At 54.8% G+C, this 45,540-nt stretch carries 40 protein-coding genes and 1 pseudogene (1 of these 41 cut by a window edge); 10 read left to right on the forward strand and 31 right to left on the reverse strand.

What is annotated here, in order from left to right; all coding sequences use genetic code 11:
* Positions 1 to 255 carry the start of a protoporphyrinogen oxidase gene (gene hemG / locus BN3795_RS20350; RefSeq protein WP_068786521.1) on the reverse strand. 1,176 nt of this gene lie to the left of the window's left edge, so 255 of the gene's 1,431 nt are visible here — the first part of the coding sequence; its start codon is at positions 253 to 255; the stop codon falls past the left edge of the window.
* Between the two features lie 171 nt (positions 256 to 426).
* Between hemG and ilvB the strand changes: the two genes are divergently transcribed.
* Entirely contained in the window at positions 427 to 2,145 is a 1,719-nt protein-coding gene (gene ilvB, locus BN3795_RS20355) for a biosynthetic-type acetolactate synthase large subunit (RefSeq protein ID WP_068786522.1), read from the forward strand.
* Positions 2,146 to 2,252: 107 nt separating this feature from the next.
* Here the strand turns inward: ilvB and BN3795_RS20360 are convergent, their stop codons facing one another.
* The 3 genes from BN3795_RS20360 to BN3795_RS20370 all read right to left on the reverse strand — a co-directional run bounded on the left by BN3795_RS20360 (position 2,253) and on the right by BN3795_RS20370 (position 5,143).
* Positions 2,253 to 2,546, reverse strand: coding sequence for a hypothetical protein (locus BN3795_RS20360; RefSeq protein WP_068786523.1), 294 nt, complete (start codon positions 2,544 to 2,546; stop codon positions 2,253 to 2,255).
* Between the two features lie 142 nt (positions 2,547 to 2,688).
* The gene (locus BN3795_RS20365) at positions 2,689 to 3,033 is read right to left on the reverse strand and encodes a YlbF family regulator (RefSeq protein WP_068786524.1); all 345 of its coding nucleotides are present in this window, start codon (positions 3,031 to 3,033) and stop codon (positions 2,689 to 2,691) included.
* Between the two features lie 946 nt (positions 3,034 to 3,979).
* Positions 3,980 to 5,143, reverse strand: coding sequence for a DUF445 family protein (locus BN3795_RS20370; protein ID WP_068786525.1), 1,164 nt, complete (start codon positions 5,141 to 5,143; stop codon positions 3,980 to 3,982).
* Positions 5,144 to 5,383: 240 nt separating this feature from the next.
* Between BN3795_RS20370 and BN3795_RS20375 the strand changes: the two genes are divergently transcribed.
* From BN3795_RS20375 to BN3795_RS20400, 6 genes are read left to right on the forward strand one after another with little or no spacing between them, the layout of a single operon-like run.
* A complete protein-coding gene (locus BN3795_RS20375) occupies positions 5,384 to 6,751 on the forward strand; it encodes a YheC/YheD family endospore coat-associated protein (RefSeq protein ID WP_068786526.1) in 1,368 nt (455 codons plus the stop codon).
* A 40-nt stretch (positions 6,752 to 6,791) separates the two neighbouring features.
* Positions 6,792 to 7,904 carry a YheC/YheD family endospore coat-associated protein gene (locus BN3795_RS20380; protein WP_068786527.1) on the forward strand — a complete coding sequence of 371 codons (1,113 nt, stop codon included), beginning with the start codon at positions 6,792 to 6,794 and terminating at the stop codon, positions 7,902 to 7,904.
* 23 nt (positions 7,905 to 7,927) lie between these two features.
* A complete protein-coding gene (locus BN3795_RS20385; RefSeq protein ID WP_068786528.1) occupies positions 7,928 to 9,304 on the forward strand; it encodes a YheC/YheD family endospore coat-associated protein in 1,377 nt (458 codons plus the stop codon).
* Positions 9,301 to 10,425 (forward strand): YheC/YheD family endospore coat-associated protein, encoded by a 1,125-nt coding sequence (locus tag BN3795_RS20390; protein ID WP_068786529.1) that lies wholly within the window; start codon positions 9,301 to 9,303, stop codon positions 10,423 to 10,425. The genes BN3795_RS20385 and BN3795_RS20390 overlap by 4 nt, the downstream gene beginning before the upstream one ends.
* A 36-nt stretch (positions 10,426 to 10,461) precedes the next feature.
* Positions 10,462 to 11,016, forward strand: coding sequence for a GNAT family N-acetyltransferase (locus BN3795_RS20395; protein ID WP_068786530.1), 555 nt, complete (start codon positions 10,462 to 10,464; stop codon positions 11,014 to 11,016).
* Positions 10,973 to 12,082, forward strand: a complete 1,110-nt coding sequence (locus BN3795_RS20400; RefSeq protein WP_068786531.1) for a YheC/YheD family endospore coat-associated protein — start codon at positions 10,973 to 10,975, stop codon at positions 12,080 to 12,082. The genes BN3795_RS20395 and BN3795_RS20400 overlap by 44 nt, the downstream gene beginning before the upstream one ends.
* A 42-nt stretch (positions 12,083 to 12,124) precedes the next feature.
* Here BN3795_RS20400 and BN3795_RS20405 read toward each other — a convergent pair whose 3' ends face one another.
* The 8 genes from BN3795_RS20405 to BN3795_RS20440 all read right to left on the reverse strand — a co-directional run bounded on the left by BN3795_RS20405 (position 12,125) and on the right by BN3795_RS20440 (position 20,228).
* Complete coding sequence (locus BN3795_RS20405; RefSeq protein ID WP_232729993.1) at positions 12,125 to 13,381, reverse strand: MFS transporter; 1,257 nt, start codon at positions 13,379 to 13,381, stop codon at positions 12,125 to 12,127.
* Between the two features lie 210 nt (positions 13,382 to 13,591).
* On the reverse strand, positions 13,592 to 14,287 hold the full coding sequence (locus BN3795_RS20410) for an HAD family hydrolase (RefSeq protein ID WP_068786532.1): 696 nt from the start codon (positions 14,285 to 14,287) through the stop codon (positions 13,592 to 13,594).
* Between the two features lie 73 nt (positions 14,288 to 14,360).
* Complete coding sequence (locus tag BN3795_RS20415) at positions 14,361 to 15,461, reverse strand: GerAB/ArcD/ProY family transporter (protein WP_068786533.1); 1,101 nt, start codon at positions 15,459 to 15,461, stop codon at positions 14,361 to 14,363.
* A gap of 19 nt (positions 15,462 to 15,480) precedes the next feature.
* Entirely contained in the window at positions 15,481 to 15,690 is a 210-nt protein-coding gene (locus BN3795_RS20420; protein ID WP_068786534.1) for a hypothetical protein, read from the reverse strand.
* Entirely contained in the window at positions 15,690 to 16,856 is a 1,167-nt protein-coding gene (locus BN3795_RS20425; RefSeq protein WP_068786535.1) for a Ger(x)C family spore germination protein, read from the reverse strand. Before BN3795_RS20425 ends, BN3795_RS20420 begins: the two co-directional genes overlap by 1 nt.
* A gap of 7 nt (positions 16,857 to 16,863) precedes the next feature.
* Positions 16,864 to 18,342: a spore germination protein gene (locus tag BN3795_RS20430; protein ID WP_068786536.1), complete on the reverse strand. Its 1,479-nt coding sequence runs from the start codon at positions 18,340 to 18,342 to the stop codon at positions 16,864 to 16,866.
* Positions 18,343 to 18,523: 181 nt separating this feature from the next.
* The gene (gene yfcE, locus BN3795_RS20435; RefSeq protein WP_068786537.1) at positions 18,524 to 19,069 is read right to left on the reverse strand and encodes a phosphodiesterase; all 546 of its coding nucleotides are present in this window, start codon (positions 19,067 to 19,069) and stop codon (positions 18,524 to 18,526) included.
* A 79-nt stretch (positions 19,070 to 19,148) separates the two neighbouring features.
* Positions 19,149 to 20,228, reverse strand: coding sequence for an FAD:protein FMN transferase (locus tag BN3795_RS20440; RefSeq protein WP_068786538.1), 1,080 nt, complete (start codon positions 20,226 to 20,228; stop codon positions 19,149 to 19,151).
* A gap of 302 nt (positions 20,229 to 20,530) precedes the next feature.
* Between BN3795_RS20440 and hcp the strand changes: the two genes are divergently transcribed.
* The gene (hcp, locus tag BN3795_RS20445) at positions 20,531 to 22,219 is read left to right on the forward strand and encodes a hydroxylamine reductase (RefSeq protein WP_068786539.1); all 1,689 of its coding nucleotides are present in this window, start codon (positions 20,531 to 20,533) and stop codon (positions 22,217 to 22,219) included.
* Positions 22,220 to 22,235: 16 nt separating this feature from the next.
* Here hcp and BN3795_RS20450 read toward each other — a convergent pair whose 3' ends face one another.
* Positions 22,236 to 23,132, reverse strand: a complete 897-nt coding sequence (locus tag BN3795_RS20450) for a LysR family transcriptional regulator (RefSeq protein ID WP_068786540.1) — start codon at positions 23,130 to 23,132, stop codon at positions 22,236 to 22,238.
* A 129-nt stretch (positions 23,133 to 23,261) separates the two neighbouring features.
* On the opposite strand from BN3795_RS20450, the gene BN3795_RS20455 reads away from it, so the two are divergent.
* Together BN3795_RS20455 and BN3795_RS20460 are read left to right on the forward strand one after the other, a co-directional pair.
* On the forward strand, positions 23,262 to 24,749 hold the full coding sequence (locus BN3795_RS20455) for a carboxylesterase/lipase family protein (protein WP_232729994.1): 1,488 nt from the start codon (positions 23,262 to 23,264) through the stop codon (positions 24,747 to 24,749).
* A complete protein-coding gene (locus BN3795_RS20460) occupies positions 24,734 to 25,516 on the forward strand; it encodes a sulfite exporter TauE/SafE family protein (RefSeq protein ID WP_068786542.1) in 783 nt (260 codons plus the stop codon). Before BN3795_RS20455 ends, BN3795_RS20460 begins: the two co-directional genes overlap by 16 nt.
* 66 nt (positions 25,517 to 25,582) lie before the next feature.
* Here BN3795_RS20460 and BN3795_RS20465 read toward each other — a convergent pair whose 3' ends face one another.
* The 18 genes and pseudogenes from BN3795_RS20465 to BN3795_RS20550 all read right to left on the reverse strand — a co-directional run bounded on the left by BN3795_RS20465 (position 25,583) and on the right by BN3795_RS20550 (position 45,435).
* Positions 25,583 to 26,131 carry a CueP family metal-binding protein gene (locus tag BN3795_RS20465; protein ID WP_068786543.1) on the reverse strand — a complete coding sequence of 183 codons (549 nt, stop codon included), beginning with the start codon at positions 26,129 to 26,131 and terminating at the stop codon, positions 25,583 to 25,585.
* Positions 26,132 to 26,219: 88 nt separating this feature from the next.
* Positions 26,220 to 27,026 carry a Nif3-like dinuclear metal center hexameric protein gene (locus BN3795_RS20470; protein ID WP_068786544.1) on the reverse strand — a complete coding sequence of 269 codons (807 nt, stop codon included), beginning with the start codon at positions 27,024 to 27,026 and terminating at the stop codon, positions 26,220 to 26,222.
* A 20-nt stretch (positions 27,027 to 27,046) separates the two neighbouring features.
* Positions 27,047 to 27,940, reverse strand: coding sequence for a carbohydrate ABC transporter permease (locus tag BN3795_RS20475; protein ID WP_068786545.1), 894 nt, complete (start codon positions 27,938 to 27,940; stop codon positions 27,047 to 27,049).
* An 11-nt stretch (positions 27,941 to 27,951) separates the two neighbouring features.
* The gene (locus tag BN3795_RS20480; protein ID WP_068786546.1) at positions 27,952 to 28,878 is read right to left on the reverse strand and encodes an ABC transporter permease; all 927 of its coding nucleotides are present in this window, start codon (positions 28,876 to 28,878) and stop codon (positions 27,952 to 27,954) included.
* A gap of 27 nt (positions 28,879 to 28,905) precedes the next feature.
* On the reverse strand, positions 28,906 to 30,453 hold the full coding sequence (locus BN3795_RS20485; protein WP_068786547.1) for an ABC transporter substrate-binding protein: 1,548 nt from the start codon (positions 30,451 to 30,453) through the stop codon (positions 28,906 to 28,908).
* 124 nt (positions 30,454 to 30,577) lie between these two features.
* Positions 30,578 to 32,173, reverse strand: a complete 1,596-nt coding sequence (locus BN3795_RS20490) for a helix-turn-helix domain-containing protein (protein ID WP_068786548.1) — start codon at positions 32,171 to 32,173, stop codon at positions 30,578 to 30,580.
* Between the two features lie 13 nt (positions 32,174 to 32,186).
* Entirely contained in the window at positions 32,187 to 33,911 is a 1,725-nt protein-coding gene (locus BN3795_RS20495) for a sensor histidine kinase (protein ID WP_068786549.1), read from the reverse strand.
* Between the two features lie 119 nt (positions 33,912 to 34,030).
* On the reverse strand, positions 34,031 to 34,840 hold the full coding sequence (locus tag BN3795_RS20500; RefSeq protein ID WP_068786550.1) for an alpha/beta hydrolase: 810 nt from the start codon (positions 34,838 to 34,840) through the stop codon (positions 34,031 to 34,033).
* A 32-nt stretch (positions 34,841 to 34,872) separates the two neighbouring features.
* Positions 34,873 to 36,336: a sucrose phosphorylase gene (gtfA, locus tag BN3795_RS20505; RefSeq protein ID WP_068786551.1), complete on the reverse strand. Its 1,464-nt coding sequence runs from the start codon at positions 36,334 to 36,336 to the stop codon at positions 34,873 to 34,875.
* 12 nt (positions 36,337 to 36,348) lie between these two features.
* On the reverse strand, positions 36,349 to 37,305 hold the full coding sequence (locus tag BN3795_RS20510) for a carbohydrate kinase family protein (RefSeq protein ID WP_068786552.1): 957 nt from the start codon (positions 37,303 to 37,305) through the stop codon (positions 36,349 to 36,351).
* Positions 37,306 to 37,329: 24 nt separating this feature from the next.
* Entirely contained in the window at positions 37,330 to 38,262 is a 933-nt protein-coding gene (locus BN3795_RS20515; protein ID WP_068786572.1) for an alpha/beta hydrolase, read from the reverse strand.
* Positions 38,263 to 38,271: 9 nt separating this feature from the next.
* Positions 38,272 to 39,747: a serine hydrolase domain-containing protein gene (locus tag BN3795_RS20520; RefSeq protein WP_068786553.1), complete on the reverse strand. Its 1,476-nt coding sequence runs from the start codon at positions 39,745 to 39,747 to the stop codon at positions 38,272 to 38,274.
* A 104-nt stretch (positions 39,748 to 39,851) separates the two neighbouring features.
* Positions 39,852 to 40,841 (reverse strand): LacI family DNA-binding transcriptional regulator, encoded by a 990-nt coding sequence (locus tag BN3795_RS20525; RefSeq protein ID WP_068786554.1) that lies wholly within the window; start codon positions 40,839 to 40,841, stop codon positions 39,852 to 39,854.
* 75 nt (positions 40,842 to 40,916) lie between these two features.
* Positions 40,917 to 41,741, reverse strand: coding sequence for a carbohydrate ABC transporter permease (locus tag BN3795_RS20530; protein WP_068786555.1), 825 nt, complete (start codon positions 41,739 to 41,741; stop codon positions 40,917 to 40,919).
* Positions 41,741 to 42,622: a carbohydrate ABC transporter permease gene (locus tag BN3795_RS20535; RefSeq protein ID WP_068786556.1), complete on the reverse strand. Its 882-nt coding sequence runs from the start codon at positions 42,620 to 42,622 to the stop codon at positions 41,741 to 41,743. The genes BN3795_RS20530 and BN3795_RS20535 overlap by 1 nt, the downstream gene beginning before the upstream one ends.
* Positions 42,623 to 42,717: 95 nt before the next feature.
* On the reverse strand, positions 42,718 to 44,085 hold the full coding sequence (locus BN3795_RS20540; protein ID WP_068786557.1) for an ABC transporter substrate-binding protein: 1,368 nt from the start codon (positions 44,083 to 44,085) through the stop codon (positions 42,718 to 42,720).
* Between the two features lie 196 nt (positions 44,086 to 44,281).
* Positions 44,282 to 44,620 (reverse strand): annotated as a pseudogene (locus BN3795_RS20545) (sensor histidine kinase); the annotation flags it as partial.
* Entirely contained in the window at positions 44,611 to 45,435 is an 825-nt protein-coding gene (locus tag BN3795_RS20550) for a carbohydrate ABC transporter permease (protein ID WP_068786559.1), read from the reverse strand. The gene BN3795_RS20550 and the pseudogene BN3795_RS20545, both read right to left, overlap by 10 nt.
* Positions 45,436 to 45,540 lie beyond the last annotated feature (105 nt).

Below are 45,540 nucleotides of genomic sequence, written 5' to 3' on the forward strand. Positions count from 1 at the left end.
AACCAGCAACTGCTCCAGCCCCAACTCCAGGATCAGCTCCAGCGCCGCCATTTTCCGCGCCATAAATGAATCGGGTCCTTGCTCTATCGTAAAACCGTCCCGGCGCAAAGTGCGGATTTTCCCGCCCAACCGGTTCGTTTCCTCCATGATCGTAATCCCGGCGTCGATCCGCCGTTCACGAAGCCATTTCCGAGCATAATAAGCCGCGCTCAACCCGGTTATCCCCCCGCCAACCACGGCGATGTTTTTTTTCACTAAGGTTTGCCCTCCTTTAAGCGGTGTGACTCGTCCTGCGAATCCAGCCCGCTCATCATGGATCCTTAGCTATCGTAACGCTTGCTTTCGGGACGTTTTATGACTGGAATCACTCCGAGGCTCTGACCATCGCGATAAAATGATCAAAATTCCACCGGGAGGTACATAAGGATGAGGAACATACAGGGAACTCCGTTGACCGCCGCAAAAAATGGAGCGGAGCTGCTGATCGAATGCCTGCGCGCCGAGCAGGTTGACACGATCTTCGGTTACCCCGGCGGCGCGGTCATTCCGATTTACGATGCATTGTACGATTGCCCGGAGATCCGTCACATCCTGACCCGGCATGAGCAAGCCGCCGTGCATGCGGCAGACGGTTATGCCCGGGTCGCCGGACGGGCGGGGGTCGCCCTCGTCACCTCCGGACCGGGAGCGACCAATGCGGTCACAGGGATCGCCAATGCCTACATGGACTCGGTCCCGATGGTTGTACTAACGGGGCAAGTCTCCACCGATTTGATCGGGCGCGACAGCTTCCAGGAGGTCAACATTTACGGGATGACGATGGATGTGACCAAACATAATTATTCCGTGATGGACCTTCGCGAGCTGCCTAGAATTATCAAAGAAGCTTTTCACCTCGCCGTCACGGGACGGCCGGGGCCGGTCCTGATCGATTTGCCCAAAAACCTCATGACCGCCCGCACCAACCTGGGGCCGGCTGGCGAAACGAACATCCGCGGCTACGTTCCCGCGGCTGAGATCGATGAGGCGGCGGTGCGGCTCATCGCAAGCAAGCTTGGGACCGCCCGCCGTCCTGTCCTGGTGGCGGGCGGCGGCGCAGCGGCACCCGGCGCCGCCGAACAACTGCTCCAGCTCGCGGAAACCGCGCAGATTCCGGTTGCGACTACGTTGATGGGCATCGGGTCTTTTCCGGCGCGCCATCCGCTATATCTAGGGATGCTGGGGATGCACGGCACCTACGCCGCCAACCGAGCGGTCCATCACGCGGACCTGCTCATCTGCCTCGGCACCCGATTGAACGACCGGTTGTCCGGCAATGCGAAATCGTTCGCGCCCAATGCCTGGAAAATCCAGGTGGATATCGATGAGGCCGAGCTGGACAAGAATATTCCCGTCGACCTCAAGCTCTGCGGGGATGTCGGGGAGCTGCTGTACAGGCTGAACGCTTGCGTGCGCGCATCCGGGAAGACCGAGTGGCCGGCGGAAACGGCCGGTTGGCAGAGGAAGGTGCCGCATTACTCCGAGACGGAGGGAGGAGCGCTCAATCCGCAGGAGGTCATTCGACTAATCGACGGGCATACGCAAGGGAATGCGGTGGTGGCCACCGATGTGGGGCAGCATCAAATCTGGACAGCCCATCACTATCGGTTCTCCCGGCCCCGCTCCTTCTTGACCTCCGGAGGGCTGGGCACGATGGGCTTCGGCTTCCCGGCCGCGATTGGCGCTGCGATTGCCCTGGGCGGTTCCGCCGCCCCGCCGGTCGTCTGCATCACCGGGGACGGCAGCTTCCAGATGAATCTGCAGGAGATGATGACGGCCGTCGACTACGGGCTGCCGGTCAAAATTGCGATCCTGAACAACGGTTATCTGGGGATGGTTCGGCAATGGCAGCAGTTGTTTTATGAACGGCGGTACTCCTCCGTGCACATTACTTCGCCCGACTTTGTTGCATTTGCCGGGGCTTACGGGGTTCCCGGCCTCCGGGCGCAAACGCCGGAAGAAGCGGATGCGATCATCCAACAGGCGCTGGCCCTCCCCGGCCCGGTATTGATGGAATTTAACGTGAGGGAGGAGCAGAACGTGTATCCCATGGTTCCGCCGGGCGCAGGCAACGATCAAATGCTGACCGGCGAAGGCGAGGGGTAGAGCTGCCCATCGGACGAAAAAAGGAACTGAACCGGGAAGCTTACCACTGCTTCCCGGACAGTCCCTGTCCATGTTCAGGCCGGCTGCCAGCCGCTTGGCCTGAACGTTTATGCATTTTCGCCGCGTTTGCCATCGTCCTGCCATTGAAGTTCCCATTCGCGGTATTTGGCCCGCCGGATTCTGTCCAGCTCGCGCTGCTTCTCCTCGCCGACGCCCAGGAGAAAATGCAGATGCGCTCCGATCACGAGAAAGGCAAACCCTGCCCACACGGCCCCAAACAGCGATATCCAGCCGGCCCCGGGCTCGAAAGAGATCATCGGCAGTGCGTATACGAGCATCGCCAATGCCAGAATGAGATAAACGGCATGCTTCCATTTGTTTGGTTTCTTTACGGTTTTCATCTTCCGCAGCTCCTTTATTTCATAGATTACGAGATACGAGATTTGGTCTGCTGTGCCTTGTCTCTTCTATCTCTATGAGCGGAACTGCAGGAATATGATAGAAACTTGAGAGAGGTTCGTTCGCTGCGGACGAAGCGCAGATTTAGATCCCCGCGCCGTACAAGTGAGCCAAGCTGTCTGTAATAATCTTATTGACGTCCTGAATGATCACGCTTAAGCGTTGCTCCGCATCAAATAGTCGGCGGATGTTCAGATTCAGGCTCAGCACCTCGAACTGCTTCTCCATCCGTTCCATTTCCTCTTGCGAAGGCATCTCGCCGGTCATCATCCGCTGCTGCACTTCGTTTTGACGCACGCGAAAATCGTCCAGCATCCGCTTGCTCTCGGGATCGGCATCCACCAGCTTCATCGCGGCCGTAATCTCCGCCACCTCCGGACTATCCTTCAAGGCTGCCGCCAGTTCATGCGCTTTGTCGTAAATGTTCATTTGTAGACCTCCATTATTTTTATTGGTGAAGCATGCAGGTAAGGTTGGCCTGTCCTGTACTTTCTTGTGTTAACGCCGTAATTTCTTTGGCTAACGTCGTAACGGCTTGCGCCAAAGCCTATATGCTTTCGCTGGGCTTATGACTTTTGCTGGGCTGATGGCTTTGCTGGGCTGATGACTTTTGCTGGGCTGATGGCTTTGCTGGGCATATGGCTCTCTTTCGCAAAGGGCATATAACTTTCGCTAACGCTGATGAGACACCTTATTTGCCCCAAAAACAACGAATTTCAAATGTAACGCTGATCAGACACCTTATTGTGTAAGAAAGCCCCCATTTTCACGTGAAAATCGGGAAATAAGCGCTATGGCAAGCGTTAGAATTTCTTTTTTCCCTTTTTGGGCCAAATAGCGATCCTCATAAGCGTTAGACGAAAATCTCGGGATTCCCTTCCGTAACGCCACCGCCGCCATCGCTGCAACTGTCATAGGTACAACTTCTGTGACTGCAACTGCCACTGTTACTCAATACAACTGAACTGCCACTGCCCTCGTTACTCCCACTACCACTGCCACAGCTGCTACTGCCATCACTAAGGTTACTCAATACAACTGAACTGCCACTGCCCTCGTTACTCCCACTACCACTGCTACAGCTGCTACTGCCAACACTAAGGTTACTCTAACACAACTGAACTGCTACTGCCCTCGTTACTCCCACTACCACTGCTACAGCTGCTACTGCCAACACTAAGGTTACTCTAATACAACTGAACTGCCACTGCCCTCGTTACTGTCACTACCACTGCCACAGCTGCTACTCCAACCACTGCCACTGAGATACAGCGACCTACCGCCACTATTACTACCGCCACGCTTTCGTCACGGCAAACCTCAATCTCAAGTTGGGATTCAGACGGTTCAGCAGACGAGGCTCCGTCCTGGCAACCTATCCCATCCAAAGCATGAGCAGCGATTGGAACAGGCCGATGATCCCGCCCAGCAGCACGCCCAGCCAGGTAATGGCGCGAAACTCCTTGCCCGAGACGCTGAGGATGACTTCTTCCAGGCGTTCCACCGGGAACTTCTGCACCTGCTCCTCCACAAGGCCGGGCAGGTCCACTGCTTTCATCGCCGTCGGGATGCCCTTGGCGACAAGGCGCAGCAGCCGCTCGGTCACGATCGGAATCAAGGCGATGACCTGCGCCTTCCACGGTTCGATCAACGAGCGGAGCGGCACATGATCCGCTTGCTCCAGCCACCGCTCCAGCGGCAGCTGCTCCAGCTTGGCGCCCAGCCAGCTCGCCGGTTCTTCACCGGTCAACGCGGCCAGCAGCTCCGCCACCGACTTCTCGCCGTACAGCTCCAGGCGCGTTTCGATCGCCTGGGCCGTTTTGCTCTGCGCCTCTTCCCCCCGCAGGGCCTGAACGAGCGCCGGGGTCATCTTTTGCACCAATTTGTCTTCGTCCATAAAGATCGCGGCCATGGTGCCGAGGAATCCGCCCGCCTTGTCCATCATCCCTGCCGCCATTTTCGACAGCATGCGTTGGCCGCTCGCGGACAGCAGCTCCTCCTCCACTACGCCCAGCAGCGCCCCGGCCAAAGCCGCGCTCCAGGCTTTGCGGCTCTCCTCGGACCAGCCGGGAACAAGCCGCTTCAACGGCAGGCTGCTGAGATCCGTGCGTTCCCACAGCCGGACGAACCCCCGCAGGGCGGTGTCTCGGACACCGGCAGCCAAACGGAGCTTCAGCGCTTCGTATTCAGGCTCACTCCACACCCGAAGCGCCGCCTCGCGCAGCGTGGATTCGCTGGAGCTCAGACGCTCTGCGAAACCGCGCAGGGTAGCCTCCGCTTTGTTCCGGAACGCCGGACGCTCCACGGTCTCCTGCAGCCCTTCGGCCGTAACGAGATACTCCGCCACGACCTGGCCCAGGGACACGGCGATATCATTGCGGCGTTTCGGAATAAGCCCCGGCGTAAAGGGAACGTGAAACTTGCCGATATGTATGGGGGTTCGCGGATGGAACAGCATTTTAATCGCAAAATGGTTGGTGACGCCGCCGACAAAAGCAGCCACAGCAACGCTCACCAGCACGTAAAGCCAATCGGGCATCCTTCCTCCACCTTCTTTCTCTTAGGCTGCCGCCCTAACTATCTCCCGCAAAATCCGCCTTCGGACCGCGCCCGGCAAGGGATTGAACGTTCCATCCCTTCGCCCTGAGGCCGCCGAAAACGGGCATAGGTTAATCACCAAGGATTCTATGTCCTCATATGATGCATTACATGCATTTTACGCAGATGATCTTTACTTGCATCCAAGACTCTAGCTTAGCTTGGAAGGAGATCCGCATTCATGCCCTCCAAAAAAATTACGGTACAAATCATGAGTCCGGGCATTCTGGAAGACGACATCCTCGTGCTCGGAGACATGCTGATCAAACAGTGGAAAATCCCGACGCATCTTCCGCTTCTGCTCGCCTTCGGATCATTCCGGCACCGTGTCAAAGTGATTCCCTTATCCAGATCCGACGGAGTTCGCATGAGTTCTGGCCTTGCAAGGAAAATGGGAATTCAGCCGCGGTCGCCGCTGCGACTCATCTACCGGCCGCATTCCTCAACCCTTCAATTGGGTCCTCTGCTCGGCATCCTGCTGAGCCAGGATTTCCCGGGGAATCCGGAAAGGCCGTTTGGCCAAATGACCTTGTTCTGCAAGGAGCTCGTGAACGCCTGCGCACGCCAAGGGGTATTCGTCTACTTCTTCACCCCGAAACACATCGGCACCAACGCAGGCCAGGTCTCCGGCTGGGTCTATGGCAACGGGTGGAAGCAAACCCAGCTGCCCGCCGCAGACGTCTTCTACAATCGGCTGAATTCGCGGAAGTTAGAGAACAAACCTAGCGTACAGCATTTTATGAAAGAAGTAAAATCCCGCTACGGGAGCCATTTTTTCAATGAAAAATATCTCGACAAAACCGAAGTGTTCGACGCGCTGGGCCGAGACGTCTCCGTGCAGCGTTACCTGCCGGAATCGCATCTGTTCCGCAACTACGCCATGCTGAAAGCGATGTGCGCCAAATATCCGGTCGTCTTCCTGAAACCGATCAAGGGAAGTCTGGGCAAGGGCATTATCCGCATCTCGCGGCTGGAAGGCGGCGCTTACCAGACGTTAACCGCCCAGGTCGGCGGCACGCGGCGGCAGGTTTATCCGAACCTCACCAAGCTGTTTACGTCGTTATCCGGCAAGATGAAGGCGACCCGCTATCAGATCCAGCAAGGTCTCCATTTAATCGAGGTGGATCATCGACCGGTGGATTTTCGCGCGTTGGTTCAGAAGAATCTGTCCGGCAAATGGAACACGACCTCCATCGTCGCACGGATTGCCGGCAGCCAGCATTTCGTCTCCAACCTGGCCCGAGGCGGCACGCTCAGCACGGTGAAGGAGGCGATCGCCCGCAGCTCGCTGCCGCCTGGCATCAAGAGTAAAGTGGCTCCAAGGCTGAAGAAGGCAGCCCTGGATCTCGCCCAAAGCGTGGATGCGCAGATCCCGGCCCATTTCGGGGAATTCGGCATTGATCTGGCGGTGGAGACGAGCGGCCGAGTATGGCTGCTGGAGGTGAATTCCAAGCCGTCCAAGAATGACAATACCCCGATGGGCGAAGGCAAGATCCGCCCCTCGGTCAAGCAAGTGATCGAATATACCCGCTATTTGTCCGGCTTTTAGAGACGGCAGGTCAAGAGCCTCGGGAAGGAGGGAATCCGCCATGAACAGAACACCTCAGGGGACCGTTGCCATCCTCGTCGCGGAAAGCGCCGGACCGCTTCCCTTTGCGGAAGCGGCGTTCTGCCGCAGATTATGCCGCATCGGGGAAAGGCAGGGACTCACGGTATACGTCTTCTGCCTCGGCTGGATCGCATCGGGGAACGCTGCCGGAATTCCGGGCTACACCTATGAACACGAGACCTGGGTTCGCAAATGGTTCCCCCGGCCGGACATCATCTATGACCGTGCCCTGACCCATGACCGCAAGCAGCAGCTCCGCAAGCATCGCCTGCTCGCAAGATTGACTGCCGAGCATCCCTTCGTTTATCTCGCTCGGGGACTGGCGGGCAAATGGGCGGTCTATCAAGCTCTGCTTCAATGCCCGGAGGCTGCCGCACATTTGCCGGAGACGGCGCTTTATCAAGGGCAGGCCCAGTTGGACGAATGGCTGCAAGCCCATGACGGCGAAGCTTTCCTGAAACCGCGGAACGGTACCCATGGGAAGCGGACACTGCATGTCAAGTGGGATCCGCCTCGCGGTGAAGTCAAGATCATGGGCCGGAGCGGGCGGAATACGATCTTCCGGCGCCGTTTTCCCACCAAGCAAGCAGGGCTGGAGTGGGTTGACCGGTTTACCGGAAGAAGGCCGTTCCTGATTCAGCCGTATTTGCAGTTGAACAACTCGGACGGTGAACCGTTCGACGTCCGCGTGCTCATGCAGAAGAATGCCAAGGGCGAATGGAGCCTGACCGGGATGGCGGTCCGCGTGGGCCGCAAGGATTCGCTGACGTCCAATCTGCACGGAGGGGGTACCGCTCACCCGGCACGGCCTTTTCTCATTCGGGCACTCGGGGAACTTGGCGGCAAAGCCGCTGAAGCAGCGATCCGCAAACTGTCACTCTTGATTCCGGCCTACCTGGAGACCCGTTTCGGCAGGCTGGCGGAACTGGGCCTGGATTTCGGGGTGGACCGCCAAGGAAGCGTATGGGTGCTGGAGGTCAACTCCAAACCGGGACGCTCCTCATTTCTTCGGATCGGCGATCCGGAAACCGCCAGGAGGTCGCTGGAAAATCCGATTGGCTATGCCCGCTATTTACTGCTGAGCAAACCCTGATCACTTTTAGGAGGATAAAATCCATGAGTTTGACTTTTTGCAACGTCCATTTCACGCAAGCCCCCGAGCGGGTGGTTTACGTGTCAGGGGCTCTAATGAAGAATCTGAAGTTGTCCGGAAAAAAGTCGGTTCATCTAAGACTCGGCGCGGAACGGGTTCCCGCCACCATCAAACGGATTCACAAGGCGGGAAAACACCTCTATCTGGCCAGCGGCGTTCGCAGGGGCATTAAAATCCCCAAGCCCGGCGGCGTCTACCTCCGAAGCCTCCAGGAGGGGGAAGTGCAGATCGGCCCGCTCATCGGCGTCTTATCCGATGGGCCCACCTCCTCCCAGACGAATCCGTTTGGCTCGCGCACCGGGTTCATCAAGCAACTGCTCAGGCAAGGGAGCCGGATCTCTTATATTTTCGCGTTCACCCCCAGGGACATCCACTGGGAGGACGAAACAGTCAACGGCTATTTCCTGAACGAAGCCGGACGGTTTATTCGTAAACGGGTGCCGCTGCCCGACGTCGTTTACAACCGCCTTCCCAGCCGGCGGGCCGAAACCACAAGCTCGATCAATCAGCTGCGGGAGCGGTTCGTGCGCCGCAGGATCCCTTTTTTCAACTGGAGCTTCTTTAACAAATCCGATATTTACCGATTGCTGGAGAAGGATGCGGCAGTCGGCCGCTACGTTCCCGAGTCGATCATGAGCCCGACGTCCGAGCAAATCAAGGAGATGCTGGAGAGGCATTCCCTGGTTTACTACAAGCCGAACAGCGGCAGCTTAGGCAACGGAATTTACCGCCTGTCCTATATTCCGAGAAGCGGATACTATGCCCGGTATCGGAAAAACGGACGCAACGCCCTGCTGCGCTTCACTTCCTTCGCCAGCCTGATGCGCACGCTGCAAGCCAGGCACGGACGCGCACTTCGCGGATATGTAGCCCAGCAAGGGATACGCCTGATCGAAATCGACAGCTGCCCAATCGATTTCCGGTTCCATATGCATAAGAACGGCAGGAACCAATGGGTTGTCGTTGGCATCGGGGCGAAGAAAGCCGGCAAAGGCAGCGTGACGACCCACTTAAAGAACGGAGGCTCCTTGCTCACGCCGGAGCAGGCTCTCAGCCGCGCGTTTGGTTCACGGGCCGACGAGGTGCTGCGGAACGCCAAATCCGTCGCCATCACCTTGGCCGAAGCGATCGAATCCCACCAACAACATCTGATCGGCGAGATCGGGTTTGATATCGGGATCGACCGGGACGAGAAGATCTGGATGTTTGAAGCCAACGCCAAGCCGGGCCGTTCGATCTTCAAGCATCCTTCGCTTCGGGCAGAAGGGAAAGCTTCGGTGGATCACATCTTGGATCATTGCCTCTACTTGAGCAAATTCCGGAGGAGGGATGGCTCATGAGCAATCCGCTCTTGAGCGAGAAGAAGCCGGTCGTCGCCGTGCTGACGGTCGATGATAACGACAGGCTGTTCCGCGGTAACCGCAACAACTTCAGAGACCTCGTCAAAACCGGGCAGGAGCTGGATTGCCCCGTCTATATCGTCACGGCCAGAGACCTGAAGCTTGGCGCCAAACGAGTTCAAGGATATTTGTTCCATTCGGAGGAGAAAACGTGGAAGAAGCATTGGTTCCCTTTGCCTGACGTCATCTACAACCGCATTCCCTTGCGGGAGGATGAGCGAAAACCGGAGGTGCGCCGCAAAATCGAAGAGGTGCTCCAGCACGAATCGATCCAGCTCTTTAATCCATTCTTCTTCAACAAGCGCCGCCTGTTCGAATGGCTGAAGAAGGGCCGGTCCACCCGAACGCTCGTACCGGACACCAAAAAAATGATGGGCCCCAAAACCCTGAATGCCATGCTGGAGAAATACGGCAGCCTCTACCTGAAACCGGAAAGCGGCAAAGCTGGAAAGGGCATCATGTTGCTGCGGCTGGACCCGGACGATCTCAAGCCGTACCGGCTCACGATCCAAGGGAAGCGGCGCCGGAACGTCGTATATAAGACCGCCAAGCTGCCCTTGTTATGGAAGAGAATCAAGCGGGAGGCCGGGACAACGCCGTATATCATGCAGGAGAGCATCGAACTGACATCCTATCGCGGCCGCCACTTCGACATGCGCGTGCTCGTGCAGAAAAACGGCAAAGGCCTGTGGATGGTCACCGGGATCGGCGCCCGTCTGGCGGGTCCGAAGCGGATCACGACCCACGTTCCCCAAGGCGGCAGCATCGAGGATCCGGAGAAGATGCTTCTTCCGGCCTTCGGGGCCGATATGACGGCGCTGCTGCTCAGCCGGATCAAATCGAGCTCCCTCTTGATTGCCAAGCAAATCGAGAAGGAATCCGGCTTCCTCCTTGGGGAGATGTCCATGGATCTTGGGGTAGACACCAACGGCCGCCTGTGGTTTTTCGAAGCCAATGCCAAGCCGATGAAATTCGATGAACCGCATATCCGCAAGAAATCGCTGGAACGGATTTTTCAATACAGCCAGTATCTATCCCGCCAACCGAAGTTCAAGGCGTAAGACGGAGATCCAGCAAACTATAGGAGGGCGGCAGCAATGGAGATCAGGGCTGTAACCATAGAAGCCGGAGTTCCTTGGGAACTGCAGCACGGCGAAATTCTGGCATTCATCCGAAAATACGGCACCGGCCGCGTCCCGCCTGGCGTCCTCCGCGCTCTGCTGCGGCTGACCCCGGGCGACCTTGACCGGCCTGGCTGCTCCCTGCTCGTCGCCCGGATCCGGGCGGAGGACGGCGAACGACTGGCCGGCATCGCCTGCGCCGCGGATTACGGACGCACGCTTTGCGTTGTTGTCGTCCATCCGCTCTATCGCGGCCGGGGCGTGGGCACGAAGTTGCTTCAAGCCCAGTTGCACCGCCTGAAGGAGTTCAGTTGCCCGGTTGCGTTAAACCAAGTTGCCAGCCTGCGAATGTGCTTTCGCGCCGGGTTGACCGCATCCGGTCTGATCCGGAACCGGAACGGCCAGACGATGCTCCTCATGGAGGCACGGCCCGTTTCCCCAGGGCTCAGCGAACCGGCCGCCCATTACAGCAAAGAAGGTGATACGGTTGTCACAACCCGTCCTGGGCATCCTGACCTTGTACCTCAATGACAAGAAGCAGCTGGAGGAACGGCATATCTACCAGCGCATGATCACCGAGGGACAAAAAATCGGCCTGGACATTTTTGTGTTCACGCCGATGGACGTTTATGATCAGAAGAAGCAGATTTTTGCGCTTGAGTATGACCCGAAAGGCAAAAGGTGGTTCCGTAAATGGCGCAGCTTCCCGGACCTGATCTTCGATCGCTGCCGCATCCAGCGAAGCAAACGGTTCGAACAGCTGCTGCGGTTCCGGGCGCGCTATAGTCATCTGACCTTCCTCAACCGGCCGCTGCGCAACAAGTGGACGATATACCAAACCTTGTCCCGAAAGAGCAGATTTCGGGACAATCTGCCGGATACCGTGCTGTTCCAGAGCAGCAGCGACGTGATGGGCCTGCTCAAGAAGCATTCCGCCGTCTACGTCAAGCCGATTAACGGCACCGGCGGCCGGGGGATCCTGCGGGTAGAGCGCCTGGGCGGCGATCTGTTCCTGGTTCAGGGGCGGCGGCAGAATCGGAGCATCATCACTCCCCAGAAAATGCACAAATCCCGGCTGATCGCCTTCCTGCTGGGGTGGAAGGGAAGCGGCCGCTTTATCGCGCAGCAAGGCATTCAGATCAAGCTGCCGAGCGGCCGCGTTCACGACTACCGGATGCTCGTTCAGAAGAACGGCCAAGGCAAATGGGAGATGACCGGCTGTGCCGGCCGTGTAGGCCCTCCTCGCAGCGTCACCTCGAATCTCCACGGCGGAGGCCATGCGGTAGCGATGAGTACGCTGTTGAAGCAGTGGATTCCCGGCGAGGAACGGCGGCAGGAGGTTCAACGATCGGCGGAGAGGCTCAGCCTGGAGGTCGCCGCCTACTTGGAGGAGACTTTCGGGGCCTTGTGCGAGCTCGCTCTGGATTTGGCGATCAATCGTCATGGCCAGATCTATCTGCTTGAGGTGAATCCCAAACCGGCTCGCGAGGTATTCAATCAGTCGGGCGATCCCCAAGCGTACCGCGCAGCGATCGTCAAACCGCTGGAATACGCGCTGTGGTTGTATAAACACAAAGCCGCTTCTCTCTCCGGTTAGGAGGGAAGCGGCTTTGTTGCAAACACAACTTGCGCTCATTCTTCATTCGCCGCGTTGTTGCCGCCTGCGCAGCATCCGGCCGAATACGCCTAATATCGGCAACAGCAACACTGCGGAAGCCAGCAGGGAAGCCCGGATGGAGACCCGGCTTCCGATCCATCCCACGGCCGGCCCTCCCGCGGTCTGGCCAAGCGCGTCCGATTGGCTGACCATCGACAGGACCGTGGCCCGGCTGTCGCTGCGAAGATTCATGTTGAGCCAGGTCGCGTAAATCGGTTCGCTCACGGCAACGGCTACGCTCACGACCAGGACGGAGGCCAGCGCCCAGACGAAGTCCGTCGCCAGAAAAAGCGAGAAGATGCCGGCAATGCGAATGAAAGTCAGCCAAAACATAGCTGCGGAAACGGTTTGCTCACGGTTCATGTTCAGCTTGGTTTCGGTGAAGCTTACCGCCAGCATGCTCAAAATCGTAGAAGCCGCGCTGATCAGGCCAAACCAGACGGCTACCTTCAGCATCCCTTCCGGAAAACCAATTTCCCGGATCAGATGAATCTCCCAAAGCCGGTCGTAGCCTTCCGAAGCCGCGCCGCTAAACAGTGTGACGCCTACGATCAGCAGCAGCAGCGGGCTGCGGGCGATCACCTTGGCTCCGGTTCTCCAGGTTTGACCCATCTCCCGGAAATGGGAGGTTCTCCCGCCTCGCGGCGGCCGGACAAAACGCGTCTCCTTCATCCTCCGGATCAGAAGCAAACCAAGCGCAACATACATCAGCCCTCCCGCCAGATAAGGCAGATTGGGCGCCAGCACCGAAAGCCCTACGCTGACGCCGATTCCCAGCAGCGATGCCGCCAGCGCCACGCGTTTGGCGCGCATAAAGACGGCTCCGGCGGCCGATTCTCCGACTTCATCGACCATCCAGGCGCTGTCTGCACCGCTGATAAAGGTGTGGCCGATCCCGAACACCACTTGGGCCAGCATCACCCACGCGACCGACGGGATCAACGGGCCTAATTCCTGGAGCCATAGAATGCTGCCTTCGAACATAAATCCCATGCCCAAAATGAACATCCCGATAATAATCGACAGCTTGCGGCTGTAAGTATCGGCAATCACGCCGGTAATTCCTTCGAAGATCAGCACCGTCAACTCCAGAACGGTACCGACCAGGACAAGCTCAAACGGATTCAGGCCCAGTTGAGTCACGTAATAAATGCTGTAAGTTGTAAAGATCGTGCTGCTAGCAAGAGAAGTGAACCAGTTCATCAAATAAAATACTTTTGCCGATTGATTGTTATGCAAAACGGATTCCGCCTTTCAGGCAGGCGGCACGTCATCTCAGTTTAGAAAGTCATAAGATCTATTCGCGATCCAACCGCAACATGCAGCCGCCTAACCGATGTTCTTGTTTGTTCCTGATAAGTTCCTCAAAGTTGGCTGGTACGGGATAGGTTTGTCGCATGAAAAACACCTCCAAAATAATTAAAAACCTAAATCTGAAAAAACGATGGCTTACGCTTGCTCCGCCTCGTCATACAGGGAGACCAACTCCTCGAAGGAGCGGATCAGCACATCGGAGCCGGCCAACTCATCGCCATCGCCGAATCCGGCATAAGCGCAGCCGATCACCGTCAACCCGTTCTTCTTCCCCGCCTCGACGTCCGAGGAGCGGTCGCCGACCATCCACGCGCGTGATACGCCGTGTTTGTCCAACAGCAGCTTAACCAAGTCGACTTTGGACGCGGTCTGATACTCGCCTGCGCTGAAGATCCCTTCAAACAACGGGAATATACGATGTGCCTCGGCCACGCCTTTTACGTAATGCTCCAGTCCGTTGCTGGCAACGAACAGCCTTACGCCGCGCCGGCCCAATTGCTGCAGCGTTTCCGGCACCTGCGGGTACAGCTCAGTGGCCAGACGTTGCAAGCCTTCCAGCTCGTACTCCAGCAGCAGCTCATCCGCCCGGCGATGTACGGCTTCGCCATGATTAGGAATCACCCGCCGCCAGATATCTGGCAGGAGCATCCCCAAGCAGCTTAGAATCCGCTCTTCCGGCGGGGTTGCCCCTGTGTACAGCCCTTCTTCCCGCAGCCGGTCGAACACCTGATGAAACACCGGAATCAGCAGCGTTTCCGTTTTGAACAGCGTCCCGTCCATGTCAAAGATCATCGCTTCCGGCTTCACCCATCCGTCGGTCTCTCTCCTCATCTCCACATTCCTTCCGTATGTAGGTTATAGCCTCATGATATGTCATGTCGGTATTCCTTGTAAACCGAAGGCCTTATCCGGATGTGGCCCGGCGTTCCCGTCGCACCTTGATTTCGGCAGCCAGCAGCAAGATCAGGGGAAAGACAACCTGGAACGGAAACGCATAATACTGGTAGATCTTCATGACGAAGTAATCCATCTCCATGATGTTGTTAAACAGCGCGGAGGCCAGGTACGTAATCAGAAGCCCGGTTTGCACCGCTACGCTCCGGTAACTCTTCAGGTGAAGCAGCTTCGCGATGCCCTGACTGGCGGCCAGCAAGCATACGCTGAGCTTCATAAATACGCAAATGACGAACACGACGGCCACCGTTCCTTCGATGCGTTGAATAAAATCCCCGATATTAATTCGGCCTACGGCCGTATAGGATGGAAAATACACGTTGCTTATCGTATTGGGCCCCAGGACCAAAATATTGCGGTAGGAAATGAACAGGACAAGGAGGCCGCCGATCCATAATCCATGGAGAAAAATCCGGTAAAACGACTTCCGATCGTTCACGCCGCCGCCAAGGATCGCGGTTAATAAAAAAGTCTCGGCAAACGGGAAGGAAAAAGCCGAAAAAGTCCCCTCCCAAACCGGCCCCCAGCCGTTGTCCAAAATCGGCAGAAGGTGATTGAAATTCAGTCTTTGAATGGTAAGACACAAGACGAGAACAATCGTAAACATACAGATGTTCAGCAGCAGCCGTGCGCTCCGCCCCATTGTATCGAGGCCGTACAATACGACGATGATGCTGAGCGCGCTCACAAATAACATCGGCACGATCATCGGCGTTTCCGGCATCGTCTCGGTATCCATGAATTCTCCGAAATGTCTGAGCACCAAGGCGCCTACATGAATCGCATACCATATATACAACAAGCTGAACGCTTTCCCTATCCACTTTCCGAAGACGTGCTGGCAAATCTCAAACAGATTCTGCCCGGGAAAAAGGGTCAACAACCTTGCTGCAATCAGGACGATCGGGATGGCGATGAGAATCGCAAACATAATGGAGAGCCAGGCATCGGATTTGGCTTGGCCTGCGGCGCCCAGGATCATCGTGCTGCCCATTATGAACAGAATCAGGATGGTTCGCGCCTCGCCTGCGTTGATCAAATCCTTGTTCATAACCCATTCACCTCCCCCGTTATATGCCAAACAACAGCCGCACCGCTTGTTCGATCAGCCTCGTAGGGCTCGGCAGCTTCGCCCCGGCAGCCAGCGCTAAAGCAGCAGCGAAAGAGACAAGGCCCAAGGCGCAGCTGACGTAAAAGTCCTTGATATAACCGTTTTTATACGTTTGGACTTGATCCAGCAACACGATGAAAGCAAAAGCAAAGATCGTAAACAGTATCACTAATCCTCTTCCTCCGGTTGAATCAGCTTTTTGACGGATGCCGTATTTTTGATTTCAACATCGGCTTCTACGGTTACCTTTAACTTGGAGAAATGCTCGTCCCAGTCCTTTTCGAGCGACTTCCATACCTTCGGCATTTTCTTGTGGATCCGGTTGCCAAAACCGAAGATATCCTGCTGATAGCGCTGCTGTGCGATCCCGATGACGCTCTCCATTTCTTTTACAAGCAGGTCCTCGGCGATTTTCTCCGTATCCGCGAGCCATTTAGAAGAGAAGTTGATGTTTTCTTGCGCTTCATCTACCGAAACAACGGTATGCGTCTTTACCCTGATTTCAACCTGACCATTCACAAGTACCGGCTCCACTTTGGTCTTGCTCTTGAAGATTTCCAAAGAAATGCTCGGCGAACGCCGATAACCGCCCAACGGCAAGATTCCCCCTTTGATTTCGTCTCGGAGAAACAGCACATACTTGGTTTGGTTGGCATCCATCGTTCCCAGCATTTTATCCTTATCGAATACGGCCAGCCCGCCAATGGAAGCCACCTGTTTGCCATCGCTTCCCTTAACGTAGATCATCGGCAGGATGCTGCTGAGCCCGGTCGTATTGATCGTGTCGGCGAAATCAAAAATTTCCATCACCGGAAAATTCGACACGCTATGCTCATTCTTAAGGATTTCATCGATTTTAAAGGAAAGGGGGCCGCCGGAGTCCCCGCCGGTACGCAGCACCTCCTCCGCGGTTTTCTCGCCGGAGACCAGAACGCGGATGTCGGCTCTCGTTTCCGTGTCTCTGACATACCAGTCGAGAACTTTCGAAGCTCCCTCCCGGGCGATTTCCTCGCTTAAGATAATCGACTTGGCATGAGCCCAGTAGAGTCGCATCCCGGTCTCCGTGATCATGTTTCGAACGATTTCAAACATGGTACTCCCGGATAAGGTAACCCGTTTGGAACCGATATGCATCAGGTCTTCTCCCCCCGAACCGTCGACCATCTCGATCGTCAACCTGATCTCGCCTTCCTCCTTGCCTTTGTCAATGGCGATTCCGGCGACCGTGATCACTTTGTCGACCTCCCGGTAATTCCAGCAGCCGGTCAGCGATAATAAAATCAGGCTGCTGCATGCAACAACAGCTAGGCGTTTCACCCTCGAAGGGTTCGGCATCTTCCGCTCACCTCGCGATTTTTCGAATCCGCCTTTTGGCTTGCGTGCTCGGGGCCCCTTTCTTCGCCCGCCACCAAGGCAAGCGGATGACCGTATCCCGAATATCGGATTCCTTGAAGGAACCGATCGTCATCATGTAAGGCACTCCGAAACTCCTCAGACTCATCAAATGAATGATTAACCCGATCATTCCGAACAAATAACCGTAAAGCCCCAAAAACGAGGACAAGGTTAACAAAATAAATCGCGTCGAGATCGAAGCCGCCTTCATCTTGACGTTAAGCAGCGTCGTAATCCCGGTCGTACCGACGACGATCACCATGGGGGCGCTCACGACTCTCGCATCAACCGCGGCTTGTCCCAATACCAGCGCGCCAACGATGCTTACGGCTTGGCCGATGGAGTTCGGAATCCGCGTCCCGGCCTCCCGCAAAATCTCGAATACGAGCAGCATCAGGAAACATTCCGCCACCGTCGGCAAGGGCACGGATTGTCTTGCGGCGGAGATGCTGAGCAGCAGCGGAGTCGGCATCATTTCCTGATTATAGGTAACCATCGATACATAGATAGCCGGAATGCTGACGGCGAGAAATTCGCCGAGAAACCGCATCGCCCGGTTGAACGAACCGAAGAAGTAATTGCTGTAATAGTCTTCGCTCACTTGAAAATATTCCAGGAACAAGAAGGGAACCGTAAGGGCAAACGTGCTTCCGTCCACCAGAAGCGCGATGCGCCCTTCCAGGATCTTCCCGGCCACGGTGTCGGGACGCTCCGTATTGCCGACCGTTTCGAACGGAGACATCGGATGATCGCGGAGCATCTCCTGCAATTGCCCGGAATCCAGGATCGCATCGATGTTCAGTTGCTCCAGACGTTTAACGAGCTTGTCCAGAATTTTTGGGGAGGCGGCTCCTTTCATATAACACAGGCAGATGGTCGTATGGGTCGACTCCCCGAGCTCCATAAATTCAAATTTAAGCTCCGGGTTCTTGACTCTCTGCCGGATGAGCGTCAAGTTGGTGATCAGCGATTCGGTAAAGCCTTCTCTTGGCCCGAGAACGGCCTTCTCCGTTCCCGGTTCCGACACATCCCGGTATTTTCCTCCCTGCGTCCCAACGATCAGCGCTTGAGGCGAGCCTTCCACCAGCAACAGCGTTTTGCCGCACAGGAGCTCGTTCAGCAACTGATCCAGGTTGTCCGATAATTGCAGTTCGGGGGCATCGATAATCCGATCCATCAACAGCTGCGTTAGGGGAGTACCCGGAGTTTCCCCGGAGGCTTTGAAGGCTAAGATCGGCTTGATGATGTTATTGCTTATGGCCTCGCTTCTTACCATGCCTGCGATGTGGATCAAACAGCCGGAGATCGACCCGATTTCGGGATGCTGGAATTTGCGAATTTTCACGGTGGAGTCCCCGGAAAATATCCGCTTGAATAATTCGATATTCTCATTGACGGAGTCGTGCAAGCGTTCCTGGTTCAGCAATGCATCCACCCTTTTCCGAGAAAGCTTAGAAGAATGTTTATATGTTATTCCCAACATCGCCAAATTTTATCGGTAGATTCACAAACTTGAATCCGCACAAAAAAGCAGCGAGGGAGTTAAACTCCCTTGCTGCCTGTGAATTTGCGCCGCCTCTTCGCACCTTGCCGTTACTCCATGAAAGTTAATTGAATTCGATCCGTTTCACAGTCTCTCCGGCAAAATCCTTGACGATAAACGCCCCCGCCTCCAAAATGCCGTAGGAATGCGGGGAATTCTCCTTCGGCAAAGCGATGGATCCCGGGTTCAACACATAAATGCCGTTCTTGCAATCCGCCACCGGCACATGGGTATGTCCTTGAATAAACACGTCGCCGGGCGAGAGCGGCGGAAGCTGATCCATGTTACAGCCGTGGCCGTGAGTAACGTAAATCCTGCGCCCCTCGCAGAAGAGCATGGCGTAATCCGCCATCATCGGAAATTCGAGCAGCATCTGGTCCACTTCCGCATCGCAGTTCCCGCGCACGGCGATGAGGTGATGCTTATGCCCGTTAAGCGTCTCCGCCACCCGCTTTGGATCGTACCTGTCAGGCAGCGGATTCCGCGGGCCGTGGTACAGGAAATCCCCCAGCAGCACAAGCTGGTCCGGCTGCTCCTCCTTGGCTTTCACCAACGCCCGGTCCAGCCATTCGCTCGACCCGTGGATATCCGAAATCATCATCAGTTTCATGGACAACCAACTCCTTCACCCGTAAGTTCCGGGCATCGCAAGAAAGACGCTCAATCGCTTGAACGTCTCCAGCCTGCCCTTATTCGACCAGCGTGTATTGCGGGTCGGTTACTTTAAAACCGCCTTTGAGTCCCGACGTGACGTAAATCTTGTTGTCTTTCGTGATGAACAGCCCTTCCGTTCCGTCGTCCAATCCCTCCATATAGGTTAACCCTTCCTCCAGGCCCATCACATAAACAAACGTCGACAGCGCATCGGCATCCGTTGCGTTGTCCGCCAGAATTGTGACACTTTTCAGGTTGTTCTGTGCCGGAACGCCGGTTCTCGGATCCAGAATGTGATGATACATCACGCCGTCTTCGATGAAGTAACGCTCATAGATTCCCGACGTATCAATCACCTGGTCGCTTAATCGAATCGTCCCCATGGTCGTGCCCCGCGAGCTGTCGGGATCCTGGAGGCCGACGTTCCAGCTGTCGCCGTTAGGCTTGCTGCCGATGACGATGATGCTGCTGCCGCCGAGGTCGACGAGCGCGCTCTTGACCCCCTCTGCTCTCAAATATGCGGCAATTTCGTCCGCTGCATAACCTTTCCCGATGCCGCCGAGATCCAACACCATCCCCGGCCGTTTCAGAAAGACCGTGCGCTTGGCTTCGTCCACGACGACGTCCTTATAGCCAACCAGGCTAAGCTCCCGCTGCAAATCCTCCGGAGCCGGGACATGGGCCCCTTCATGTCCAATATCCCAAAGATCGACCAGACCGCCTACCGTTGGGTCAAATAGCCCGTCCGTCTGTTCGGCGTAGTCAAGCGAACGCTTCAGAACCTTCATGGTGTCCTCGGAAACTTCAACCGCCTGTTTGCCGGCTTCCTGATTCACTTTGTAGAGCTGGCTCGTCTCTAATGTGCGGCTGAGCTCTACATCCAAGGATTTCAGCAGATTGTCGATATGGTTTAAATGCTCCTCGGCCTTGGGATCCTCATACAATTTGATATTAACGACCGTATCAAAAATATAATATTGCTTCGAGGCAGGCTCTGTTGCCGTCGGATTCCCCTTCGTTTCCGTCTCTCCCCCGCAGCCCGATAACAGGGTTGTCAGTATTGCCGTCAAGCCGAAGATTATGGCTCGTTTACGCCATTTTTGTGTTCGTTGCATCGTTTCACCTCATTATGAAATTCCACACCTCTCGTGGGTAACCTACCGTATTGTATAATTTTCACAACCTCTTAGTCCAGTAAGTACATCACGTTCAGGGGTTGGAGATGCGAGGAAAGGCGACCGCCCCATGACCTGTTTTCTATTTTGTGGAAATGGTTGTGACTGCAATCACTCCTCCGTGAGCGGTCCGGCGCTATGCTTCTGGCATACTCGGAGGCGCTTCGCCCCAAACCTCTACGTGAAATTTAACACCTATGTTTGGCGCCTCCCTATCCCACTTTAACCAAGGAGGTTTCCCTATGGACCCAAACCATGCTACGACCGACACCCTTCAAAAGACATCCATGTTCTGTTACCAATGCCAAGAGGCGGCAGGTGGATTAGGCTGTACGCTCGTCGGTGTTTGCGGAAAGCCGGAAGACGTCGCCAATTTGCAGGATTTGCTCATCTATGTTCTTAAAGGGATGTCATTCCTCGCACTGGGCAGCGATCTGCCGGAAGACGTCGAGCGTCAGCTTTCTGTGTTTACGATGAACTCCTTGTTTGCAACGATTACGAATGCCAATTTTGATCACGACAGCTTCGTCGGTCAAATCCGAACGGCCCTCGCTATGCGCGATGCAGTACAACACTATTGGAATGAGCGGCATGCAGGCGATGAGCGTTCCCTGCCCGATGCCGCGCTTTGGAAGGCGGAAGACGAAATCCAGATTGCAGCCAAAGCGAAGCAGGTGGGGGTTCTCTCCACCGTCAACGAAGACATCCGTTCCTTGCGCGAGCTGCTGACCTACGGACTCAAAGGAATGGCCGCCTACACGTACCATGCGAATCAGTTGGGTTATACGAATAAGGCAATCGATCGCTTTATACGCCAAGCGTTGGCTGCTACATTAGACGATACTTTAACTGCCGACGACCTTGTCGCCCTGGTTCTGGAAGCCGGCAAGTATGGTGTGGAGGCCATGTCCTTACTGGATCAAGCCAATACGAGCACCTACGGCCATCCGGAGGTGACCCAGGTCAATATCGGTGTGCGGAATCGCCCTGGCATTCTGGTCAGCGGCCATGATTTGAAGGACCTGGAAGAGCTGCTGGCGCAAACCGAAGGAACCGGCGTGGATGTTTACACCCACAGCGAGATGCTGCCGGCCCATTATTATCCGGCTTTCAAGAAATACAGCCACTTCGTCGGCAATTATGGCAACGCCTGGTGGGAGCAAACGAGGGAATTCGCCGCCTTTGGCGGCCCGATTCTGATGACGACCAACTGTATCGTCCCGCCAAAAGCCAGTTATAGGGATCGCATCTACACAACGGGGAATACCGGATACCCCGGGGTTCGGCATATTCCAGACGGTGCCGACGGTAAGCCGAAGGACTTCTCGGAACTGATCGCGCACGCCCTCAGCTGCCCGCCGCCAACCGAGCTCGAAAGCGGGCAGATCGTCGGCGGCTTCGCTCATCATACGGTTACCCGGCTGGCCGACCAGATCGTTCAGGCGGTGGAGACCGGGGCGATCCGACGATTCTTCGTGATGGCGGGGTGTGACGGTCGGATGAAATCACGTGATTACTATACGGAGTTTGCCAAACAATTACCCCGCGATACCGTCATCTTGACGGCTGGCTGCGCGAAATACAAATATAACAAGCTGGAGCTCGGCGACATCGGCGGGATTCCGCGCGTCCTGGATGCCGGTCAATGCAATGATTCCTATTCGCTGGCCGTCATTGCGCTCAAGTTGAAGGAAGCGTTGGGTCTTGAGGATATTAACGAGCTGCCGATTTCGTACAATATCGCCTGGTATGAGCAGAAGGCCGTTATCGTCCTGTTGGCCCTCCTCCATCTCGGCGTCAAAAACATCCATCTCGGACCGACGTTGCCGGCTTTCCTGTCGCCGAACGTGGCCCAGGTCCTGATCGATAAATTCGGCATCGGCGGGATCACAAGCGTAGAAGAAGACATGGCTTTGTTCCTCGGCGCCTAGGCGTTACGCGATAGGGCTATAGGGAAAGGACGCTTCCCTCTACAGCCAACCTTGCGAAGTATTGAACGGTAAAATCCCGGAATTGGACCGCGATCTGCTTCAGGTACCGATCCTTCGGCCAGGCCAGGGAAATCGAGCGTTTGCACCAGCTTTCCTCGAGCCCAAGCAGCCTGACGTCCGGACCGGTAGAGCCGCTCCAAGTGATCGCGGGCAGGAACGCGACGCCTTGCCCCGCACGAATCAAGCCCCGTACGGTGGCCGGATCGTCGCTCTCGAACCGAATCCGGGGGGTAAACCCGGCGAGCCGGCAGAAGGCATCCGTCGTCTCGCGCAAAGACTTGCCGGAAGGCAGCATAATGAAGGGATCCTCCCTTAACTCCTTTAATCGAACCCGCTCCCGATGTGCGAGAGGATGATCGGCCGGGACCGCGACGAGAATCTCCTCCTCGAGCAAGGAGACCGCCTCCGTTCCGGGAGGCGGCACCGCTCCGTCCGAGAGACATAGATCGAAGTTCGTTCGAGGATCCATTGCTGCAACATGCTGCAGCAGGTTGAACTGGGCATTCGGGCATTCTGTTCGAAAGGCGGCTAATAACCCTGGAAGCAGGTGCGAAGAAACCCGAACATCCAGCGTGACCATGGTAGATGCGGATCCGTTGGTATCCCGCAGCCGCTGCTCTCCGTCCTCCAGCGCTTCCAACGCGAGATCCACATGGCGGAGAAACATTCGGCCCTGCTCGTTCAGGCGAATCGTCTTGCGCTCCCGCTGGAACAGCTCGGTCCCCAGCTCGGCTTCCAGCGATGCGATCATCTTGCTGAGTGCCGGCTGCGAGATATGCAAGCTATGCGCGGCCTTCGTCATATGCTCCATCCGAGCTACCGTCTGAAAATATTTAAGCTGCAACAACTCCACGCGCTGGTCCTCCTTGGTTCATAACCTATAAGTTATGATCTTTATATTCAAATATATATTATGGTTCATGAAATCAAGCAAGCTATAATAGACACAACATGGATAGAACAGGAGACGATCCGCTTGATTGTGCAGACGTTGTCAGGCAAAGTCGAGGGCTTGAATATAGAGGGGGCCTACGTATTTCGAGGCATTCCCTACGCCTCTGCGGCAGGGGGACCGCGAAGATTCAAACCGCCGGCTCCCCCGCTTCCGTGGCAAGGCGTCAAATCATGCGACCGGTTCGGTCCCATCGCACCTCAGATTCCGGCACAGGAGGGCATCTTGTCGGAACTGGCGCAGTCCGAGGATTGCCTGGTTCTAAACGTATGGACGCCGGCAGACTTGAGCGATGGGCTCAAGCCCGTTATGGTCTATATCCACGGCGGCGGGTTCGTAGGCGGAACCGGGGCGGAATGCGATGGCCTCAGGTTCGCTTCTGAAGAAGGCATCGTATATGTGTCGATCAACTACCGGCTGGGTGCGTTAGGTTTCTTGGAGCTGAGAGAGCTGCTGGGGGAAGAATACGCAACTTCGGGCAATCATGGCATGCTTGATATTGTCGCAGCTTTGCAGTGGGTTCAGCACAACATCGCCGCCTTTGGCGGCGACCCTTCACGCGTCACCGTCATTGGAAATTCAGCAGGAGCCAAATGTGTCGCGTCGCTGTATGTCATGCCAAGCGCACGCGGCCTGTTTCACCGTGCGATTGCGCAGAGCGGCGCAACGCAAGCGATTCGAGATCCGCAGACCGCGAGCGTAACTAGCCGGAGGATGCTAGAGAAGCTCGGACTGACGCCGGCGAACTCGCACCGCTTGCTCGAGCTTCCCGCAGAGAAGCTGATCGAAGCGCAATCGGCAGTCGGTTTCGATACCTCGCACAGCCTGCACATGTTTGGCCCTGTGGCCGACGGCCTGGTCATCCCTCCGGATCCGCTGGGGAGCCTTCAAGGCAGTCAAGGGTTGCCGCCGCTCCTGATCGGGTTCAACGAGGAGGAAGCAGCCATCTTTATACAAAATGATCCGCGGCTTCAGTCCCCGAACATGGAGGTGCTTGAGGGATTCTTCGGTAGGAATGCCAACGCCGTGTGGAGCGCCTATCAGCATTACCGCCGCTCCGTGTCCCCGGACGTTGCCTGGACTCGAACCTTAACCGAGCACTTGTATGGTATCGGGGCGATGCAGTTCGCGGAAGCCGTGGCGATCTCGGGCGCACCGGTATGGATGTACCGGCTTCGGTGCGGCGGCAGGCTTGGCGCGATCCACGGGTATGAAGGCAGCTTGATCCAGGCGGCATTTACCGCTGGTAGCACTGGGGCCCCAAGTCCCCTGTGTGCCGCGCCTTCCGACGACCCTTATGCCGTGACGGCTGAGAAGATTGAACTTGCGCGCGGAATGAGAGCGGCCTGGAGCGCATTTATCCATAGCGGAGATCCGAATACCGAACTATTGCCGGCTTGGCCTGTTTACGGAGAAGAACATGCCACCCTGGTGCTGGATCTGGCTAGCTCCGTGCGCAAGGACTTGCCGGCCCCGGCCGGGATCGACGTTCCCCATCAGGTATGGAGGATGGCTTGATCCCGCTCCTTGAAGTTGCCCTGGTCATGTTGGCGCTTGGTTTCCTCCTCGGCTTCGTAGGGGCCGGCGGATCGGGGTTTATCATCTCGATTCTGACCGTCGTCTTCGGTTACCCGATCCATACGGCGCTGGGTACGGCGCTGGCGGCGATGTTCTTCTCTTCCTTCTCCGGTTCGGTGAGCCATTACCGGGAAGGAAATATGGAGCTGCGTTCCGGGGTAGTCGTCGGCTTGACCGGGGCGGCGGGCGCGTGGATCAGCTCCGGCTGGTCCTCGCTGATTCCCGAAGATCGGCTGGGATATCTGACCTCCGGCATGCTGTTCGCTTCCGGATTGGCCTTGTGGTTTCGAATGGTTTATGTGTCCCGGCGTCCGAGTGCGGATGACGACCAGGGGCCTGTCGCAGTCCAAAACCGGAGATTCTGGCTTCTTGCACCGCTCATCGGCTTCCTTACCGGCTCCCTCTCGGGATTGTTCGGAATCGGGTCGACGCCTTTTATCCAACTGGGGCTGATGCTGCTCCTGGGAATGTCGATGCGGTACGCCGCCGGCACAACGATGCTGGTCATTATGCCGATCGCCTTAGCGGGAGGGGCAGGCTACTTCACCATCGGGTACCTGGATGTGCATTTGCTTGTTGCCGTGGTGATCGGTACGATGACCGGTGCTTATATTGGAGCCAAGTTCACGAAGCGCGTACCGCAGATCTGGCTGAAAACCTGCATGGTGCTCACCCCGATGATCGGCGGCGCGATCCTCTTGCTATAGCTGCCGGTCTCCCCCAACAACAACGGACCCTCCTCGGAGGGTCCGCTGTTGTTGAAGTGGTTGGTATTAGCTGAGCTGTAACGTCGTAATACACGTCTGATCCCCGTCGAACGTGGAGATTTCCGACTCGGCCGTCTTCCCGTCATGGCTGACCTCAACACGGTAGGTTTGATCCCGCGGCAACCACAGGTCGATAAACCCGTTCGCTTGGGTCATCATCTTCTGATCCAGCACGGGATTTCCTTCTGCATCGGTAACGTTCACTTGGAACTCCTGCTCGCTCATCTCTCCGCGGCATCCGGTCAAGCTGTGAATCTCGCAAGGATGCGTCTGGTTTACATAAGGCGCGATGGAGACGAAAAATTCGTCCTTCGGCAGATCATACGTCTTCGAGCCGGCCGTATCGCTGTCCACGATCAGTTGGCTCGACGTAATCGACGCGGACTTGGCGCTTAATTTGCCAACGCTGTAGTCCTGAACCATCTGCTTAATCCTCTGAGCATCGATAGCGTTCGATTCCGTTTGCTGATCGGCTTGTCCCGTGATCAGAGCATAACTTCCCAACACGGCAACCACAATGACCCCGGCCCCCGCCAAGATGGATTTCCGTTTCAATGATCGGCACCCCTTCGTTCATCTGAAATTATTCGCTGCTGCTCGAATAACTCAATTATAGCAAAGGTTCCCTGCCGCTTCACGCCGTCTAAAGATATCGGAAAGGCTCCTTCGCATCCACGAACGTGACCGGGATCCCGCTCACCATCGGCTGCAGCCATTCCGCCATATGCTTCATGCCCCATTCCTCACTGCGCTCGTGCCCCACGACCAGCATGGCCTTGTTCATCCCGAGCATCGCAGCATCGTTCACATAGGCGCATAACGTCCATTCCAGAATCTCGCCGCAGATCATGACGTCCAGATTCTGATCCCGCATCAGTTCCATCGGCATTTGCTCTCTTCCGAGTCCCAGGCTCCCGCCGCCGACCAACACGCCAATTCGCGAACATGGCATTTCCGGCCGGCCTACCATTTGAAGCACGTTCATCGACAACTTCTCCTTCAGAAACACCGCCAGTTCCCCAACGGTTGTCGGGTCGATGACAAACACCCACGGCTTGCTCTCCTCCGCCAGGCGGTCGCTCCATCCCAGTTGACGGATCAGCCCGTCATAGATGCGATCCGTTTCAGCCATATGCATATGATCATGGTACCGCCAAATGGCGATGCCGTGATCGTCGATCAACTTCTTCTTGGCGCGATAAACCGGATCTTGCTGCAGCCACTCCAGCTCGTCATTTCCCGTGAAGTAAGTCGGCTCATGGGTAATAATCAGATTTGCCCCGACCGCGATTGCCTCTTTCACCACATCGACGGTAGCCATAAAGCTTGTGACGATTCCCGTCACTTCCTGGTTCGGATCGCCCGATGCCAAGCGGTCGCACGAATTTTCAACTCGGGTCTCGCCGCAGGAATCCTCCAGAATCAGATCTATGATTTCTTGCACTTTCATACGGATATCTCCTTTCTGCTTCACCCTTTAACGGCGCCGATCACGACTCCCTTAGTCAAATACTTCTGCAGGAACGGCAGCACGATGACGATCGGCAGGATGCCAATCACCGCCATCGCCATGCGAATCGCCGTGCTTGGAAGCTCGACCGTGCCCGCTCCTATAACGCTGCCGGCTTGGCCGGATTTCAGAAACTGAATGTTGTTCATCAAGCGGATCAGCATATTTTGAATGCCATAATATTGCGGTTTCGTGATGAAATACAACGCATTGATCCAGTCGTTCCAATAAGCCAACCCCATGAACAGTCCAACGGTGGCCATCACCGGAACGGATAACGGCAGCATGATCCGGAAGAACGTCCGCAGCTCCGACGCTCCGTCGATTTGTGCAGCCTCGATCAGCTCCGCGGGAATGTTGTTCTTGTAATAGTTGCGGATCAGCAGCACGTAAAATCCGTTCGTCAGCAGATTCGGGACGATCAGAGCGGCCAGCGTATCTTTGATATGCATATATTTGGTCCACATGATGTAAGACGGAACAATCCCGCCGCTGAACAGCATCGTGAAGAATACGATAAACGCCAACACGTTATGATATTTGAAATCTTTCCGGGACATCGGATACGCCAGCATGCTCGAGATCAGAAGGCCGACCGCCGTTCCTAGAATCGTCACCAGGAAGGACACGCCGTACGACCGAAGGAAGGTCGAAGCCGAAGAGACCATATAGGCGTAAGCATCCAGACTTAACTTCGCCGGGAAGAAGCTGTATCCGTCCCGAACCAACGCCGATTCATCCGTAAACGAGGCGACGAGAATCAGGATGAACGGCACAAAGGCAAAGAGCGTTAGCAGCACCATCGCGACTGCGGAGAACAAGACGAAAATTCGTTCGCCTTTCGTTTGAATCATGGTCTCTCCTCCTAAAACAACGCATTATCCGCGTCGATCTTTTTGACGATCGCATTCGCCAGCATCACCAGCCCGAACCCGACAATCGACTGATACAACCCGGCTGCCGCCGACATCCCGATATCATTCACCTGCATGAGTGCCCGGTACACATAAGTATCGATCGTTTGCGTCGTGCTGTATAATGCGCCTGCGTTCATCGGCACTTGATAGAAAAGGCCGAAATCCGAATTAAAAATCCGTCCGATCGACATCAACGTCAGGATGACGACGGTAGGCTTCAGAAGCGGCAGCGTAATCGTCCAGATCTGCTTCAATTTGCCCGCACCGTCGATTTTCGCCGCCTCATAAATGCTCTTGTCAATTCCGGCGATAAACGCGATGTAAACAATGGAGCCATATCCGGCCGTCTTCCACATCTGAATCAATACGAGCAGATACGGCCAGTACTTCGGTTCGGAGTACCAATTGATTTCCGGCAGACCCAGCGGACGAAGGATCGAATGATTAATAAATCCGCTGTCCGCGTTCAGGAACGCGAAGACCAGGTAGGACAATACGACCATCGAAATCAAATTCGGCAGCACCAGCCCCGATTGAAACAGCTTGGCGTAAGCCTTGCCGATCAGCTCCGACATCAAAATCGCAATGAGGATCGAGAGAATGGTTCCAATTACGATAAATGCTACGTTGTATAGCAGCGTGTTTCTCGTCATGATCCAGGCATCGGACGTTTGAAACAGGAACCGGAAATTGTCGAAACCGATCCAATCGCTCCGAAAGATGCCCTTGGCATAATCGATGTTCTTAAAGGCAATAAACACGCCGGCCATTGGAATGTAATTGTTGATGACAAAATACAGCAGGCCTGGCGCGGCTAAGAGCAGCAGCGGGAGATTTTTCTTCAGCCCTCTTGACCGGATCGTCTTGTTTGTCATAGCGGTTCTCTCCTAATCATTCCCGATCTACTTCCCGCTGATTTGCGCGGCGATCCATTGATCCAGCTGCTCTTGCTTGCTGCGGATAATATCCTCGGCACCGGCGTTGTTCAAGGCTTCCACAAACTTCGGAATCGTTGTATCCGGATCGAGCACACCGCATATGAGTCCCGGCAAGTATTGATTCACGACATTCGTGACGGCGCTCATCTGGGTTTTCACTTCGCTCGGATCAAAGATGAAGCCAAAATACGGAGATTTCTGGGTCTCTTTGTTCTCTTTCAGCTTCAGCTCAACGTCAGACCAGTCGACGCCTTCCAGTTGGTATTGCATCGACTCGGAGCCGACAACCCCCGTGCTGAGCATGGCTGTGTAACCCACCGTGTTGGCATCCTTGCCATCCGGATATTTCACGTGGTGCTCATCCACCTTCACATAATCTTCGCCTTCGATCCCGTAGAGAATCGTATTGATCAGCGCTTCATCGGTGTACAGCAGGTTCAGGAACTTCACCGCCGCTTCCGGCGCTTTTGTCGTGCTCGACAACATCCAGCTGACCATATTTACAGCCCCGGTCTCAAAATAATAAGGAGCGATCCGCTTCATCTCCAGGTTTTTCCCCGTTTGAGCACTTAAAGCTTTGGCAGCTTCCAAACCGCCGTATCCGCCCATATAGGAGAAGCCGCGCCCGGAAGCGATCAGGTCCGAAGCCGTAATCGACGTTGTTGCCGCATCTTTCTCCAGATATCCTTTATTGAACCAATCTCTCATCATTTGAGCGCCTTCTTTAAACAAGTCGGTCTCATAGAAATTGACCACTTTGCCTTCGTCGCCGACGACAACCCCGATCCCGGTGGTGTCCGACAAGAAGTCAACCTGATGCGAGCCCTTGAGCAGTTGCAGAAGCGAAGTGTCACTCGGGTTCACGTTAATCGGACCAAATGGAACGGCATCCGGATGTTTTTGCTTGACCGCTTCGAAAATCGCCGGCAAATCATGAACCGAGCGGATATCGTCAGCCGTAAATCCGGCTTCCTTCAGCATGTCCGCATTGTAAACGAAGTTCGTTGGGATCGACATGCCTTTATTCACCGGAATGCCGTAGATATGTCCGTTTAATGTAGTCGCTTTCAACAGATCGGGACCGAAGTCCTTATCCAGAATGGCGGTAAGTTCCTTGCCGTATTCGGGGAGCAAATCCTCCAACGGATACACCTGGTTTTTGGACACATAGCTGGTGAACTGCCCGAGCGTCGTGAACAAATCCATTTGTTCTCCGCTTTGCAGTGCCAAGTTTACTTTCTGGGCATAATCCACCGGACCATAGAGCTTGTAATCGATTTCCACGCCGATTTTGGGGATCGTGATCTCATTGATCGCATTCGTGATCCGATCCAGATTATCGGGAATTCGGTTAAAAGAAATCATGGCGAACACAATCTTCTCCACTTTCGCCCCGGCACCATCGCCCGCCGTTGTCTTGCTTTCGCTCGAATCCTTACCGCACGCCGCCAGAATCGAGCTGCACAACATGACGGATAACAACAGCAGAACCATTCTTTGTTTTCTCTTCATCTCTTCATGCTTCCCCCATTCATGTGGTTTTCGTAATCAGTTTATCGCTTTGAACGGGGCTTCTCTTTCAATAAACCGACATTTACTTTTAAAAAAAAGCTCAGTTCCCTGAGCTGAGCTTTGCTTAATCCTCCGGCTTATATTTGGCCCGATAGGCATTGGGGGACTCGCCCGTCAGTTTCTTGAACACCGTCGAGAAATACGAGAGATTGTCGAATCCGGTATCCGCCGCAATCGTTCCGATGCTTACCGGGCGCTCCGCCAGCATCCGCTTGGCCATTTCAATTCGGTGGGCATTGACATATTCGATAATCGACATGCCCGTTTCAGTTTTAAAGGTTTTGGACAAGTAATCCGGCGTCAGGAAGACGCTGGCCGCCACATCATCCCGGCTGATATTCAAGTGATAGTTCTCATGAATAAACCGTTTCGCCCGTTCGACAACCCCCTCGGATTGCAGCGTTTCCTTCAGCGTTTCAATCACCTTCTCCGTCATCAGATGCGCCCATTTCATGAAATCGAATACGCTGTGGTCGGACCGCTGGAGCAGGCGTTTGGCGAGGTCATCCGCGAACAGCCGGTGGGCCTGAATGTTATTTTGTGCCAAAAAGGCATATACCACCTGGAGAAAATCCTCACGCACCGAATGAAGGGTAGCTGCATCCAGCATGTTCTGCGCGGCCAGCCGTTCCAGCGTATGCTTCAGACGCTTGACGATCTGCATTTTATCCTTCTGGGCGAACAGCAGCGTATACAAGCGGGTGTCCAGGGCGAACGGCTCCGTCGTGTTATAGTGAAACCGGTCATTTTGGAAGTGGACGCTCCCCCTGAAGATGAGGTTCGAAGCATCCATTTGTTCCAGCTTCGACTTGCACTGGGCCAATTGGGAAATCTCCTTCTCCTCGCTGATATAACACGTGGCCGTGCATTTGAAGTGCTGCCTGCACAACCGGACAAGCTGCTCACCGCTTGCCTTCAATTGGAGCAGTTCCGTCCCGCCGTCCAGAATGATCGCGTGGTAGATCTGATCATCCTGTTTATAGGCGATCACCCGGTCAGGGTTGGGACGATCGAACATGATTTCGGATCCAAGGTTGGACAAGGCGTAGTGAAACACACTGGGGTTCCAACGTTCATCGATTTCGGAGGTCTCGACGCTGACCAGAACCAGGATAAATTTCTGCTCCACGGGAAAGGACAGATCCCTCCGCTGAATTTCCCTCTGGATCAAATCCGCTCTCGTAGAGATCGTGGAGGACAAGACATCGCTCCAGAAGCTCTTCTCCACCAAATCTTTGTTCCGCAGCCAGGTTAACCCGTGCCTGCTGTATTCCCCCAGCGTTCTGCGGCGCTTCAACGCCTCAAGCGACCGGTGCAGCGCTTCATCCAGCTTCGACTCGTCGAGCGGTTTAATCAGATAAGCGTCCGCATTGTAGGTCAATGCCGTCGAAGCGAAATCGAAGCTCTCATGGCAGGTAAAGAAGATAAAGGCGCAATCGCAGCCTTGCTCCCGCACCCATTGAATCATTTCGAGGCCTGTCCCCCGGGGCATTTCAATATCACATATGATCAAGTCCGGCGGGCCGGCCTCGAAACAGGATTTGGCCTCCAGAATATTATGCGCCTCCCTGACCTGCGAGAAGCCGTATTCGTCCCAACGAACGATATCCCGGAGCACTTCGACAGTAGGAATGTCGTCATCGATAAGTAAGCAGCGCATCGTTACACCTCTCTTATGAAGTCCATTCCTCGCCTTCCTCCCTCGGGATAAGAACTTCAACCCTCGCTCCCGGCGGTTCGGCGTTGGACAGTTTCAACAGGTCTTCGCGTTTATACAGCAATTGAAGCGTTCGCCGAATATTGGAGATTCCGACTTGCCCGCTCGCTTCGGCGTGCTCCAGGCTTGAATCCTCCCCGGCCTGCAGCACGCTTGGCGGAAATCCTCCGCCGTTATCCTCAATCGAGATGTGAAGATAGGGCTTGTCCTCGATCTCGATCAGGCTGGCCCGAATGAAGATCGATAACATTTCCCCGTACGTCAGAGCATGCTTGAAGATGTTCTCAACGAAGGTTTGAACCAAAAATTGCGGGATACGGATTCGCCCCGCAGCTTCGTCGATATCCGTCATGCAGAAGATCCGGTCGGGATTCCGAATCTCTTGCATGCGCACGTAATTGACCACATGCTTCATCTCTTCCTCCAGCGGCACCAGGACAAGTCCGCCCTTAAACATATATCGCAAATGCTGAGACAGCAGTTGAATCAGCATTCGGATTTCTTCGTTTTTGTTCTGGTACGTCAAGCTGTTGATCGTGGAGATCGCGTTCAGGAAAAAGTGCGGTCTGATCTGCATTTGCAGATATTTGAGCTCCGTGCGGCTCCGCTCGATTTTTTCCTCATACGTATGAATTTTCAGATCGGTAATCTCCCGAACCATAGAATCGAAGGAATGAAACAGCTTCATAAACTCGATGGAAAAATGCTCGGAAGGCTCCGGGAAGCTCGTTCTCCCTTTTTCAACGTCTTTCGCCGCCTTCACCAGCTCCAGCACCGGCTGTAAAATGTCCCTGGCCAGAAGCCTTACCATCAGGGGAATCGCCACCACCGAAATCGCGGCTAAGGAAATAATAAGCCATTGAATCAGCTTGAGCCCCGAGAAAATACTTTGTTTGGCCATCATGTGGGTGATGTCGCCAAATTCGGCGATCGGTTCCGAGATAAACAAATAGCTCTTCTGATCCCGATCTCTCAAATCCGACAGGGACAACGCCGGTTCTAGCAGGCTTCGATCGGTTGAAGCCAGAATGCCGCCATCCCGGGCGCTAAGAAGGGTAGGGCCCCGCTCTTGTCCTTCCCCGCTGGCGACGGCCAGCAAGGAATCGGCTTTGACGAACGTACCGAAGCTGACCTTCTCATAGGTGATCGATCGAAACAAATAATGCGCGCCTTGCACTTCGAAATCCGTCCATTCATCCAGGTTCCGGTCCGGATCGGGGAGAAAATCGTGCGACTTCAGAAAATCGATCAGATCCAGCTTGTCTTCGATCCGGGTGCGCTTCCCGAATTGAACCAGCGTCGCCCCGTCTCCCGGCAATTTGATAAATACCCCGTCGCTGGAGTCATCGTTTGAAGCTTTGGCCTTCAGGGCGTCCAGCAAAGCGACTTCCCTGAAATAGCGGTCGCTCCCGTTCAGGCGCTCATATTCGGTTGCTGCATCCACCTGGTTCTCGAACACCTCGGTCAGGTCCTTGGCATACAGATTCAGTTTGTTGTGAATGTTCTCCACGTAGATGCCCAATGTATTGCGCGAATTGCTGATCGATTGGGTACGAACCACTTCCAGCGAATAGATGTTGCTGAGCAACAATACCGTGAACAAGATAGCCAGGATGATCGTAAATGGAACGAATAACCTGAATACGATGCTTTTTCTGGTAAACAATCCTCCGACTTTCATCAAGCATCCTCTTCCTTTATCTGGGCGATGGTTCGTATAAGGGAGACCCCCGAAGCGGGAGCAGACCGGAGAGACCGACCGCAGCTCACTTCAGGGGCAGATGAGGGCAGAAGACGAATTCAGTTGACCGATTCGGGATCGGAAATGGCCCACTCTATGGCCGGGCCGATATGCTCGTTCCAGAAATTCCAGTCATGGGTCCCTGCGCTTTCAATATAGTGATGAGGAATTTTCTCTTGAGTTAAATAATCATGGAACCGCCGGTTTACGTCAAGCAGAAAGTCCTGATTCCCGCATGCCATGTAAATCTCTGGAACCTGAGCCCCCTGTTCCTTCAATTGTTTGGCCAATGCTTCCGGATCCTTGTCGCTGCCAAGAAGCTGATTCAGATCCCCGAATACGCGCTTGTAGTAATTATAGTCGGCAATGGCATCCTGATAACCCGGGGACAACCCGGCAATGGTGTAAGGAATGAGCGCGGAGGAGAGGGCAAGGATCCGGCTGAACTGGTCGGCATACTTCAGACCGTTCCGAATCGCTCCATACCCGCCCATCGAGAGTCCGCCGATGAACGTATCTTTCCGCTCTGCGGACAGCGGGAACATCTTGCGAGTGAACTGGAGCAGCTCCGCGCCCAGGAATTCCCCGTACAGCTGGCCCTTGTCCTCGTCGTCAAGGTAGAAGTGATTCTCTCCCGAGGGCATAAATACGGCGATGTTGTATTTATCGGACAGTTCCCGGATCCGAGAGAAATAAATCCAATCCGTATGATTGCCGGAATATCCGTGCAACAGATATAACGATTTTAACGGTTTGGCCTCCACCTCAGGTTGACCCGAAATCGGCGGGGCATCCAAAGGAATCAGCGCGCTGAGCGTGACTTCCCTTCTCATGGATCGCGAGAAAAATTGGATCTGTAACATGGCCATACGGTTATTCCTCCTTGTTTTTGTTGAAGAAATCAAATCCGATATTCAGTCCATAGCCCGTACTCATCGATGTACTCGATCACCGATTGGTTCGTGTTCAAATCGACGTGAAGTAAACAGCTCTTGTCTCCCTGGCTCCAGCGCAATCGAATCTCGGGGTCCGGCGATTCCAGCACCTGAAACTCTCCGTCAAACGCCGGATAGGTGTTGCGGAAACGAATCAGCTGCAGGATCCGTTGGACAACTTCCTCCCCCAACGCCCGATTCATTTCCTCTACGGTATAATTATGCCGGTTGATCTCCCTGCCTTCCCCCGTCTCCTTCACGCGGTCCAGATCATTCGCGCCTGCAAATAATCCCGTGTAGTAGACCTGAGGAATCCCGGGAGTGAAGAATTGAATCGCTCTTGCGGCAAGATAGGCGTCATCGTCCTCTCCCAAGGCGCTGTAATACGTACAACGGATCTGGTGAACGTCGAAGCCGTCCTCCGCCTTATGCTCGTCGGACAGGATCAGACTCAGGTTCGCGCCTCTTTGCACGCAAATTTCCACCAGCTTGCGCGCGGATTCGGTATCGATCAGCTCGTCCAGGTCCGGCTTGACCGGGATTCCGTCATGGCAATCCAGCATTGTAAACTGCTTGTGCGGCCGGATGTTCAGATAATGGGTAAGCGCTGCGGCATTCTTCGTAAGAAGCGCTTCGAGAATCCGGTAAGGCAGGATGAAATCGTAAATCCAGAAGCCGCGATCCGCCAGTTTGAATTGCGTCGAGTAATGCGCATGAACTTCCGGCAGCAGCTCGATGTCGAGCGAATCCGCCAACGCTTTGATCTCGTCCAGAAACTCGTAGATCTCCGGCTCTACGAAGAAACAGCTGGTACCCAGCTTTTTGATGACATATCCGACGGCGTCCAACCGGACGATTTTGACGTTCTGCTGTTTGAAATTCTCAAAGAATGAACGCAGGAGCTGCCGCGTCTGCGGGGAACGAATGTCCAAGTCGATTTGCTCCGACGGATCCGTCTTGCCAAAGGTGGTCCACACCCGCTCCTGGTTGCCGCCGGCTTCAAAGGTCGAATAAGGCAACGGGCGGCGGAGAAACATTTTGTCGATGTCCTCCTGAACCGGCTCCCCGTCCTGCCACACTTTATCCAGCGTAAGAAACAAATCGGCATACTCGGACGACCGACCCTTCAACAGAAAATCCTGAAAATAAGGCGACTGCCTGGAAATATGATTCACCATCAAGTCGACCAGTACATCAAACTTCTCCCCGATCGCCCGAATGTCCTCCCATGTTCCGAAGCGGGGTTCAATCTCCAGATACGTCAGCGGCGCAAAGCCGCGGTCTCCGGACGAGGGGAAAGGGGGCAGGATATGAACGCCGCCCGCAAAGATCTCGGAGAAATGCCGCGTCAGCATTTCGTTAAGCGTCCGAAGATCCCCGCCCATGGAGTCGGGATACGTGATCAATTGAACTTTATTTTTCAGCGACATGCTTATGTCCTCCTATAACCCAAACTGCGCTTGAATGGATTCAAGCTTCGGCAGGTCGACCACAGCGCCTAAATGCTTCAGTTTGTAGGCGCTCACGGCAAAACCCAGCTTCAATGATTCCCTGACAGTATAACCCTGAAGCAAGGCCGCGTAAAATCCGGACCAAAATGCATCCCCGGCTCCCGTCGTATCCACAACCTCGGTGGCCAGGGTCGGGAAGCTGACCGTCTCGTTCCCGTTGGACACGATCGCCCCTTGTTCCCCCAGCGTCATAATGACCAATTTCGCGCCCAGACTTAAAAAACGATCGATCTGCTTAAACGGATCCGCCTTGCCAAATAACCGCTCTGCATCATCCTCCGAAGGCTTGACGATATCCACTTTAGGGAGGATCGATTTCACATACTCCACACCGTCTTCGCCGGGTTGCCAAATCATCCTGTGATAGTTGGGGTCGAAGCCGATCAACCGCTCTCGCTTCCGGGCCTCCTCTATCACTCTCTCGATGACGCGCCGGGAAGGCTCGCGCGAAATCGGCCAACACGAGAAGTGAACCGCTTTGGATTGGTCCAAGGCTTGCTCCAGCTTCGTATCATAGGCCAAGCGATAATCGGCATCCCGATAGAAGATCGGGATCGGCGAGGCTTGACTCTTGGTCAATACAACCAGGCTGGTAGCCGCATCCACCCGCTGGATGCCGTCAGTGTTCATGCCGCAGGCTTCCAGGCGTTGGGTCAAATATGAACCCAGCCCATCTTGTCCAACTGCGGAGACGATTCGGGAACGAATTCCCAGTTTGCTGGCATTGATTGCGATGTTCGAGGGCGAGCCGCCGGGAAACCGGGTATATCCGTCTCCCCGGGATTCCTCTCCATACTCATTGGCTATCATGTCTACGAGCAGCTCGCCGACGGTTAAGAGATCGTTGGGTGCCGCTTCAAACGTGAATCGATCATCAAGATAGATCATACTGATTCCTCCCTGAGTTCCTGGTTAGCGACGGAATGCCCTTGCTAGAGCATTTAAGTATCCGTCTTTGGTGCGTTTGCTGACTTCCGCGCCGGGGACCGAATGCTCAAAAGCATGGTAGCCTCCCGGATACAGCTGGAATTCCACGTCAACGCCGTCCCGGGCTAGACGCGCCACAAACTCGATTGTCTCGTCCCGGAACGGGTCCAACTGGCCGACGCAGGTATACGTCGGAGGAAGATCCGCCAGGCTCTGAGCCCGGCTTGGCGCAGCATAAGGAGAGATCTCCCCGTTGGCGTGCTCGCCCAGATACATCTTCCAAGCCGCCAGATTATTGGCCCGATTCCATACAGCCGGATGGGTGATTTCATAGCTGGAAGGGGTGACGTTACGGTCATCGATCATCGGATAGAGCGGCATTTGAAAACAAATGGCAGGTCCGCGGCGATCGCGCGCGAGAAGCGCCAACGCCGCCGTCAACCCGCCGCCGGCGCTTGGCCCGCCGATGGCGATTCGCTGAACATCAATGCCAAGCTCGGCCGCATTCCCGGCCACCCAGACCAGCGCCGCATAACAGTCTTCGATCCCCGCCGGGAACGGATGCTCCGGAGCGAGGCGGTAATCCGGCGAGAAGACGATACAGCCCGCGGCCTCCACAAAGCTTTGGCAGATCCCGTCATCCACGCCGGGATCGCCGAGCACATAACCCCCGCCGTGCAGCCACAGCAGGGCCGGAAGCGCTTCCCCAACTTGATCCGCCGGCTCATATACCCGCATTAACATGGACTGTCCGTCCGCCCCCGGGATAGGACGATCTGCGATCCGTACGTGCCGGGATCGGGGCGCATCGTTCGGCGGGATCATCCGGGCTTTCGCCAGGTCTTCCGGCAATTGAAAAGGCGGATTCAACGTCAAGCCCTGCTTCAACTCCGGAGCTACTTGATCAATAAAATTCATCTTCATCTCTCATTTCTCCTCAACGCCGATAAATTCGTGTTTCAAGGGGGTAAAGCTTAAATGCTCATGCTGCAGGCTTACACCGTTCCCTTGGAATTGGAAAGTTAGCCGGTCGTAGTGCGGGGAGTCGGGAGGGTAGACATAAATTTCAAATCGGCTGCGATCCAGCCATACGCCCCGTACCGCCGCCTTCTCACTGCCCCGGTGATGATCCTCCCATTCCCCGATGCCGGCGATAAGCTGATGCTCCCCTTGATGATCCCACCATTGAAAGATGCAGCGGTTCTCTGTAAACATGAAGCCGATCCGCTGCACACCTTGTTCATTGCTTTGGATGGAATAACGCTTGCGGGAGGTATCCCAGGGCAGACTCCGCAGGCCGTCTTGTTCCCCAAGCTCCAGTGAGTTCAGTTTGCTGGCGAGCCGATCCTTTACTGCCGCATCCGGCTCTGGCAGAGGTTCGTTCATGGAAGGAAGCAAATGCTGCCAAATGGCGTCCATCACCCCTTGCATGTCCTGTAAACCGCCATGGATAGCGATAACGGCATCCTGATCGGGAAGGACGATGCAATACTGGCCAAATGCCCCGTCCCCCCGATAGGCGTTATGGCGGCATCTCCAGAACTGGTATCCGTAGCCTTGAATCCAATCGATATTGATCGGCTGCCCCTCCGGGGGGACGATCGGCCGGTTATCGACCTGGCGCGAGCCGGCTTGTTCGATCCATTCGGAGGCGATCAGCCTCCGCCCGTTCCATTCGCCCTTGTTCAGAAGAAGCTGACCGAACTTGGCGATGTCCTCGGTGCATAGCTTGAGCCCCCACCCCCCGGTATTTTCGCCGTGAGGCGCTTGTTCCCAAGCCGGCCGGTCAATCCCTAAAGGCGCAAACAGGCGAGGCTGTAAATAGTCCACCAGCCGGCTTCCCGTCACTCGCTCGAGAATTGCTCCCAACACATGGCTTGCTCCGCTGTTGTAGAGGAAATGAGTGCCGGGAGCCTGGGTCACGGGATGCTCCATAAACCCTCTAATATAGTCGCGGTCGCTCCGGTCCCCTACTCGGGCTGCCGTCGTGTGCTGAAGAAAGTCCCCGGCAACTCCAAAGCGGGCCGTATCCGTCTCATGCCCGGTCGTCATGGTCAATAAATGCCGAATCTTCATATCCCCTATATTTAAGCCTATTGCGCCGTGATCCAACTCCGGGAAATAGGCAAGAACCCGCTGATCTAATGAGAGCTTGCCTTCTTGAACGGCAAAGCCCGCCGCGAGCGATGTAAAGCTCTTGGTCAGCGAGTACAAGGCATGGGGAATCGCCGGATGATACGGCTTCCACCAGCCTTCGGCCAGAACATACCCGTGACGCAAGATCATAAAGCCATGAAGCTCCAGCTTTCGCCGCTCGATCTCCTCCAGGAAAGACAAGATGCCGGAGGAAGAGACTCCTTGCATCTCCGGTTGGCTTCGCGGTAATGATTTCGTGACTGTCATGGAAGTATCCTTTCTTATCTACTAAGTTATGATAACCGGTTGACATATCGAATGAAAATCAAAGCCGCTGTTGCAACCGGCGGCTTCATCTCGAATTTTGAACCTCATGTCGTCTCCCGTTCAATTAATTGGACCGGGAACGAATTCACCTTGGGCACTTCCTCCCCTTCCAGCTGTTTGACGACCAACTCGATGGTGCGTTCGCCCATCTCACGGATTGGCTGCCGGATCGTGGTTAGCTGCGGCGAAACCAACGTGGCCACTTTGACATCGTCATAGCCGATGATTTTAAGGTCGCGTGGAATGTTCCGGTCTAGCTGACGGCAGGCTTGAATCACCTCGGCGGCGATCACGTCGCTGCTGGCAAATATCCCGTCCACTTGCGGATGTTCGCTCAGGAAACGAACCACCTCGCTCGGATTGCTTGGCTGATCGTCGTCCGTAATCTCCAGTTGCAGATGAATCGGCTTAAGGCCGGCGACGGCTAATTCCTCATCGTACCCTTGCGCTCTCGCATTGGCTAACAAGGCGCCATGATGCGGTCCACCGATGCCGCGATAGATGTAGACGGGATGTTGGCAGCCTTTATCGATGAACAACTTGGCCGCAAGCTTCCCCCCAAGGTAGTTATCTGAAGTGACGATCGGAATATCCTCGGCCACGGTGCGGTCGAAAGAGACGATTGGCAAATTTAAATTCAAATAATGCTCAATTTCCAACCCCGAGCTGCCCATGATAATGGCGTCCACTTGATTTTTCTTCAGCATTTCGATATATTTCCGCTCTTTGGCAATGTTGCGATTCGAGTTGCAGAGCAGCAGCTTGTACCCTTCTTGATCGGCATAATATTCGAGGTAATAAGCCAATTCGCTGAAGAAAGGATGGGAAACCGCCGGAATAATCAGTCCGATCATATTCGATTTTCTGCGAAACAAGGCGCGCGCCATCTCATTGGGCTGATAGTTTAACTCCTTCATCACCTGATGCACTTTATTACGCGTCTTCTCGCTGATATATCCCCGATTGTTAAGCACACGGGAGACGGTGGTTACGGAAACCCCCGCCCGTTCCGCCACATCTTCGATTCTGGGCATGAAATCCCACCTTGCCGTTTTTATAAACAATTATACCCGGTTTATTCCGTTTTTTCAGCCAGGCTCGCCTTCGGTTTATTTCAAGGCGCCTTCCGTAATCCCTTTAATGATCTGCTTCTGAAGGAACAGATAAAGCACGAGTACCGGAATGACGGTCAGGATCAACCCGGCCATCAGCGGCGCAAAGTCCACGGAATAGGACGAGAAGAAGTTGAACGTGGACAGCGGCAGCGTCCGGTGCGCCGGAGACAGCAATACCAAGCTGGGAAGCAGATAATCGTTCCAGATCCAGAGGATATCCAAGACGATCAACGTGACGAATACCGGCTTCAGCAAAGGCAACACGATTTGAAAGAACGTCCGCAGCCGGGAGCTTCCCTCAATAAACGCGGATTCCTCCAGCTCGAAGGGAACGCCTTTGATGAAGCCGTGGAACGTAAACACGCCAAATGGTACGCCAAATCCCAGATACATGAACAATAAGGTGATTTTCGAGTCTAACAGATCCATATTTCCGTACAGCATGACCAGCGGAATCATCAGGACCTGAAAGGGAAGGGTAAGTGACGCCAACATCACGAAGAAAATAATCGAGTTCACCTTCCATTTGAACCGGACAAACAAATATCCCGTCATCGCCGAGAAAATCAGAATGATAAAAACCGCTACGACCGTGATGATCAGGGAATTCAAGAAGCCGTGCAGAAAATCCATTTTACCGATCGCGCTCGCATAATTCCCAAAGTGAAAGTTGGTCGGCAAAGATAACGGATTTTCGACGAACTGTTGGGTCGTCTTGAACGAGTTCATGACGATTAACAGAAACGGCGTCAGAAAGAGGAGCAGGAACAGGTAAAGCAGCGTCGTCTTCACCCCTGGCGCAATCGACCCAGCCTTCATTACGATTCCACCTCCAGTTTCTTGAGCAGGTAAGATTGCGTCAGCGCAATGATGGCGACCACCGCAAACAACACTACCGCTTCCGCTTGGCCTATCCCGTATTGATTGGACAGAAAGGCCTTTTGCACAATATGATAAGTAGCCAGTTCGGTGGAGTTAAACGGCCCTCCCTTGGTTAAGGCTAAATTGATATCGTAAGTCAAGAAGGAACGCGAAATGGAGATAAAGATACAGATGACGGTCGCCGGGATGGACAGCGGAAGAATGATCTTCCGAATGACCGCCGAGCGATCGGCTCCATCGATGCTTGCCGCTTCCAGCACATCCCCGGGAACTCCGGAAAAGCCGGCGATGTAGATAATCATCAAGTAACCGATCAACTGCCAAGCCGTCGCGATCACCAGCGCCCAGAAGGCGGTATTCGTATCCGTCAGCCAAGAGGTTGAGAACAAGGGCCATCCATACTTATTGCCTAGATAAGGGAGCACCTGGGAGAATAACGTTTGCCACAAATAACCCAGGACAATCCCGCCGATCAGATTCGGCGTAAAGAAGCCGGTCCTTAGCCACTGCTCCCCCTTCGCTCCCGAAGTCAACGCCAGCGCAATGAAGAACGCCGCCCCGTTGGCAATCAGGACCGTAAAGAACACATATTTGAGCGTAAACCACAGCTGGCCCAGAAACACTTTATCGCTAAACACTTCGTAGTAATTGGCAAATCCAATAAGCTCGCTATTGGCCGTTCGAACATCCCAATTCGTAAACGTCAGATACAAGCCGACGAGAAACGGAATAACCACAACGGCGGCGAAAGCAAAAATGGAGGGCCCGCCGAACAGCAGGAACGTTCCGGCATTGGATAATACGCTTTTCTTCTTCATGTTGCCGCCCCTTTGATTACATCCATTTATTTTGATCGAGAAATGAGGCGGGCGAGGCGAGGCCTCCTCCCGCCGTCTGTCCCATCAACGAATCTTTATTTTTTTCCTTGATATTCCCAGTATTCTTGAACTTCGTCCGCCAGGCCCTTGCGATCGACCTTATCGACGAGGTATTTTTGCATCGCCGCGCCTGTCTTAGCCCAGTAATCCTGCGGCAGGTAGTTGATCACGCCGATGTTCATCACTTTGCCTTGATCGACATATTGAGATACCGCATCGGAGATGATGTTGCTGCCCTTCACTTTGACATCCTTATAAGGCATGGACAATCCCATCTGCGAAATGATCGCTTCTTGCCCTTGATCGCTTGTGACCATCCATTCGATGAACGCTTTGGCCGCTTCCTGCTGCTCCGGCGTCGATCCTGCGTTATCGATCGCAAACAATTTCGGTTCGCTGTAGGCGATTTGACTGTTGCCGTAATCGTCCGGATTGTTGCTGATCGGCACCGGAATCACGCCGAATTCCTGATCGCGTCCTTCAAGCGGCCCGACTACCGCCCAGGTCCAATCGCCCATGAAGTAGAAGGCGGCATCGCCTTTAGCGAAATCAGCACTGTCTTTGTTATAGTCCGCCACGAGCGGGTCATTCTTCCGGGCGTTATACTTCTTCAACAGGTCAAAGGTATCCATCAGCCCGTTGAATTGCGGGTTGTCAATCAGCTTCACTTCACCGCTCTGCAAGGACTCCATGAATTTCCGGTTGTCGTCGACACTAGCGGACTGCAAGGAGTACGCCAGACCCAGATAATGCGATCCGAGCGACCAATCCGCACCATGGATCATCACCGGCGCTTTGCCTGCCGCTTCAATCTTCTGGAACAACGCTTCCAGATCATCGCGGGTTTGGATCGAAGCCGGGTCAAAGGCGCCCCCGATCGCTTCCTCAACCACCCGTTTGTTATACAGCAAGCCGTAGCCTTGCGCAGTCCACGGGATGCCGAGGAATTTCCCATCCAGCAGCGCCCCTTCTACTGCGCCGGGTTGGGTCAGCCCTTCATATTTGGCTTTCTCCGATTCCAGGTCCAGGAAGGAATCTTTATACTGCAAAATAGTGCCCGCATCTAGGTTCGCAATGGTGGCCGGGTTGCCGGAAGCTAATAGAGACTGGAATTTCTCAATTTGCGCCCCGCCGATCGGCGTAGGAATGAGTTCAACCGTAACGTTCGGGTGAAGCTCATGATACGTTTGGAACAGCTTCTCGAATACTTCGTTGACTTCAGCCGAGGTGTTAAAGAAGGTGAGCTTCACTTCCTTCTCCGTTTGCTGCGCCGACTCACCGCCCTGATTGTTTGCCGCGGCTGGAGTATTGCTGTTAGCATCGCTGCCCTTGGAGCATGCCGCCAACAGAGACATGAGCAGAACCAGGCAAATCGTCATTTTTAACCCTTTCGATTTCTTCAAGACCCTTCCCCCTAATCCTCATTTGTATGCGCCTTCATGATCTGCGCACCTTTATGATAACCGGTTGACATATATTGTGTCAACCGGTTATCATAAATCGCCTTCGCAGCCTCCAATCCAGCGTCCCCTTCTCCTCCCCCTTCATAAAAAAATCGACTCGAGCGAATCCCCCATGCGCCCGGGCCGATTGGTTTGCTCACTTATCCGGTTGATCGGCGGCATGAGCGGGAATCCAGCCTGCCAGCACCGCTCCGCCTTCCTCATGGTTGCTTGCGGCAAGTTCGCCGCCGTGTTGCCTTATGATTCTTTGCGAAATGGTCAAGCCTAACCCGCTGCCGCCGGTCGAACGGTTTCTTGAAGCTTCCCCTCGATAGAGCGGTTCAAAGACGTGCTTCAGTTCCTCTGCGGAGAACCCCGGTCCCGTATCACGGACCGCAAACCTAATTTTGCCGTCGTCTTTATGGCATTGAACGGTGATTTCCCCGCCGATGGGTGTATGTCTGACGGCATTCTCCAGAATGTTGTTCATCGCCCGTTNAACACTACCGCTTCCGCTTGGCCTATCCCGTATTGATTGGACAGAAAGGCCTTTTGCACAATATGATAAGTAGCCAGTTCGGTGGAGTTAAACGGCCCTCCCTTGGTTAAGGCTAAATTGATATCGTAAGTCAAGAAGGAACGCGAAATGGAGATAAAGATACAGATGACGGTCGCCGGGATGGACAGCGGAAGAATGATCTTCCGAATGACCGCCGAGCGATCGGCTCCATCGATGCTTGCCGCTTCCAGCACATCCCCGGGAACTCCGGAAAAGCCGGCGATGTAGATAATCATCAAGTAACCGATCAACTGCCAAGCCGTCGCGATCACCAGCGCCCAGAAGGCGGTATTCGTATCCGTCAGCCAAGAGGTTGAGAACAAGGGCCATCCATACTTATTGCCTAGATAAGGGAGCACCTGGGAGAATAACGTTTGCCACAAATAACCCAGGACAATCCCGCCGATCAGATTCGGCGTAAAGAAGCCGGTCCTTAGCCACTGCTCCCCCTTCGCTCCCGAAGTCAACGCCAGCGCAATGAAGAACGCCGCCCCGTTGGCAATCAGGACCGTAAAGAACACATATTTGAGCGTAAACCACAGCTGGCCCAGAAACACTTTATCGCTAAACACTTCGTAGTAATTGGCAAATCCAATAAGCTCGCTATTGGCCGTTCGAACATCCCAATTCGTAAACGTCAGATACAAGCCGACGAGAAACGGAATAACCACAACGGCGGCGAAAGCAAAAATGGAGGGCCCGCCGAACAGCAGGAACGTTCCGGCATTGGATAATACGCTTTTCTTCTTCATGTTGCCGCCCCTTTGATTACATCCATTTATTTTGATCGAGAAATGAGGCGGGCGAGGCGAGGCCTCCTCCCGCCGTCTGTCCCATCAACGAATCTTTATTTTTTT

The sequence above is a fragment of the Paenibacillus phocaeensis genome, assembly GCF_900021165.1.
Taxonomy (GTDB): domain Bacteria; phylum Bacillota; class Bacilli; order Paenibacillales; family Paenibacillaceae; genus Fontibacillus; species Fontibacillus phocaensis.

Excerpts from the sequence above, each read along its gene's own strand:
- ilvB (WP_068786522.1), top strand. The coding sequence starts at position 427 with ATGAGGAACATACAGGGAACTCCGTTGACCGCCGCAAAAAATGGAGCG.
- BN3795_RS20360 (WP_068786523.1), bottom strand. The coding sequence starts at position 2,546 with ATGAAAACCGTAAAGAAACCAAACAAATGGAAGCATGCCGTTTATCTC.
- BN3795_RS20365 (WP_068786524.1), bottom strand. The coding sequence starts at position 3,033 with ATGAACATTTACGACAAAGCGCATGAACTGGCGGCAGCCTTGAAGGAT.
- BN3795_RS20370 (WP_068786525.1), bottom strand. The coding sequence starts at position 5,143 with ATGCCCGATTGGCTTTACGTGCTGGTGAGCGTTGCTGTGGCTGCTTTT.
- BN3795_RS20375 (WP_068786526.1), top strand. The coding sequence starts at position 5,384 with ATGCCCTCCAAAAAAATTACGGTACAAATCATGAGTCCGGGCATTCTG.
- BN3795_RS20380 (WP_068786527.1), top strand. The coding sequence starts at position 6,792 with ATGAACAGAACACCTCAGGGGACCGTTGCCATCCTCGTCGCGGAAAGC.
- BN3795_RS20385 (WP_068786528.1), top strand. The coding sequence starts at position 7,928 with ATGAGTTTGACTTTTTGCAACGTCCATTTCACGCAAGCCCCCGAGCGG.
- BN3795_RS20390 (WP_068786529.1), top strand. The coding sequence starts at position 9,301 with ATGAGCAATCCGCTCTTGAGCGAGAAGAAGCCGGTCGTCGCCGTGCTG.
- BN3795_RS20395 (WP_068786530.1), top strand. The coding sequence starts at position 10,462 with ATGGAGATCAGGGCTGTAACCATAGAAGCCGGAGTTCCTTGGGAACTG.
- BN3795_RS20410 (WP_068786532.1), bottom strand. The coding sequence starts at position 14,287 with ATGAGGAGAGAGACCGACGGATGGGTGAAGCCGGAAGCGATGATCTTT.
- BN3795_RS20415 (WP_068786533.1), bottom strand. The coding sequence starts at position 15,461 with ATGAACAAGGATTTGATCAACGCAGGCGAGGCGCGAACCATCCTGATT.
- BN3795_RS20425 (WP_068786535.1), bottom strand. The coding sequence starts at position 16,856 with ATGCCGAACCCTTCGAGGGTGAAACGCCTAGCTGTTGTTGCATGCAGC.
- yfcE (WP_068786537.1), bottom strand. The coding sequence starts at position 19,069 with ATGAAACTGATGATGATTTCGGATATCCACGGGTCGAGCGAATGGCTG.
- BN3795_RS20440 (WP_068786538.1), bottom strand. The coding sequence starts at position 20,228 with ATGCAACGAACACAAAAATGGCGTAAACGAGCCATAATCTTCGGCTTG.
- hcp (WP_068786539.1), top strand. The coding sequence starts at position 20,531 with ATGGACCCAAACCATGCTACGACCGACACCCTTCAAAAGACATCCATG.
- BN3795_RS20460 (WP_068786542.1), top strand. The coding sequence starts at position 24,734 with ATGGAGGATGGCTTGATCCCGCTCCTTGAAGTTGCCCTGGTCATGTTG.
- BN3795_RS20470 (WP_068786544.1), bottom strand. The coding sequence starts at position 27,026 with ATGAAAGTGCAAGAAATCATAGATCTGATTCTGGAGGATTCCTGCGGC.
- BN3795_RS20475 (WP_068786545.1), bottom strand. The coding sequence starts at position 27,940 with ATGATTCAAACGAAAGGCGAACGAATTTTCGTCTTGTTCTCCGCAGTC.
- BN3795_RS20480 (WP_068786546.1), bottom strand. The coding sequence starts at position 28,878 with ATGACAAACAAGACGATCCGGTCAAGAGGGCTGAAGAAAAATCTCCCG.
- BN3795_RS20485 (WP_068786547.1), bottom strand. The coding sequence starts at position 30,453 with ATGAAGAGAAAACAAAGAATGGTTCTGCTGTTGTTATCCGTCATGTTG.
- BN3795_RS20490 (WP_068786548.1), bottom strand. The coding sequence starts at position 32,173 with ATGCGCTGCTTACTTATCGATGACGACATTCCTACTGTCGAAGTGCTC.
- BN3795_RS20495 (WP_068786549.1), bottom strand. The coding sequence starts at position 33,911 with ATGAAAGTCGGAGGATTGTTTACCAGAAAAAGCATCGTATTCAGGTTA.
- BN3795_RS20500 (WP_068786550.1), bottom strand. The coding sequence starts at position 34,840 with ATGGCCATGTTACAGATCCAATTTTTCTCGCGATCCATGAGAAGGGAA.
- gtfA (WP_068786551.1), bottom strand. The coding sequence starts at position 36,336 with ATGTCGCTGAAAAATAAAGTTCAATTGATCACGTATCCCGACTCCATG.
- BN3795_RS20510 (WP_068786552.1), bottom strand. The coding sequence starts at position 37,305 with ATGATCTATCTTGATGATCGATTCACGTTTGAAGCGGCACCCAACGAT.
- BN3795_RS20515 (WP_068786572.1), bottom strand. The coding sequence starts at position 38,262 with ATGAATTTTATTGATCAAGTAGCTCCGGAGTTGAAGCAGGGCTTGACG.
- BN3795_RS20520 (WP_068786553.1), bottom strand. The coding sequence starts at position 39,747 with ATGACAGTCACGAAATCATTACCGCGAAGCCAACCGGAGATGCAAGGA.
- BN3795_RS20525 (WP_068786554.1), bottom strand. The coding sequence starts at position 40,841 with ATGCCCAGAATCGAAGATGTGGCGGAACGGGCGGGGGTTTCCGTAACC.
- BN3795_RS20530 (WP_068786555.1), bottom strand. The coding sequence starts at position 41,741 with ATGAAGGCTGGGTCGATTGCGCCAGGGGTGAAGACGACGCTGCTTTAC.
- BN3795_RS20535 (WP_068786556.1), bottom strand. The coding sequence starts at position 42,622 with ATGAAGAAGAAAAGCGTATTATCCAATGCCGGAACGTTCCTGCTGTTC.